General features: G+C 74.0%; 52 protein-coding genes and 1 tRNA gene (1 of these 53 only partly in view). 25 read left to right on the top strand and 28 right to left on the bottom strand.

The genetic code is table 11. From position 1 onward, the window contains the following. Window positions 1-2402: the final stretch of a carboxyl transferase domain-containing protein gene (locus amrb99_RS30445; protein ID WP_190862532.1), read on the top strand. The gene continues 3154 nt to the left of window position 1, outside the view; the window shows 2402 of its 5556 coding nt (coding positions 3155-5556); its start codon lies off the left edge, out of view; its stop codon occupies window positions 2400-2402. A 143-nt stretch (window positions 2403-2545) separates the two neighbouring features. Beyond that, window positions 2546-2944 carry a hypothetical protein gene (locus amrb99_RS30440; RefSeq protein WP_190862530.1) on the top strand — a complete coding sequence of 133 codons (399 nt, stop codon included), beginning with the start codon at window positions 2546-2548 and terminating at the stop codon, window positions 2942-2944. Between the two features lie 47 nt (window positions 2945-2991). Here the strand turns inward: amrb99_RS30440 and amrb99_RS30435 are convergent, their stop codons facing one another. Further along, entirely contained in the window at window positions 2992-3645 is a 654-nt protein-coding gene (locus amrb99_RS30435; RefSeq protein ID WP_190862528.1) for a methyltransferase domain-containing protein, read from the bottom strand. A 226-nt stretch (window positions 3646-3871) separates the two neighbouring features. On the opposite strand from amrb99_RS30435, the gene amrb99_RS51550 reads away from it, so the two are divergent. Further along, window positions 3872-5230 carry a HAMP domain-containing sensor histidine kinase gene (locus amrb99_RS51550; RefSeq protein WP_190862525.1) on the top strand — a complete coding sequence of 453 codons (1359 nt, stop codon included), beginning with the start codon at window positions 3872-3874 and terminating at the stop codon, window positions 5228-5230. A gap of 41 nt (window positions 5231-5271) precedes the next feature. Here the strand turns inward: amrb99_RS51550 and amrb99_RS30425 are convergent, their stop codons facing one another. Then, window positions 5272-5622 carry a hypothetical protein gene (locus amrb99_RS30425; RefSeq protein WP_190862523.1) on the bottom strand — a complete coding sequence of 117 codons (351 nt, stop codon included), beginning with the start codon at window positions 5620-5622 and terminating at the stop codon, window positions 5272-5274. A gap of 109 nt (window positions 5623-5731) precedes the next feature. Next, a complete protein-coding gene (locus amrb99_RS30420) occupies window positions 5732-6088 on the bottom strand; it encodes a GNAT family protein (RefSeq protein WP_190862521.1) in 357 nt (118 codons plus the stop codon). On the opposite strand from amrb99_RS30420, the gene amrb99_RS30415 reads away from it, so the two are divergent. Then, window positions 6062-7303, top strand: coding sequence for a SpoIIE family protein phosphatase (locus amrb99_RS30415; protein ID WP_347256931.1), 1242 nt, complete (start codon window positions 6062-6064; stop codon window positions 7301-7303). The two genes, amrb99_RS30420 and amrb99_RS30415, sit on opposite strands and share 27 nt — an antisense overlap. An 18-nt stretch (window positions 7304-7321) precedes the next feature. On the opposite strand, the gene amrb99_RS30410 is transcribed toward amrb99_RS30415, so the two are convergent. Next, window positions 7322-7753 carry an SMI1/KNR4 family protein gene (locus amrb99_RS30410; RefSeq protein ID WP_190862519.1) on the bottom strand — a complete coding sequence of 144 codons (432 nt, stop codon included), beginning with the start codon at window positions 7751-7753 and terminating at the stop codon, window positions 7322-7324. A 117-nt stretch (window positions 7754-7870) separates the two neighbouring features. Between amrb99_RS30410 and amrb99_RS30405 the strand changes: the two genes are divergently transcribed. From amrb99_RS30405 to amrb99_RS51545, 3 genes are read left to right on the top strand one after another with little or no spacing between them, the layout of a single operon-like run. Then, window positions 7871-9388: an FAD-dependent monooxygenase gene (locus amrb99_RS30405; RefSeq protein ID WP_190862517.1), complete on the top strand. Its 1518-nt coding sequence runs from the start codon at window positions 7871-7873 to the stop codon at window positions 9386-9388. Between the two features lie 14 nt (window positions 9389-9402). Beyond that, window positions 9403-10533 (top strand): hypothetical protein, encoded by a 1131-nt coding sequence (locus amrb99_RS30400; RefSeq protein ID WP_190862515.1) that lies wholly within the window; start codon window positions 9403-9405, stop codon window positions 10531-10533. Between the two features lie 4 nt (window positions 10534-10537). After that, complete coding sequence (locus tag amrb99_RS51545) at window positions 10538-11158, top strand: TetR family transcriptional regulator (RefSeq protein WP_190862513.1); 621 nt, start codon at window positions 10538-10540, stop codon at window positions 11156-11158. A 193-nt stretch (window positions 11159-11351) separates the two neighbouring features. Here the strand turns inward: amrb99_RS51545 and amrb99_RS30385 are convergent, their stop codons facing one another. Then, on the bottom strand, window positions 11352-12122 hold the full coding sequence (locus amrb99_RS30385; RefSeq protein ID WP_190862511.1) for an IclR family transcriptional regulator C-terminal domain-containing protein: 771 nt from the start codon (window positions 12120-12122) through the stop codon (window positions 11352-11354). A 66-nt stretch (window positions 12123-12188) separates the two neighbouring features. On the opposite strand from amrb99_RS30385, the gene amrb99_RS30380 reads away from it, so the two are divergent. Genes amrb99_RS30380 through amrb99_RS30365 form a run of 4 tightly spaced genes read left to right on the top strand, consistent with a single transcriptional unit; the run spans window position 12189 to window position 16126 of the window. Beyond that, window positions 12189-13367: a cupin domain-containing protein gene (locus tag amrb99_RS30380; RefSeq protein ID WP_190862509.1), complete on the top strand. Its 1179-nt coding sequence runs from the start codon at window positions 12189-12191 to the stop codon at window positions 13365-13367. Further along, window positions 13367-14197 (top strand): fumarylacetoacetate hydrolase family protein, encoded by an 831-nt coding sequence (locus amrb99_RS30375; RefSeq protein ID WP_190862507.1) that lies wholly within the window; start codon window positions 13367-13369, stop codon window positions 14195-14197. Before amrb99_RS30380 ends, amrb99_RS30375 begins: the two co-directional genes overlap by 1 nt. Further along, complete coding sequence (locus tag amrb99_RS30370; RefSeq protein ID WP_190862505.1) at window positions 14197-14841, top strand: maleylpyruvate isomerase family mycothiol-dependent enzyme; 645 nt, start codon at window positions 14197-14199, stop codon at window positions 14839-14841. The genes amrb99_RS30375 and amrb99_RS30370 overlap by 1 nt, the downstream gene beginning before the upstream one ends. Before the next feature lie 22 nt (window positions 14842-14863). Beyond that, complete coding sequence (locus amrb99_RS30365) at window positions 14864-16126, top strand: FAD-dependent oxidoreductase (RefSeq protein WP_190862503.1); 1263 nt, start codon at window positions 14864-14866, stop codon at window positions 16124-16126. A 111-nt stretch (window positions 16127-16237) separates the two neighbouring features. Here the strand turns inward: amrb99_RS30365 and amrb99_RS30360 are convergent, their stop codons facing one another. The 3 genes from amrb99_RS30360 to amrb99_RS30350 are packed head-to-tail and all read right to left on the bottom strand — an operon-like array spanning window position 16238 to window position 18812. Then, window positions 16238-16930, bottom strand: coding sequence for a 3-oxoacid CoA-transferase subunit B (locus tag amrb99_RS30360; RefSeq protein WP_190862501.1), 693 nt, complete (start codon window positions 16928-16930; stop codon window positions 16238-16240). A gap of 2 nt (window positions 16931-16932) precedes the next feature. Next, window positions 16933-17628, bottom strand: a complete 696-nt coding sequence (locus tag amrb99_RS30355; RefSeq protein WP_190862499.1) for a 3-oxoacid CoA-transferase subunit A — start codon at window positions 17626-17628, stop codon at window positions 16933-16935. Next, on the bottom strand, window positions 17625-18812 hold the full coding sequence (locus tag amrb99_RS30350; RefSeq protein WP_190862497.1) for a thiolase family protein: 1188 nt from the start codon (window positions 18810-18812) through the stop codon (window positions 17625-17627). The genes amrb99_RS30355 and amrb99_RS30350 overlap by 4 nt, the downstream gene beginning before the upstream one ends. Before the next feature lie 72 nt (window positions 18813-18884). On the opposite strand from amrb99_RS30350, the gene amrb99_RS30345 reads away from it, so the two are divergent. Further along, window positions 18885-19805 carry a LysR substrate-binding domain-containing protein gene (locus tag amrb99_RS30345; protein WP_190862494.1) on the top strand — a complete coding sequence of 307 codons (921 nt, stop codon included), beginning with the start codon at window positions 18885-18887 and terminating at the stop codon, window positions 19803-19805. 80 nt (window positions 19806-19885) lie between these two features. Next, window positions 19886-21913, top strand: a complete 2028-nt coding sequence (locus amrb99_RS30340) for a SpoIIE family protein phosphatase (RefSeq protein ID WP_190862491.1) — start codon at window positions 19886-19888, stop codon at window positions 21911-21913. 1 nt (window position 21914) lies between these two features. Here the strand turns inward: amrb99_RS30340 and amrb99_RS30335 are convergent, their stop codons facing one another. After that, window positions 21915-22922, bottom strand: a complete 1008-nt coding sequence (locus tag amrb99_RS30335; protein ID WP_241756081.1) for an ATP-dependent DNA ligase — start codon at window positions 22920-22922, stop codon at window positions 21915-21917. A gap of 197 nt (window positions 22923-23119) precedes the next feature. Here amrb99_RS30335 and amrb99_RS30330 point away from each other — a divergent pair, with 197 nt between their 5' ends. Then, window positions 23120-23935, top strand: coding sequence for an SAM-dependent methyltransferase (locus amrb99_RS30330; RefSeq protein ID WP_190862489.1), 816 nt, complete (start codon window positions 23120-23122; stop codon window positions 23933-23935). 5 nt (window positions 23936-23940) lie between these two features. On the opposite strand, the gene amrb99_RS30325 is transcribed toward amrb99_RS30330, so the two are convergent. The 6 genes from amrb99_RS30325 to amrb99_RS30300 form a co-directional block, all read right to left on the bottom strand. Further along, on the bottom strand, window positions 23941-24606 hold the full coding sequence (locus amrb99_RS30325) for a metallophosphatase domain-containing protein (protein WP_190862487.1): 666 nt from the start codon (window positions 24604-24606) through the stop codon (window positions 23941-23943). Then, window positions 24607-26598, bottom strand: coding sequence for an NAD-dependent DNA ligase LigA (gene ligA / locus amrb99_RS30320; protein ID WP_190862485.1), 1992 nt, complete (start codon window positions 26596-26598; stop codon window positions 24607-24609). A 35-nt stretch (window positions 26599-26633) separates the two neighbouring features. Further along, complete coding sequence (locus tag amrb99_RS30315; protein ID WP_190862483.1) at window positions 26634-27251, bottom strand: TetR family transcriptional regulator; 618 nt, start codon at window positions 27249-27251, stop codon at window positions 26634-26636. Between the two features lie 71 nt (window positions 27252-27322). Next, window positions 27323-28123, bottom strand: a complete 801-nt coding sequence (locus amrb99_RS30310) for an IclR family transcriptional regulator (protein WP_241756080.1) — start codon at window positions 28121-28123, stop codon at window positions 27323-27325. 222 nt (window positions 28124-28345) lie between these two features. Beyond that, on the bottom strand, window positions 28346-28813 hold the full coding sequence (locus amrb99_RS30305) for a MarR family winged helix-turn-helix transcriptional regulator (protein ID WP_190862479.1): 468 nt from the start codon (window positions 28811-28813) through the stop codon (window positions 28346-28348). Window positions 28814-29022: 209 nt separating this feature from the next. Then, a tRNA-Arg gene (locus amrb99_RS30300) sits at window positions 29023-29099 on the bottom strand. Between the two features lie 128 nt (window positions 29100-29227). On the opposite strand from amrb99_RS30300, the gene amrb99_RS30295 reads away from it, so the two are divergent. From amrb99_RS30295 to amrb99_RS30285, 3 genes are read left to right on the top strand one after another with little or no spacing between them, the layout of a single operon-like run. After that, entirely contained in the window at window positions 29228-30016 is a 789-nt protein-coding gene (locus amrb99_RS30295; RefSeq protein ID WP_347256930.1) for an aminoglycoside phosphotransferase family protein, read from the top strand. Continuing rightward, on the top strand, window positions 30000-30893 hold the full coding sequence (locus amrb99_RS30290) for a cobalamin biosynthesis protein (protein WP_190862591.1): 894 nt from the start codon (window positions 30000-30002) through the stop codon (window positions 30891-30893). Before amrb99_RS30295 ends, amrb99_RS30290 begins: the two co-directional genes overlap by 17 nt. Further along, window positions 30890-32389, top strand: coding sequence for a cobyric acid synthase (locus tag amrb99_RS30285; RefSeq protein WP_190862476.1), 1500 nt, complete (start codon window positions 30890-30892; stop codon window positions 32387-32389). The genes amrb99_RS30290 and amrb99_RS30285 overlap by 4 nt, the downstream gene beginning before the upstream one ends. A gap of 9 nt (window positions 32390-32398) precedes the next feature. On the opposite strand, the gene amrb99_RS30280 is transcribed toward amrb99_RS30285, so the two are convergent. From amrb99_RS30280 to amrb99_RS30265, 4 genes are read right to left on the bottom strand one after another with little or no spacing between them, the layout of a single operon-like run. Then, window positions 32399-33373, bottom strand: a complete 975-nt coding sequence (locus tag amrb99_RS30280) for a glycine betaine ABC transporter substrate-binding protein (protein WP_190862474.1) — start codon at window positions 33371-33373, stop codon at window positions 32399-32401. Next, window positions 33373-34194, bottom strand: coding sequence for an ABC transporter permease subunit (locus amrb99_RS30275; protein ID WP_190862472.1), 822 nt, complete (start codon window positions 34192-34194; stop codon window positions 33373-33375). The genes amrb99_RS30280 and amrb99_RS30275 overlap by 1 nt, the downstream gene beginning before the upstream one ends. Continuing rightward, on the bottom strand, window positions 34191-35399 hold the full coding sequence (locus amrb99_RS30270; protein WP_347256929.1) for an ATP-binding cassette domain-containing protein: 1209 nt from the start codon (window positions 35397-35399) through the stop codon (window positions 34191-34193). Before amrb99_RS30270 ends, amrb99_RS30275 begins: the two co-directional genes overlap by 4 nt. Continuing rightward, window positions 35392-36039, bottom strand: coding sequence for an ABC transporter permease subunit (locus amrb99_RS30265; protein WP_190862470.1), 648 nt, complete (start codon window positions 36037-36039; stop codon window positions 35392-35394). The genes amrb99_RS30270 and amrb99_RS30265 overlap by 8 nt, the downstream gene beginning before the upstream one ends. A 155-nt stretch (window positions 36040-36194) precedes the next feature. On the opposite strand from amrb99_RS30265, the gene amrb99_RS30260 reads away from it, so the two are divergent. Beyond that, window positions 36195-36845: a DUF1444 domain-containing protein gene (locus amrb99_RS30260; protein WP_347256928.1), complete on the top strand. Its 651-nt coding sequence runs from the start codon at window positions 36195-36197 to the stop codon at window positions 36843-36845. Between the two features lie 12 nt (window positions 36846-36857). Here amrb99_RS30260 and amrb99_RS30255 read toward each other — a convergent pair whose 3' ends face one another. After that, on the bottom strand, window positions 36858-37325 hold the full coding sequence (locus tag amrb99_RS30255; RefSeq protein WP_190862466.1) for a MarR family transcriptional regulator: 468 nt from the start codon (window positions 37323-37325) through the stop codon (window positions 36858-36860). A 134-nt stretch (window positions 37326-37459) separates the two neighbouring features. Between amrb99_RS30255 and amrb99_RS30250 the strand changes: the two genes are divergently transcribed. Beyond that, window positions 37460-38662, top strand: coding sequence for an MFS transporter (locus amrb99_RS30250; protein ID WP_190862463.1), 1203 nt, complete (start codon window positions 37460-37462; stop codon window positions 38660-38662). A gap of 49 nt (window positions 38663-38711) precedes the next feature. Here amrb99_RS30250 and amrb99_RS30245 read toward each other — a convergent pair whose 3' ends face one another. Further along, a complete protein-coding gene (locus amrb99_RS30245; protein WP_206700158.1) occupies window positions 38712-40250 on the bottom strand; it encodes a glycosyltransferase family 39 protein in 1539 nt (512 codons plus the stop codon). Between the two features lie 38 nt (window positions 40251-40288). Continuing rightward, on the bottom strand, window positions 40289-41251 hold the full coding sequence (locus amrb99_RS30240; protein WP_190862461.1) for an AraC family transcriptional regulator: 963 nt from the start codon (window positions 41249-41251) through the stop codon (window positions 40289-40291). 128 nt (window positions 41252-41379) lie between these two features. Between amrb99_RS30240 and amrb99_RS30235 the strand changes: the two genes are divergently transcribed. Together amrb99_RS30235 and amrb99_RS30230 are read left to right on the top strand one after the other, a co-directional pair. Further along, a complete protein-coding gene (locus amrb99_RS30235) occupies window positions 41380-42411 on the top strand; it encodes a saccharopine dehydrogenase NADP-binding domain-containing protein (protein ID WP_190862459.1) in 1032 nt (343 codons plus the stop codon). A gap of 43 nt (window positions 42412-42454) precedes the next feature. After that, window positions 42455-43099 carry a LysE family translocator gene (locus amrb99_RS30230; protein WP_190862457.1) on the top strand — a complete coding sequence of 215 codons (645 nt, stop codon included), beginning with the start codon at window positions 42455-42457 and terminating at the stop codon, window positions 43097-43099. Here amrb99_RS30230 and amrb99_RS30225 read toward each other — a convergent pair. Beyond that, window positions 43096-44499 (bottom strand): amino acid permease, encoded by a 1404-nt coding sequence (locus amrb99_RS30225; protein WP_241756079.1) that lies wholly within the window; start codon window positions 44497-44499, stop codon window positions 43096-43098. The two genes, amrb99_RS30230 and amrb99_RS30225, sit on opposite strands and share 4 nt — an antisense overlap. A 175-nt stretch (window positions 44500-44674) precedes the next feature. On the opposite strand from amrb99_RS30225, the gene amrb99_RS30220 reads away from it, so the two are divergent. After that, window positions 44675-45634, top strand: coding sequence for an alpha/beta hydrolase (locus amrb99_RS30220; RefSeq protein WP_190862455.1), 960 nt, complete (start codon window positions 44675-44677; stop codon window positions 45632-45634). 28 nt (window positions 45635-45662) lie between these two features. Here the strand turns inward: amrb99_RS30220 and amrb99_RS30215 are convergent, their stop codons facing one another. From amrb99_RS30215 to amrb99_RS30200, 4 genes are all read right to left on the bottom strand, one after another. Beyond that, window positions 45663-47369, bottom strand: a complete 1707-nt coding sequence (locus amrb99_RS30215) for a serine/threonine-protein kinase (RefSeq protein ID WP_190862452.1) — start codon at window positions 47367-47369, stop codon at window positions 45663-45665. Between the two features lie 153 nt (window positions 47370-47522). Beyond that, window positions 47523-48869 carry a DUF4389 domain-containing protein gene (locus amrb99_RS30210; protein ID WP_190862449.1) on the bottom strand — a complete coding sequence of 449 codons (1347 nt, stop codon included), beginning with the start codon at window positions 48867-48869 and terminating at the stop codon, window positions 47523-47525. A 54-nt stretch (window positions 48870-48923) separates the two neighbouring features. Next, a complete protein-coding gene (locus tag amrb99_RS30205; protein ID WP_190862447.1) occupies window positions 48924-49886 on the bottom strand; it encodes a quinone oxidoreductase in 963 nt (320 codons plus the stop codon). 65 nt (window positions 49887-49951) lie between these two features. After that, a complete protein-coding gene (locus amrb99_RS30200; RefSeq protein ID WP_190862445.1) occupies window positions 49952-50653 on the bottom strand; it encodes a TetR family transcriptional regulator in 702 nt (233 codons plus the stop codon). A gap of 254 nt (window positions 50654-50907) precedes the next feature. Between amrb99_RS30200 and amrb99_RS30195 the strand changes: the two genes are divergently transcribed. The 3 genes from amrb99_RS30195 to dnaE all read left to right on the top strand — a co-directional run bounded on the left by amrb99_RS30195 (window position 50908) and on the right by dnaE (window position 55235). Then, window positions 50908-51189 (top strand): hypothetical protein, encoded by a 282-nt coding sequence (locus amrb99_RS30195; protein ID WP_347256927.1) that lies wholly within the window; start codon window positions 50908-50910, stop codon window positions 51187-51189. Between the two features lie 382 nt (window positions 51190-51571). Beyond that, window positions 51572-51847: a DUF6504 family protein gene (locus tag amrb99_RS30190; protein WP_190862441.1), complete on the top strand. Its 276-nt coding sequence runs from the start codon at window positions 51572-51574 to the stop codon at window positions 51845-51847. Between the two features lies 1 nt (window position 51848). Continuing rightward, the gene (gene dnaE / locus amrb99_RS30185) at window positions 51849-55235 is read left to right on the top strand and encodes a DNA polymerase III subunit alpha (RefSeq protein WP_347256926.1); all 3387 of its coding nucleotides are present in this window, start codon (window positions 51849-51851) and stop codon (window positions 55233-55235) included. A gap of 47 nt (window positions 55236-55282) precedes the next feature. Here the strand turns inward: dnaE and amrb99_RS30180 are convergent. Continuing rightward, window positions 55283-55656 (bottom strand): hypothetical protein (locus amrb99_RS30180; protein ID WP_206700157.1); only part of this gene is annotated, 374 nt, incomplete at its 5' end.

Here is a 55656-nt window from a genome sequence, read left to right as displayed (position 1 = left end):
ACGCGATGGCGGCCGCGCTGCACGAGGTCATCGCCGCGCATCCGCTGCCGCCGCGCGTCCGTCGGCTCACCGCCACCGTCGCGGGCAGCGCCGGCGCGGTGATGCACCACCACTTCACGTTCCGGCCGACCACCGCCGGGATGGCGGAGGAGCGGCTGATCCGCGGCCTGCACCCGTACATCGCGCAGCGGATGCAGCTGGAGCGGCTGAACCGGTTCGACCTCACCCGGCTGCCGTCGGCGGACGAGGAGGTCTACCTGTTCCAGTGCGTGGCGCGCGACAACCCGTCCGACGACCGCCTCGTCGCGTTCGCGCAGGTCCGCGACCTGACCGAGCTGCGCGACCACGAGGGCCGGCTCGCCACGCTGCCGATGGCGGAGTACTCCATCGCGACCTGCGTCGACTCGATCCGCCGCGCCCGGTCGCGGCGCCCCTCGAAGAACCGGTTCAACACCAACCGGATCGTGCTGTACGTGTGGCCGCCGATCGACCTCACCCGCGCCGAGCTGGAGATGATCGTCGGGCGGGTGCTGCCGACGACCGCGGGCGCCGGGCTGGAGGAGATCCTGCTCATCGGCCGGCAGCGCGACCGGAGCACCGGCGAGCTGACCAAGATCGCGGTGCGGCTGGCCTTCGACGCCGCGGGCGGCGTCGAGCTGACCGTCGGCGAGCCGTCCGACGAGCCGATCGAGCCCGTCGACGGCTACCGGCAGAAGGTGCTGCGGGCGAGCGGCCGCAACACCGTGTACCCGTACGAGCTGACCGGGATGCTCGGCGACTTCACCGAGCACGATCTCGAGGTCGACGAGGCGGGGAACCACGTGCTCGTCCCGGTCGACCGGCCGAAGGGGCGCAACACCGCGGCGATGGTCGCGGGCGTCGTCACCACGCCGACCGACCGGCACCCGGAGGGCGTCACCCGCGTCGTGCTGCTCGGCGACCCGACGAAGGCGCTCGGCGCGCTGTCGGAGCCGGAGTGCCGCCGCGTGATCGCCGCGCTGGACCTCGCCGAGCGGATGCGGGTGCCGCTGGAGTGGTACGCGCTGTCCGCGGGCGCCCGGATCTCCATGGAGTCCGGCACCGAGAACATGGACTGGGTGGCCGCCGCGCTCAAGCGGATCGTCGAGTTCACCCAGGACGGCGGCGAGATCAACATCGTTGTCGCGGGCATCAACGTCGGCGCCCAGCCGTACTGGAACGCCGAGGCGACGATGCTGATGCACACCAAGGGCGTCCTCGTGATGACCCCGGACTCGGCGATGGTGCTGACCGGCAAGCAGTCGCTCGACTTCTCCGGCGGCGTGTCGGCCGAGGACAACTTCGGCATCGGCGGCTACGACCGGGTGATGGGCCCGAACGGGCAGGCGCAGTACTGGGCGCCGAACCTGACCGCCGCGCGGGACATCCTCATGGCGCACTACGACCACACCTACGTCGTGCCGGGGGAGCGGGGGCCGCGCCGGGCCCCGACGTCCGACCCCGCCGACCGCGACGTCTCCGCCTTCCCGCACGTCGTGGAGGGCAGCGACTTCGCCACCGTCGGCGAGATCTTCTCCGCCGAGGCCAACCCGGACCGCAAGAAGCCGTTCGACATCCGCACCGTGATGCGGGCGCTGTCCGACCAGGACCACCCGGTGCTGGAGCGCTGGGCGGGCATGGCCGACGCGGACACCGCGGTCGTCCAGGACGTGCATCTCGGCGGCGTCCCGGTGTGCCTGCTCGGCATCGAGTCGCGGGCGGTGCCGCGGCGCGGCTTCCCGCCCACCGACGGCCCGGACTCCTACACCGCGGGCACGCTGTTCCCGCGCTCGTCGAAGAAGGCCGCGCGGGCGATCAACGCCGCGAGCGGCAACCGCCCGCTGGTGGTGCTGGCGAACCTGTCGGGCTTCGACGGCTCGCCGGAGTCGATGCGCAAGCTCCAGCTGGAGTACGGCGCGGAGATCGGCCGCGCGATCGTCAACTTCCGCGGGCCCATCGTGTTCTGCGTGATCTCGCGGTACCACGGCGGCGCGTTCGTGGTGTTCTCCAAGGCGCTCAACCCGAACATGACGGTGTTCGCGCTGGAGGGCTCGTTCGCCTCGGTGCTCGGCGGGGCCCCCGCCGCCGCCGTGGTGTTCGCCCGCGACGTCGACGCCCGCACGGCCGCCGACCCCCGCGTCCGGGACCTGGAGGCCCGCGTCGCGGCCGCCACCGGCCCGGGCCGCGCGACGGTGATCGCGGAGCTCGACGAGCTGCGGTCGTCGGTCCGCGCGGAGAAGCTCGGCGAGGTGGCGGCGGAGTTCGACCGCGTGCACGACATCCGGCGCGCGGTCGAGGTCGGCTCCGTCGACGCGGTCATCGGCGCCGCGGAGCTGCGTCCCCGGATCATCGAGGCGATCGAGGCCGGGCTCGCCCGGGGCTGACGCGGGCCCGGGGACCCTCGCCGGAGGCTTGTCCCCTGGTCAGCGGGGTACCGCTGGGATGTGACGGCGCGCGTGCCGGAGGGCGGGAGCCCGGGCGCGCGCGCCGGCGCGGCCTGGACGGACATCGGCCACGGGGGAGCGCGATGAGCAGGGGACCCGGCAGGAAGGGCGCCGAGGCGGACATGGCGCGCCGCGTCGAGCGCGTCGGCACGGGCGCGAGCGGCGAGCGCGGGACGCTCGGCAACGGCACGGAGACCGGCGGCGGCGGCAAGGACGTCGAGCGGCGCGTCAAGCACATGGGGACCGGCGGGCACGAGGACACCGGCGACGTGCCGCCGGACGCCGGCCCCCGGACGAAGGACGCCCAGGCGGACGTGCGGCGGCGTGTCAAGCACATCGGGACCGGCTCCAGCGCCGAAGCCGGGACCCTCGAGACGGGCGCGGCGCCCGGTACCGACGGCGCCCGCAAGGACGTCGAGCGGCGCGTCCGCCGCATCGGGACCGGCGCGTCCGGCACGGCGGGCGAGGTCGTGAAGGGCTAGCCCGCGCGGCGCTCGGCCCGCGCGGCGCCGGAGGCGGGGGAGCGGGCTCAGACCCGCCGGATGTCGGCGAGCCAGGCGGCGACGCCGTCGGCGTCGAAGCTCGTCACCAGCCGGTCCGGGGCGATGGCCAGGACCTCCCAGCCGTGCGTCGGGTCGAAGGACGCCCGGAGCTCGTCCCGGGTGACGCGGCGCGGGCCCCAGTCGCCCGGCTCGGCGTCGCTGAAGCAGAGCAGGTGGAGGCGGCCTCCGGAGGCGGTCACGGAGGCGAGGCTCTCGACGTACTCGCGCCGCTCGCCGTCGTCGAAGGTGTGGAACAGGCCGCAGTCGAGGACGGTCTCGAAGGTCCGGCCGAGACGGGCGAGCTGGAACGCGTCGGCGAGGGCGAACTCCGCGTCGAGGCCGCGCTCCCGCGCCTTCTCCCGCGCCATCGACAGCGCCGTCCCGGCGATGTCGACGCCGAGGACCCGCGCTCCCGTGGCGGCGATCTCGAGGGCGTTCTCGCCGGTGCCGCATCCCGCGTCGAGGACGGGGCCGGTGAAGGCGCCCTCGCCGGCGAGGCGCACCACCGCCGGCTGCGGACGGCCCACGTCCCAGGGCGCCGGCTCCTCGCCGCGGTAGGAGTCGTCCCAGGGCCGCTCGTTCGTCCGCTCATGGCTGGTCGGGTGGCGCCCGCCGTACCCGTCGCCGTCTCCCTCGGACACCTCGCGCCTCCTCACGCCGTCGCGGCACGGACGGCCACATCGTCGCACGGGCGTCCCGCGGCCCGCCTGCGAACGGGGACGGTCCGACCCCGCCGGACCGCCGGGTTTCCCGGTTCGTAGGGGAGGCGTTACACCGCCTTTAGGGCGCGCCGACCAAGGGCCGCGCAACGGTGCCGCCTAATAGATGGAGGGGACAGGCTCGGCGGTGATCGGGGGTGACGGAAGGGTGCGTCCGCGTCTCGCGCCGACCTCGATCCGCGCGCGCTTCACCCTGGTCATGACCGGCGTCTCCCTGCTGGTCTACGCGATCATCGGCGTCGGCGTGGACACCGCCGTCCACAACCGCATCGAGCGGGACGGCTTCCGCGACACCGAGCGGGCGGCCGCCGAATGGATCGGCTCGATGCGCTCGCCCACCCCGCCGCAGCCGATCACCAGCACCCGCGTCCCCTACCTGCAGCTCGTCGACGCCACCGGGAGCGTGGTGTCGGCCAGCAAGGCGGCGAGCGGGCTGCCCGCGCTGAGCACGCTGCGGCCGCCGAACGACGGCCGGACCCAGAACCGCGTCCAGTGCGAGAACGGGCGGTGCCTGCTGCTCACCGCCGCCGGCGTCCCTCCGCAGAAGACCGCCCGGCTGTGGGCCGGTCAGAGCCACACCGTCTACGCGGCGATGCCGCGGCCCGTGCTGCTCGGCACCCAGCGGCTGGACGCCCTCGTCGCCGCCGGCGTGCTGGCGGCCTCGCTGCTCACCGGCTGGGCCACCTGGGCCCTGGTCGGCCGCACCCTGCGCCCCGTCGAGGCGATGCGGGCGCAGATCGCCGAGATCACCATCAGCGACCTCAGCCTGCGCGTCCCGCAGCCGTCCGGCGACGACGAGATCGCCCGGCTGGCGCGCACCGCCAACCAGACCCTCGCCCGGCTGGAGGACGCGATGGAGCGCCAGCGCCGGTTCGGCTCGATGGTCTCCCACGAGCTGCGCCGGCCGCTCACGGGCCTGCGCACGCAGCTGGAGGAGGTGCTGCTGTTCCCCGAGGCCGACGCGCGCGGCGGCGTCCGCGACGCGCTCGCGACGGCCGAGCGGCTCCAGGCGATCATCGACGAGATGCTGATGCTCGCCCGCGTCAGCACCGGGCCGCGGATCGTCGAGCCGGTGGGCCTGGCCGCCCTGGCCCGCGAGGAGGCCGCCCGCCGCGGCGACGGGCCGCCCGTGGAGGTCAGCGCCCCGGAGGAGCTCACCGTCACGGGCAACCGGGTGCAGCTCGCCGGCGTGCTGGCCAACCTGCTCGTGAACGCGCAGCGCCATGCCCGCACGCGCGTGCAGGTCACGGTGCGGCGCTCGGACGACGGCGCGGCGGTCGTGGTCGAGGACGACGGGGAGGGGATCGCCCCGGTCGACCGGGAGCGCGTCTTCGAGCCCTTCACCCGGTTGAGCGAGGGCCTCCGCCGCGATCCCGGCGGGAGCGGCCTCGGCCTGGCGATCTCCCGGGCCGTCGCGGAGGCCCACAACGGCACCCTGCGGATCGAGGACTCGCCGCGCGGCGCGCGCTTCGTCCTACGCCTCCCCCTGGCCCCGCCCCACACCTGACCCCTGCCGGGGCCCCATGCCCGGCTGGCCGCCGCCGGCCGCTACTTGCAGTGGAAGCCGAAGAGTTCGCGGATGTACGCGCCGGACGGGTCGGCGGGCAGGTCCGGGTCAGGCTTGCAGGTGACCGTCACGGGCTTCGCCTTCTCGGGGACGTAGCCGCGGATCGTGAAGGTGCCGTGGATGTCGCCGGCGGGGCGGGAGCCGCCCTTGTCCGGCCGGCAGCCGCGGATCCCGCGCGCGAGACCGCTGGTGGACAGGACCAGCTTCGAGCAGCTGAAGTCGGCGGTGGGCCGGCCCGGCCTCTCGGCGGCGGAGGCGGCCATCGCGGTGATCGGCCCGGTCGTCGCGGCGGCCAGCGAGGCGGCCGTGAGGATGCGCAGGCAGGAGAGCATGGAAGACGTCCTAACTGCCGGGGCCGGCGGGCCTGGGCCGCACCGGCCTGACCTTGAGACTTCTGTGTCATGCCGTCAGCGGGACGCCCTACCCGGCTTCCGGCGGCTCTCACTGATTTCCACACGAACCTTGAGAATCGTGTGAAACACCCATAACGGGCGGCGCATCGCCCGCCCCGACGGCCGCGTCGGTGCGGAAAGCGACCTTGGCGAAGCCGAGGACGTCGAAGGCGTGCGCGAGCATGAGGCGCTTGGCCTCGGCGTTGGCGCCCGTCCCCCACCAGGGGCGCGGGTAGGGGAGGTGGGCGAAGACCTGGTCGTCGGCGGCGGCGAGCAGCCCGGCCGCGTGCCCGGCGGTGAGCGGCTCCGGGGGCGGCGCCGGCGGGTTGGGGCCTGCGCCGCGGGGAATGTCGGCGCAGGTGGGGAAGGGAGAGAGCGGGTGAGCGTGGCGGCGGGGGTCGACCACGCGGCGCTGTTCGCCGCGATGCCGAGCCCGTCGCTGGTGATGGGCCCCGACCTGGTGATCGCGGACGTCAACCGCGCCTTCGTGGACGCCACCGGACGGACCCGCGAGGACCTGGTCGGCCTGCACGTGCGCCAGGCGTTCCCCGACGAGGCGGACGCCGAGGGCATGCGGAACCTGGAGGCTTCCCTGAACCGGGTCCTCGCCACGGGCGAGCCCGACACGATGCCCCTCCAGAAGCATCGCATCCCGGGGCCGGAAGGCGTCGATGAGCGCTGGTGGGCGCTGGTGAACGTGCCGGTGCCCGGGGCGGACGGACGCATCGAGTGGATCGTCCACCAGGCCGAGGACGTCACCCCCTACGTGACGTCCGGCCAGAAGGCCGTGCCCGGCGACCGTCCCGGCGTCTGGAAGGGCGCGCACCTGGAGACGGCGCAGACGCTGGAGGCCAAGCTGTACGCGCGGGCGCGCGAACTGCAGCGGCTGAACGCGGAGCTGCGGCGGGCACACGCGCGTGAGCGGCAGGTCGCGCTCACGCTGCAGCGGGCCATGCTGACGACCCCCGACCTGGACCTGCACGGCGAGGTGGCGGTCCGGTACCTGCCCGCCACGCGGGGGCTGAGCGTCGGGGGCGACTGGTACGACGTCGTCCACCTGCCGCCCGACCGGTTCGCGCTGGCGGTCGGCGACGTGGTCGGGCACGGGCTGGAGGCGGCCGCGGCGATGGGCATGCTGCGCAGCGCGCTGAGCGCGGCCGTGCGCGCCGTCGGGCGTCCCGCCCCGGCGCTGGAGGTGCTCGGGCTGTACGCGGGGTCGCTGGAGGCGGCGCTGAACACGACCGTCGTCCAGGCGGTCGTCGACACCGGCAACCAGGTGATCACCTACAGCAGCGCCGGGCACCCTCCGCCGGTGCTGGCGCGCGCCGACGGCCGTCGCGACCTGCTGGACAGGGCGACCGATCCGCCGCTCGGCGTCCAGGCCGTGCCGCGCCCGCAGGCCAACGCCTCCTACGAGCCCGGCGACACGCTGGTGCTGTACACCGACGGGCTCATCGAGCGCCACGGCGAGGACATCGACGTCGGTCTCGCCCGCCTCACCGGGGCGCTCGCCGACGCGGCCCGGTACGACGCCGCGCAACTGGCCGACACCGTGCTGGCCCGGCTCGGCGTCGCCGGCGGCGGCCCGGACGACGTCGCCCTGGTCATCGCCCGGCTCTGACGTCCTGCTGGGGGCGGTTCAGAGCCGGATGCGGCCGCTGAGCCAGTCCGCGATGAAGTGCTCCAGGGACGGCGCGATGCAGCGCCGGTTGTCGGTCCGGTGGTCCCAGACGAAGATGTCGGGCCGCCCCTCGGGGACGAGGACGTAGCCGAACAGGTTGCCGTCGCCGGGGGCGTCGGAGAAGAACAGCAGCTGGTCGAACGCCATGTAGAGCCGCTTCAGGGCGGGGTAGGTGCGCATCTCCAGGTTGCCCTGGAGCAGCTGTTCGGCGGAGAAGACCAGGTTGTAGCCGTTGGCGTCGACGACGCCGTCGGTCTCGCCGAGCAGCTTGGCCAGGTCGTCGGGGAGCAGGTGCCCGAGGCTCTCCTCGACCCGCTGGAGCTCCTGCTCGGTGGCCGGCGGGGCGAAGCGGGCCTGGCGGGTGTGTTCGTCGATCAGCTCACGCCACATTCGCGAATCATGACGAAAGCGAACCCGCGCCGTCCAGCCGACGGGCCCGGGGCCCTTGACGCGCCCTCCCCTCAATCATACATTCACTCATAATCTGTATGAATGGAGGGCGGCGGGATGGGACGCAGGACGGCCGTGGTGCTCGGCGGGAGCGTGGCGGGGCTGTGCGCCGCGGGGGTGCTCGCCCGCCGCTTCGACGAGGTGATCGTCCTGGAGCGGGACCTGCTCCCGCCGGACGCGGAGCACCGGCGGGGCGTGCCGCAGAGCAAGCACCCGCACTTCCTGCTCAACTCCGGCCGCCGCGCGATCGGCGCGATCTTCCCCGGGTTCGAGGAGGCGCTGATCGCCGCGGGCGGGATGCACCTGATGCCGTCCATGGACGCGGCGTACTGCGAGAACGACGGCTGGGCGCCGCGCAAGTCCGGGTCGATGACGATGGTCTACAGCTCGCGCGTGCTCATCGAGCGGGTGCTGCGCGACAAGGTCCGCGAGCTGCCCGCCATCGAGATCCGCGAGGGCGCGACCGTCACCGGGCTCCGCTCCACCGGGGGCGGCACGGCGCGCGGGCGCGTCGAGGGCGTCGAGTACCGCACCGCCGACGGCGGCGACGCGCACCTCGCCGCCGACCTGGTCGTGGACGCGCTCGGCCGCGGCTCCTCGGTCACCGACTGGCTGAGCGCGGCCGGCTGGACCGCGCCGCCCGAGAAGACCCTCGACGCCAAGGTCACCTACACCTCGCGGTGGTACGACCTGCCGCCCGCCGACCGGCGCCCCGAGACGTGGTGGTGGAAGCACCTGGTCGTCACCCCGACGCAGGACACCGGCGACCACCCCGCCGAACACGAGTTCCTCAGCAACTTCTTCCCGATCGAGGGCGACCGCGCCATCGTGTGCATGGGGTCGTGGGGCATCGAGATGCCCCGCAGGCCCGAGGCGTTCGAGGCCGCGGTGGACCGGGTGCGGGCCACGCTGTTCGGCCGGGCGACCCACGCCTGCACCCCGACCTCGGAGGTGCACCTGACCCGCTCCACCGGCAACAAGTGGCGGCGCTTCGACCTGCTGGACGTGCCGCCGGCCGGGCTGGTGTGCGTCGGCGACTCGATCTGCGCCTTCAACCCGTTCTACGCGCAGGGGATGAGCTCGGCGGCCCGGTCCGCGCTCATCCTCGGCGAGATGCTGGGCGCCCGCGACGACCTGGGCCTCGCGTTCGTCCGGGAGTTCCTCGCCCGGCAGAAGAAGTCCCTCGACGTGCCGTGGATGCTCGCGATGGCCCGCGACCAGGCGTACGACTTCGCGACCGGGACGGAGGTCGCCCCGCGCTGGCGGCGCCGGCTCGCCGCGCGCTTCAGCTGGCCGGTCTTCAACGCGATCAACGCCGCGAGCCGCGAGGACGCCTACGTCGAGCGGACGTTCGCCGAGGTGTTCAACCTCGACCGGTCGCTGAAGGAGATGGCGCGGGACCCGCGGTTCTGGTTCGGCATCGCGCGGTACAAGGTGCGGCAGCGGCTCGGCCGGACGGTCGTGCCCGGCGGCTTCGACGCCCGGCAGGACCCGCCCGGCACCGACTTCACCGGCTACACCGGGACCGCGTCGCCCGGGGCCGCGCGGCGCGGCGACGACCTCGTCGGCGCCTGACGGGCGGAGGAGACATGGGGTACACCTGCGATCCGGTCGCCGAGCGCGTCGCCGAGAAGCTCGGCTTCTCCTGCCACCACGCCCGTCCCTTCGTGACGTTCCGCGACCCGTTCGACCTCGCGAACGGCACCATGCCCGTCCTGGAACTGCTGATCGTCGGCGGGGCGGTGTTCGCCCTCGTCCACGCCTGGCGGCGGTGGCGGCGCGACGGCGACCCGGTCAACATCTCGCTGTGGTTCGCCTCGGTCGTCTACCTGGCGGTGATCGAGCCGCCGCTGTACTTCCCCGGCTGGTTCGGCCTGGAGAAGCAGGTCGGGTTCATCTTCTCGCACAACGTGTTCACCGTGCAGTTCATGTACGACCGGCTGCCGCTCTACATCGTGGCGTTCTATCCCGCGATCTCGCAGCTCGCCTACGAGCTGGTCAGGGCGCTGGGCGTGTTCGCCCGGCGCGGGCCGCTGGCCGGCGCGGTCGCGGTCGCGTTCGCCTGCCAGGTCTTCTACGAGATCTTCGACCAGCTCGGCCCGCAGCTGAAGTGGTGGGCGTGGAACCCCGGCAACACGATGATCAACCGGCCGGCGCTCGCCTCGGTGCCGATGAACAGCATGCTGCTGTTCGCCTCGGTCTCGTTCGGCGCGATGGCGTACCTCGTCGTCCGGCTGGTCGGGGCTCGGCCGGGCCGGGGCGCGCTGCCGGGCTGGAGCGTCTCCTGGCGCACCGTCGTCGCGGGCGCCGTGACACCGCTCGCGATGATCGTCGTGAGCGCGCCGAGCGGCGCGTTCCGCGGCGACGACCGGATCGGGATCCAGCGGGGCATCCTCTCCGCCGAGCTGGCCGCCGTCTGGATCGCCGGGCTCTACCTGCTCGTGGACGCCTACCGCGCGGCGCGGGCGGGCGACACGGCGCCGGTGCCGTCGCCGGTGTTCGCGCGGGTCTACCCGGCGGTGTACCTCGCCGTCCTCGTCGTCCTGTGGCTGGTCGCGCTGCCCGCGTACTTCGCCGCGACCGGCGGCGTTACCGAGCAGGGCACCCCGGTCGGCAGCCTCTGGTACTCCGCGCTGTGCGCCGTCGCCGCGGCGGGCCTCATCCTGGCCGTACCGCGCGTGAAGGCGTCCCGGCCGGCCGCGGAGGCTGTGCGATCCTAGGGCCATGGCGCACCACGGCTGGGGAGGCCGGCCCCCCGCATCGGATGCCGAGGCGCGGCAGCGCATCGTCGACGCGACCGCGCGCTGCATCGACCGGCACGGCGTCGCGAAGACGACCCTCTCCGACGTCGCGAGCGAGCTCGGCGTCACGCGCCAGACCGTCTACCGCCACTTCGCCCGGATCAGCGACATCGTCGGCGAGGTGGCGGCGCAGGGCGCCGAGTCGTTCGTGGACCGGCTCGTCGCCCACCTCCAGGGCGTCGGCGATCCCGCCGAGGCCGTGGTCGAGGGCATGATGTTCTGCGTCCGGACCATCCCGACCGAGCCGCGCCTGAGCCTGCTGCTCCAGCTCAAGGACTCCAGCGCCTTCGGCCGCGGGGCCACCACCGCGGACGCCATCGGCTACGGCGCCCGCATGCTGCGGCGCTTCCCCGTCGACTGGGCCGCCGCCGGGGTCGGCGAGGACGACCTGACCGGCCTCGCCGAGATCATCATGCGGCTGCTGACGTCGCTGCTGCAGAACCCCAGCGAGCCGCCGCACGACGACGCCCGGCTCCGCGCCATGCTCGACCGCTGGCTCGCGCCCGCGCTGCGGCGGCCGGCGCCCCTGCACCGCGTCCACTGAGCCCGGCTACTCGTCCACGTGGGCGCGGCGTCGAGCGCAGCAGCGGCGCGTCGGCCTCGTGGATCAAGACCTGCGCGCGCCTGCCGGTGAGCTCCCACAAGGCGTGCGCCCCGCCGACGTGGTCGATGTGGCCGTGGGTGAGAAGGATCCAGCGGAGATTCTCGAGGAGCTCACCGGCCCGCGCTGGACGGGGTCATTCCCGTAGGTCGCGCTCCAGTGCGTCGGCCACGGTGCGCAGCGTGCCGGCGAGCGCGGGCAGCCGCTCCTTCTCGTACCGCGCGCTCGGCATCGACACCGAGAGCCCGGCCACGACCTCGCCCTGCGGGTCGTGCACGGGGACGCCGACCGCGACGACGCCCCGCTCGGAGCGACCCTGGTTGAGCGCGAACCCGTTGCGGCGCACCCGTGCCAGGTCGGCGCGCAGGGCGTCCAGGTCCGGACGGTCGCCGGGGCGCTCGGTGTAGCGGTCGGCCGCGTACAGCGCCTCCAGCCGGTCGGGCGGCAGCTCGGCGAGCAGCAGCAGGCCCGCGGTGGTGCGGTGGGCGGGGAAGACCATGCCCTCGCGCGAGCCGACCCGCAGCGCCTGCCGCGACTCGACGCTGGCGATGAAGCGCACCGTGTCGCCGGTGCGGACGGTGAGGTTGGCGGACTCGTCGAGCAGCTCGACCAGCCGGTGCAGGTGCGGCAGCGCGGCGGCGCGCAGCCGGGCCGCCGCCGACTGCGAGTGCGCGGCGAGCTCCAGGACGGGCCCGACGCGGTAGGTGCGGTCGGAGTCGCGGACCGCGAAGTCTCGGTAGACGAGCATGGCGAGCAGCCGGTGCGCGGTCGAGTTCGCGACGCCGATCCGCCGCGCGACCTCGGTGACCGTGAGCGGGCCCTCCAGCTGCAGCATCGTCGCGATGCGCAGCGCGTTGTCGACGCTCGCGACGGCGTACGGCGGCGGTGCTTTGAACGGCTGGTCCACCCGGGCTCGATTCTGTAGAACAGAATTTCCTATTCTTCACAGCGTACAGGCCTCACGATGGCGGTCATGACCAGCACTCCTGCCGCGGCCTCGCCGGTGCGGCTGCGGGCCGTCGACGCGCCCGGCCAGCCGGAGGTCACCCCCGAGCTCGAGGACCTCTACCGCGGCTTCGAGGCCGAACTCCTCGTCCCGCTGTGGACCGAGATCGGCGGCCTCATGCCGCCCCATCCGCGCTCCAGCGCCGTCCCGCACGTGTGGAAGTGGGACCGCCTGGTCCGCCTCGCCGACCGGGCGGGGCGGATCGTCCCGGTCGGCCGCGGCGGCGAGCGCCGCGCGATCGCCCTCGCCAACCCGGGGCTGGGCGGCCGCCCGTTCGCCTCCCCGACCCTGTGGGCGGCGATCCAGTACCTGATGCCCGGCGAGGACGCGCCCGAGCACCGCCACACCCAGCACGCCTTCCGCTTCGTCGTCGAGGGCTCCGGGGTGTGGACGGTCGTCGGCGGCGACCCCGTGCCGATGAACCGCGGCGACTTCCTGCCGCAGGCCGGCTGGAACTGGCACGCCCACCACAACGCCACCGACCGGCCGATGGCCTGGATCGACGGCCTCGACATCCCGTTCCAGTACCTGACCGAGGCGCAGTTCTTCGAGTTCGGGCGCGACGAGATCTCCGACGCCGAGCGCATCACGCCCGAGCGGTCCCGCTCCGAGCGGCTCTGGGGCCACCCCGGGCTGCGCCCCGTCGGCGTCGGCCACGCCGCGCCCGGGTCGCCGCTGCTCTCCTACAAGTGGGAGCACACCGACCGCGCGCTCGCCGACCAGCTCGCGCTGGAGAAGGAGGGCCACGCCGCCACGGTGGAGCCCGGCCACGCCGCCGTCCGCTACACCAACCCCGCCGACGGCACCGACGTGCTCCCCACCCTGCGCGCCGAGTTCCACCGGGTGGCCCGGGGCGCCGAGACGGCCCTGGTCCGCGAGACCGGCTCCAGCGTCTACCAGGTCTTCGACGGCTCCGGCACGGTCTCCGTCGGCGACCGGACCTGGTCGGTGACGCGCGGGGACCTTTTCGTGGTCCCCTCGTGGGAACCGTTCTCGGTGCGGTCCGAGGCCGGGCCGTCCGACTCCGACTCCGGGGCCCTGGACCTGTTCCGCTTCGGCGACGCGCCCGTCTTCGAGGCCCTCAAGCTCCACCGCACCGCCACCGACCGCACCGCCACCCACCGAACCGCCGAGGACGACGCCTGATGAAGCTCTCCACCATCCGCACCGCCGCCGGGACCCGCGCCGTCCGCCTCGACGGCGGCGGGCTCGTCGACCTCGGGTACCCCGACCTGGGCGCCCTCCTCGCCGAGCCGGACTGGCGGGCGAAGGCGGCGGGCGCCTCCGGCCCGGTGCACGACGTCGAGGGCGCCGACTTCGCGCCCGTCGTGCCGAGCCCGTCGAAGGTGATCTGCGTCGGCCACAACTACTCCAATCACATCAAGGAGATGGGGCGGGAGCTCCCGGCGTACCCGACGCTGTTCCCCAAGTTCGCCGACAGCCTGATCGGCGCCCGCGACGACATCGTCAAGCCCGCCGAGACCGACGCCCTGGACTGGGAGGTGGAGCTCGCCGTCGTCATCGGCGCGGAGGTCCGCCGCGCCGACGACGCCCAGGCGGAGGCCGCGATCGCCGGGTTCACTGTCATGAACGACGTGTCCGTGCGCGACTGGCAGTTCCGCACCATCGAGTGGACGCAGGGCAAGATCTGGGACTCCTCCACCCCCGTCGGCCCGTACCTGGTGACCCCCGACGAGGTCGGCGGCGTCCGCCCCGCGCTGCGGGTGCGGACGCTGGTCGACGGCGCGGAGATGCAGTCCGACGACACCGGGACGCTGCTGTTCGACCCGGTCTTCCTGGTCAAGTACGTCTCCACGATCGTGCGGCTGCGGCCCGGCGACCTGATCGCCACCGGCACCCCCGCGGGCGTGGGCCACGCCCGCGACCCGAAGGTCTACCTGACCGGCGGCGAGACGGTCGTGACCGAGATCGACGGCCTCGGCGCCTGCGTCAACCGCGTCGTCAAGGACGCCTGATGGCCCGCACGTTCGCCGACGCCGTCCGCTGGGCGCGGGAGGGCACGGACCTGTTCCTCGACGCCGCCGGCGGCCTGACCGAGGCGGAGTACGACGCCCCGTGCCTGCTGCCCGGCTGGTCCCGCCGGCACCTCGTCGCGCACGTCGCGGCGAACGCCGACGCGCTCGGCAACCTGGTGCGCTGGGCCGCCACCGGCGAGGAGACCCCCATGTACGCCTCGCCGGAAGAGCGCGCGGCCGGGATCGAGCGCGGCGCCCGGATGACCGGTCCCGAGCTGGCCGGATGGCTGGCCCGCTCCAGCGCGGAGCTGCGGACGGCGATGGACGCGCTCACCGAGCGCCAGTGGCGGGCCGAGGTCGTCACGGCGCAGGGCCGCACCGTCCCCGCGACCGAGGTGCCCTGGATGCGGTCGCGGGAGACGTTCGTCCACGCCGTCGACCTGGACCGGGGAGCGTCCTTCGCGGACCTGCCGGGCGACTTCCTGGACGCCCTCGTCACCGACATCGCCGCCAAGCGGGGCCTGGACGCCGCGTCCCCGGCCGAGCGGGCGCTCCCGGACGGGCCGCTGCCCGAGGTCGCCGCCTGGCTGGCCGGCCGGCCGCACGCCCTCGCCGTCGCCCCGCCCCTCGGCCCCTGGCTCTGAGGCGCTCGAGAAGGAAGAGACCATGACCGACCCTGATGTGATCGTCGTCGGCGGCGGGATCGGCGGGCTGGGCGCCGCCTACGCGCTGAGCCGCCGCGGCCTCGCGGTCCGCGTGCTCGAACGGGCCGCCGCGTTCGGCGAGGTCGGCGCGGGCATCCAGCTCGCCCCGAACTGCACGCGCATCCTCGACGACTACGGCCTGCTGGACGAGGCCAAGAGCCTCGGCGTCCTGCCCGAAGCGATGATCATGCGCGACGCCGTCGACGGCACCGAGCTGACCCGCCTGGACCTGCGCGACCTGGAGCGCCGCTACGGCTTCCCGTACCTGGTCATCCACCGCAGCGACCTGCACGCCATGCTGCTGCGCGCGTGCGAGCGCGCCGGCGTCGACCTGCGCACGTCGCAGCAGGTGACCGCCTGCGCGAACACCGCCGGCGGCGCGAGCGTGACGCTCGCCGACGGCCGCGTGGAGGAGGCGCGGGTCGTCATCGTGGCCGACGGGCTGCACTCGGTGGCGCGGAAGCTGATCGTGGACGACGAGCCGGTGTCGTCGGCGTACGTCGCCTACCGGGGCACCACCCCGACGGCGAGCGGCCGTGCCGCGGAGGTCGACCTCTCCGAGGTCGTCGTCTACGTCGGCCCGCGCTGCCACTTCGTCCACTACGGCCTGCGCGGCGGCGAGTTGCTCAACCAGGTCGCCGTCTTCGAGTCGCCCAAGGCCCGCGCCGGCGAGGAGGACTGGGGGACGCCCGACGAGCTGGACGCGGCGTTCGCGGGGACCTGCGACTTCGTCCGCGGCGGGCTGCCCGACATGTGGCGCGACCGGTGGTGGCGGATGTACGACCGCGACCCGGTCATGACGTGGGTGGACGGGAGCATCGCGCTGCTCGGCGACGCCGCGCACCCGCCGCTGCAGTACATCGCGCAGGGCGCGATCATGGCGATCGAGGACGGGTGGGTGCTCGGCGAGCAGGTCGCCCGGCACCTCGCGGGCGACGGGTCGGTGGACTGGCCGGCCGTCCTCGCCGCCTACCAGGCCGTCCGGCCCGAGCACTGCCGCCGCGTCGTGAGCACGTCGCGCGCCTGGGGCGAGCTGTGGCATCTCGACGGGCTCGCGCGGCGGCAGCGGAACGTCCTGCTGCGGGAGCGCGACACCTACGACTACGCGTTCGTGGACTGGCTCTACGGGCCGACCGCGCTGGACCCGTCCGAGGAGCCGCCGATGTTCACGCCGATCCCGCTGTCGTCCGCGCGGCCGGACGCGCTCACCGGGACCGGCGGCTGAGCCCGGTGCCGGGCCGGCGGGCGAGCCGCCCCGGCACCGCACCACCTGGAGAACGGGACGGCCCGGCGGCCGCGGTCCGCGATGGACCGCGGCCGCCGGGCCGCTCCGGTGTCAGGCGGCCTTGAGGGGCACCGGCACCCGCTCGCGGAGCTCGTCGAGCGTGATGCCGAAGGTCTCGCGGACCGACGCGCCGTCCGGGCCGACGTCGATGACGGCGACGTCGGTGTAGACGCGGCTGACGCAGCCGACGCCGGTCAGCGGGTAGGTGCACGCGGGCACCAGCTTCGACCGGCCCTGCTTGTCGAACAGCGTCATCATCACGAACACCTGCTTGGCGCCGATGGCCAGGTCCATCGCGCCGCCGACGGCCGGGATCGCGCCGGGGGCGCCGGTGCTCCAGTTCGCGAGGTCCCCGGTGGCCGAGACCTGGAACGCGCCCAGCACGCACACGTCGAGGTGGCCGCCGCGCATCATCGCGAACGAGTCCGCGTGGTGGAAGTACGACGCGCCGGGAAGCTCCGTCACCGGGACCTTCCCGGCGTTGGTGAGGTCCGGGTCGATCTCGTCGCCCGTCGCGGCGGGCCCCATGTTGAGCATGCCGTTCTCGGTGTGCAGCACGACGCCCGAGCCGTCCGGGAGGTGGTCGGCGACCTTGGTGGGACGGCCGATGCCGAGGTTGACGTAGGAGCCCTCCGGGATGTCGCGGGCGACGACCGCCGCGAGCTCGTCCGGGGTGAGGGGCCCGGTGGCGGAGGACTCGGCGGCGCCGGCCTCCGTGGTGGAGGACTCGGTAGTGGGGGACATCGTCAGCGCGCTCCTTGGACGGTGTAGTGGCGTTCCTCGACCCGTACCACGCGGTCGACGTAGATGCCCGGCGTGACGACCGCCTCCGGGTCGAGGTCCCCGGCGGCGGCGACGCCGCCCACCTGCACGATCGTGGTGGCCGCGGCGGTCGCCATGACGGGGCCGAAGTTGCGGGCGGTCTTGCGGTAGACGAGGTTGCCCAGCGTGTCGGCGCGGTGGGCGCTGATCAGCGCCACGTCGCCCCGGATCGGGTACTCCAGGACGTGGACGCGGCCGTCGATCGTCCGGGTCTCCTTGCCCTCCGCCAGCGGGGTGCCGACGCCGGTCGGGCAGTAGAAGGCGCCGATGCCCGCGCCCGCCGCGCGCATCCGCTCCGCGAGGTTGCCCTGCGGCACGATCTCCAGCTCGATCCTCCCGTCCCGGTACAGCTCGTCGAAGACGTAGGAGTCGCTCTGCCGGGGGAAGGAGCAGATCACCTTGCGCACCCGCCCGGCCTTGAGCAGCGCGGCGAGCCCGACGTCCCCGTTGCCGGCGTTGTTGGACACGATGGTGAGGTCCTTCGCGCCCTGCCGGATCAGCCCGTCGACGAGGTCGAACGGCATGCCCGCGAAGCCGAAGCCGCCGACCAGGACGGTGCTGCCGTCCTCGATCCCGCGGACGGCCTCGTCGATGCTCTCCAGGATCTCCGTGCGGCTCACGCCCCGGCCTCCGTGTCGGTGTTCTCGAGGACGACGGCGAGGCCCTGCCCGACGCCGATGCAGATGGCCGCGACGCCCCAGCGCTCGCCGCGCTCGCGGAGCACCTTCGCGAGCGTGCCGAGGACGCGGGCGCCGCTGGCCCCGAGCGGGTGGCCGATCGCGATCGCGCCGCCCCGGGTGTTGACGATCGCCGGGTCGACGCCCCAGGCGTCGACGCAGACGAGCGACTGCACGGCGAACGCCTCGTTCAGCTCGACGGCGCCCACCCGGTCCCAGCCGATCCCGGCCCGCGCGAGGGCGCGGTTCGCCGCCTCGACCGGGGCGTACCCGAAGTCCTGCGGGTCGAGGGCGAACGCGCCCCGCCCGGCGATGCGCGCCAGCGGCTCCAGGCCGATCCGGCCTGCGGCCTCGGCGGAGCCGAGCAGCAGGGCGGACGCGCCGTCGCTCAGCGGCGAGGCGTTGCCGGCGGTGATGGTGCCGTCCGGGCGGAAGCTCGGCTTGAGGCCGGACAGCTTCTCCAGCGACGTGTCCGCGCGGATGCCCTCGTCGCGCTTCAGCCCCTCGACGGGGACCACCAGGTCGTCGTAGAAGCCCTCGTCCCAGGCGGCCGCGGCGAGCCGGTGCGAGCGCAGGGCGAACGCGTCCTGGCGCTCGCGGCCGACGCCGTACCTCTCCTGGAGCAGCTCGTTGGCCTCACCCAGGGAGACGGTCCACTCCTCCGGCATGCGCGGGTTGACCAGCCGCCAGCCGAGCGTGGTCGACACCGCGGTGACGTTCCCGGCGGGGAACCCCTTCGCCGGCTTCGGCAGCACCCACGGCGCCCGGGTCATCGACTCGACGCCGCCGGCCAGCACCACGTCGGCGTCGCCGGTCTCGATCGTCCGGGACCCGATCATCGCCGCGTCGAGGCTGGACCCGCACAGCCGGTTGACGGTCGTGCCGGGCACGCTCGTCGGCAGCCCGGCGAGCAGCGCGGCCATCCGGCCGACGTTGCGGTTCTCCTCGCCCGCGCCGTTCGCGTTCCCCCAGACGACCTCGCCTATCGCGGCGGCGTCCAGCCGGGGCGCCCGCTCCAGCAGCGCGGTGATCACGCCCGCCGCGAGGTCGTCGGGCCGCACGCCCGCCAGGGCGCCGTTGAACCGCCCGAACGGCGTCCGGACGGCCGAGTACAGGTAGGTGCTCATGCCACCGAGGCTAGGTGGCCTCCCTTGATACAGTGAAGTATCAATATTCGTACTGATTGATACTTGCTCCATATGGATCTCCGTCACCTGCGCTACTTCGTCGCCGTCGCCGAGGAACTCCACTTCGGCCGCGCCGCCGAACGGCTCAACATGGCCCAGCCGCCGCTGTCGCAGGCGATCCGCCGGCTGGAGACCGATCTCGGCGTCGAGCTCCTCCACCGCAGCACGCGCCGGGTCGACCTCACCGACGCGGGCCGCGGCTACCTCGCGCGGGCACGGAGGATCCTCGGCGAGGTGGACGAGGCGGCCCACGAGGCCCGCCGGATCGCGGCCGGCGCCGTCGGGCACCTCACGATCGGCTGCGTCGGCTCGGCCACCTACAGCCTCCTGCCCGCGCTCTCCCGGGGCCTCTCCCTCGAACTGTCCGGCGTCGACTTCTCCTTCCGCGGCGAGATGCTCGTGCCCGACCAGGCCGCCGCGCTGCGCACCGGCGAGATCGACCTCGCGCTGCTGCGCCCGCCGATCGCCGACCTGTCCCTCACCGTCCTGCCGCTGCGCCGGGACCGGCTCGTCGTCGCCGTCCCCGCCGACCACCCGCTCGCCGCCCAGCGGCGGGTGGAGGTCGCCGACCTGGCCGGCGCCGACCTCATCGTGCACTCCGCCGACCGCCGCTCCGTGATGTACGACGTGGTGCTCGGCCTCTTCCGCGACGCCGCCGTGGAGCCCCGGATCCGGCACGAGGTCGGCGAGACCTCGACCCTCGTCACCCTCGTCGCGGGCGGCCTCGGCGTAGCCGTCGTCCCCGAACCGGTGACGGCCCTGGCCCTCGACGGCGTCGTCTTCCGCCCCCTGGCCCGTCCCGCCGCCGGCGTCGACCTGGCCATCGCCCACCGGACCGACCGCACCGAACCCCACCTGGCGCGCGCCGTCTCCGTCGTCCGGCGGATCGTCCAGGAAACCGGCCGCGCGGGCGGTTCCTCACCGGTCGGATGATGACCACTGTTCGTGACTCACCGTGTCCACATGGTGATGCTTCGCACGTCAGGCGGATGGTCGCGTGGTTGTATGGCTCCATGGCGCGGAGCAACATCTGGGAGCACGGCAGGGACGCTCCCGTCCCGGCGGTCGCCGTCCTCGACGCCCGCGGCGACGTGGTCGGATGGTCGAAGGCGGCCGGCGAGCTGCTCGGCTATCCGGCGGAGGGGATCCTCGGCCGCCCCGGCACCGACCTGCGCATGGAGCGCGACCGCGCACGCCGCATCTGGACGTGGAACGGCGGCCACGGCGACGACGACTACCGGGTCGGCATGGTCGACCTCCGCCACGAGGACGGCGGCCAGATCGTCACGCACCTCGAGCGGATCCGGATCACCACCCCGGGCGGGGCGCCCGCCTGGGTGGTGGCGGCGATCCCCGCCTCGGTGTTCACCCTCGGCACGTCCGTGCTGGAGCCGCTGCTCAGCGCCGCGCCCGTGGTGATGGTCGCCTGGGACACCGACCTGCGGTCGGTCTGGCGGAACGAGCGGGCGCAGCGGCTGGAGGAGGCCTTCCCCTGCTTCCGGGTGGGCCGGCCGCTGCCCGAGAGCCCCGGCGAGCTCGAACCCCTCGTCCCGCCGGAGCTGATCCGCGAGGTGCTCGCCGACGGCGTCCCGGTGCTGGACCGCGAGTCCCGGTGGGGCGGCACCGGCGGGGAGAGCACGTTCTCGACGTTCCTGTTCCGCGTCGAGGCCCTCGACTCGCGCCCCCTCGGCGTGTGCCTGATGGCCATCGACATCACCCACAGCCGGGCGCGCGAGCGGCTGGCCCTGCTCCGCCGGGCCAGCGTCCAGATCGGCACCACCCTCGACGTCCAGCGGACCGCCCAGGAGCTCACCGACCTCGCCGTCCCGGCGTTCGCCGACTACGCCACCGTCGACCTCACCGAGGCCGTCCTGCCGGGGACGGAACCCCTGGAGCGGCTGGAGGCCGGCGACAGCGGCATCCCCGTGTTCCGCCGCGCGGGCCTGACCTCGATCCACGCCGGGATCCCCGAGTCCCTGTGGCCGCAGGGGCAGCCGGTGTACGTGCCGCCCCGGTCCCCGTTCACCCTGGTCCTGGAGTCCGGCCGCGCCCATTTCGAACCCGAGATGGACACCTCGCCGGGGAGCTGGCTCGACGCCGACCCCGACCGCGCCCGGGTCATCGACGCCATGGGCATGCACACGCTGATCATCGTCCCGCTGTGGGCCCGCGGCAGCCTCCTCGGCATCGCCGTGTTCGTCCGCACCGACAACAAGGCGCCGTTCACCCGGGACGACCTGGTGCTCGCCGAGGAGCTCGCGGCCCGCGCCGCGCTGAGCCTGGACAACGCGCGCCAGTACACCCGCGAGCACGACGCGTCCCTCGCCCTCCAGCGGCAGCTCCTGCCGCGCAGGCTGTGCGGCGGGGACATGATGGAGCTGGCCTCGCGCTACCTGCCGTCCGACGTCCACCAGGGCGTGGGAGGCGACTGGTACGACACGATTCCGCTGCCCGACTCCCGCCTCGCCCTCGCGGTGGGCGACGTGACCGGGCACGGGATCAACGCCGCCGCGAGCATGGGGCGCCTGCGCACCGCCATGCGGACGCTCGCCTACCTCGGCCTCCCTCCGGCCGAACTGCTCGCCCGCCTCGACGAGCTGTACGCGCGCCAGGACGAGGAGGAGCAGGGCAGCGCCCTGTCGCCCATCGCCGCGACCTGCCTGTACATCGTCTACGACCCGGCCACCCGGCGCTGCTCCATGGCCTCGGCCGGGCACCTCCCGCCCGCGATCGTCGATCCCGGGGGCGGCGTCTCCTTCCCCGACCTTCCCGCGGGCACCCCGATCGGGCTCGGGTTCGGCGCGCACCGGTCCGCCGAGGTCGAGCTCGCCCCGGGGACCCTGCTGGCCATGTACACCGACGGGTTGATCGAGCGCCGCGACGACGACCTCGGCGCGGGCATGCGGCGCCTCGGCGCGGCCCTGGCCCGTCCCGACGTCCCGCTGGACCGCCTCTGCGCCGGCGTGGTCGACACCATGGTGACGAGGACCGCCGAGGACGACGTGACGCTCCTCCTGGCCCGGACCCTGATGCCGTCCTGAGTCACTCCAGGTCGAGGCCCTGGGGAACGTCCGTCGGGTGCAGGTCCCTGCGCGTCCGGACGTACCGGACCGAGTGGCGCCACCGGCCGTGCTCCGTCGCGGCGTCCACGCTGATCTCGACGACGACGTCCGGGACGACCCGGACGTACGGGGTGGGCGCCTCCGCGCCGGGCATCCCGCCGGCCCATCCGGCGGACAGGACCGCCGGCCACGGGTGGTCGTCCCCGGCGGGCGCCAGCAGGCCGGCGAGCTCACGGCGCGCGGCCGGGGGCAGGGGACCGGAGCGGGCGACGACGCGCAGCCGCCCGTCCGGCCGGTACCGGCCGAGGATCAGGGTCTCCGGGGCGGCGGCGCTGCCCGTGACGCCGCCGACGACGGCCTCGGTGGTGGTGCGGTGCTTGACCTTCCACCAGCCGCGCTTGCCCTCCTGGTAGCGGCCCGAGGCGGCCTTGACGACGAGGCCCTCGATGCCCTGCGCGGGCAGGATCTCGAACCACACCCGGGCCTCGCCCACGTCGCGCATCTGCGGGCACAGCACGATCCGGGACGTGTCCGGCACGCCGGACAGGAGGTGTTCGAGGGCCTCGCGGCGCTCGGACAGCGGCCTGGGCCGGTAGTCGGTCCCGCCGGCCTCCAGGACGTCGAACACCACGTAATGGCACGGCTCGGTCAGCGCGAGCTCGCGGCGGCGGCGCCCGGCGACGTGCCGGCGCTGCAACGCCGCGAAGTCCAGGCGCCCGTCGCGCCCCCAGCGGACGATCTCGCCGTCGACCACCGTCCCCGGCGGCAGCGCGTCGAAGACCGCCGGCACGACCTCGGGGAACGCGTCGTTGAAGCTCTTCAGGCGCCGCGACCACAGGCGCACGCCGCCCTTCTCGTTCACGATCGCCAGCGCACGGAACCCGTCCCACTTGGGCTCGTACCGGCACCCGCCGGGACAGGCCGCCTCGTCCGGGACGCGGTCGATCGCCGTCGCCGCCATCGGGACGACGGGCCCACCGATGCGCATAGCCGCCACCCCCCGTGAAGTGCGGCTACCCGCGACCCCGCCGGGGACAGCGCGGCAACGGGATTCTTGGACACCGCATGGCCGGGTCATTGCCCCGGGCCGTGCGCCGGGCGAGCCGCCCGAAAGCCCCCACTCCGCGGATCTTGCCGGTCTAGGCTGGGCGGCGACTCGGCGCCGGGAGGTCTGGAGGTCCCACGATGGCCGGGGAGACGCACGACAGGGCGCCGGACACGCCCTCGTTCGACACCAGCGTTGCGCACATCGCCCGCATCCAGGACTACTGGCTCGGCGGCAAGGACAACTACGAGCCCGACCGGGAGGCCGCGGAGCAGGCCATCGCGGCGCTGCCCGACATGGTCGCCTCGGTGCGCAACACCCGGGCGTTCCTGGCCCGCGCCGTCCGCTTCCTGGCCGCCGAGCGGGGCGTCCGGCAGTTCCTGGACATCGGCACCGGCATCCCCACGGCCGACAACACCCACGAGGTCGCGCAGGCCGCCGCCCCCGAGAGCCGCGTCGTGTACGTCGACAACGACCCGGTCGTCCTCGCGCACGCCCGCGCCCTGCTCAACGGCACCCCGGCCGGCGCCACCTCCTACATCGACGCCGACGTCCGCGACACCGGCACCGTCCTGGACGCGGCGCGCGAGATCCTGGACTTCGAGCGGCCGGTCGCGGTGATGCTGATCGCGATCATGCAGTACGTGCCGGACGAGTCCGACCCGTACGGGGTCGTCCGCACGCTGGTCGACGCGGTCCCGAGCGGCAGCTACGTGGCGATCTCCCATCCGGCCACCGACATCCAGGCCGCCAGGATGGCGACCATGGCCGACCGGCTCAACGAGGCCATGGCGCAGACGATCACGCTGCGCAGCCGCGACCAGGTGGCGGCGTTCCTCGACGGCCTCGACCTCGTCGAGCCCGGCCTCGTCCGGGCCCCCGAATGGCGCCCGGACGTCCCGGCCCTCGCCTCCACCCCGTCCACCATGTGGAGCGGCGTCGCCCTGAAGCCCTGAACCGGCTAGCCGCTGCGTGCCGGAGGGACGACCTCGCCGACGGCGCCCGCGGCGTCCAGCAGGATGACGGTCGGGCCGCGCTCGCACTCCCAGGTGGTGACGTTCGCGAAGGCCGTCCCGTCGTGGTGCCAGAGGCCGCCGTCCTGGTGGATGTGCCCGAACAGGTGCAGCCTGGGGCGGACCTGCCGCACCCGCGCCAGCAGGTCCGCGCAGCCGTGGCGGCCCGGCGGGGCGCCGGCGTCGCCGATGCCCAGCGGCGGGCCGTGCGTGATCAGGACGTCGACCCGTTCGGGGATCAGGGCCCACTTGCGGGCCAGCCGGCGGCCGCGCGGAAGGTTGAAGGCCCAGTCGTTGAACGCCGGCTGCCAGGGGCTGCCCCAGAACGTGACGCCGTCGATCTCGGTCCCGCTGTCCTGCAGGTAGCGGATGCCGCGCTCGGCCAGGACCGCGCGCGCCCGGTCGGGCCGGTCCTCCAGCATCCGGTCGTGGTTGCCGGCGACGACGATCTTCGTCCGGTGGGGGAGGGCCCGCAGCCAGTCGGCGGCCTCCCGGAGTTCCGCGAGGTCCTCGCCGCGCCGGCACAGGTCGCCCGCGTGGACGAAGACGTCGCCGTCGGGCACGGCGAGGTCGTCGTGGTAGGTGTGCGTGTCCGCCACCGCGACGATGCGCATTCAGATCACCCCGGCCTCGGCCAGCCAGCGCCACAGCTCGTCCTGCTGCACGACGGTGACCCCGAGCTTCTCGGCCTTGCCGGTCTTCGCGGCCCCGACGTTGGCGCCCGCGAGCAGATAGTCGGTGTTGGCCGAGACCGACGAGGCGGTGGTCGCCGCCGCCTGCTCGACCAGCCGCGTGACGTCCGGCCGGCTGATCTTCGCGCCCGAGCGCGGGTCGGTGAACGCGCCGGTGATCACGACCGACGCGCCCTTGAGCGGCGAGTCGCCCGCGGCCGCCGCGTCGACCGGCCGGTCCTCGTCCAGCACGTCGAGGTTCACGCCGCGCTCGCGCAGCGCCGTGATCTCCTCCCGGACGTCCGCGCGGGCGAAGAACGCCACGATGCTCTCGGCGGCCTTCGGCCCGATGTCGCGGATGGCCACCAGGTCCTCGACGGTCGCCGCCGCGACGTCCTCGACGCGCTCGTAGCCGGCCAGGCACAGCCGCTTCGCCGTGCCCTCGGACGCCATCGGGATCGCCAGCCCGATCAGCGCGCGGCGCAGCCCCATGCCCTTGGAGGACGCGATCGAGTCGACCATGTTCCGGGCGCTGACCTCGCCCATCCGCTCGTAGCCGAGCAGCTGCTCGGCGGTCAGGTCGTACAGGTCGCTGCGGCGCTTGAGCACGCCGTCCTCGGCGAGCTTCTCGATCCAGACGTCGCCGACGCCCTCCATGTCGGCCGCCTGGCGCGAGGCCCAGTGCATCAGCCGGCGCGTCGCCTGCGCCGGGCACTGGAGGTTCACGCACCAGCGCTCCTCGCCGGTGCCGCGGACCTCCAGCTCCGAACCGCACGACGGGCAGTGCGTCGGCGGGACGATCTCGATCTCGCCGCCGTCGCGCCGCTCCGGCAGCGACCGTCCCGCGAACGGGATCACGTCGCCGCGCCGCACGACCGCCACCGTGTCGCCGATCCGCAGGTCGCGCTCGCGGATCAGGCGCGGATTGTGCAGGGTGATGTTCTCCACCGTCACGCCGCCGACGAACACCGGCGCGACCTTCGCGCGCGGCGGGACGCGGCCGATCTTGCCGACCGGCCACTCGACCGACAGCAGCGTGGTCAGCTTCTCCTCCGGCGGGTACTTGAACGCGATCGCCCCGCGCGGCTCGGCGCTGTTGAAGCCCGCCGCGTCGAACGCCGCCGGCTCGTGCAGCCGTACCACGGCACCGTCGATGTCGTAGTCCAGCCCGTCGCGGCGGCCGCCGATCTCGGCGATCGCGTCCACCACCTCGCCGGCGGACGCGCACACGTACTGGGCGACCGGCTCGAAGCCCGCCGGGAGGTCCATCGCGACGCCGTCGCGGTCGGCGCCGAACGCGTAGAACCGCAGCAGCCGCTCGGCCTTCGCCGCCGCCTCGGGATCCTTCAGCACGAGCGTCCCGGCGGCGCCCGACCGGGGGTTGGTCAGCGTCTTGTCCGGGTGCGCCTCGTTGTAGGCGGCCCACACCGACCGCAGCATCACCGCCTCGCCCCGGACCTCGACGCGTCCGGGCTCCTGGATCGCGGTCGGCAGCCCCGGGATCACATGGCGCACCTTCTCGGTCACCAGCTCGCCGACCGCGCCGGTGCCGCGGGTGGCGACGTAGTCGAGCCGCCCGTCGGTGTAGACGACGCTGAGCGAGAGGCCGTCGAGCTTCTCCGACACGCGGAACACCTGGCCGCCGAAGCGCTCGCAGAACGTGCGGATCTGCTCCTCGCTCGTCGCCTTCGCCAGCGAGAGCATCGGCCGCGCGTGCCGGACGGTCGGGCCGGTCAGCTCCGCCGGCGCGTTGACCTTCCCGAGCGGGCTGTCCGCCGGTTCGAGCTCGGGGTGCTCGGCGACGAGCGCCGCCAGCTCGTCCTTCAGCGCGTCGTAGTCCGCGTCCGGCAGCGGGCTGTCGCCGGTGCCGTAGTACAGGTCGTTCAGCCGCCTGACCTCGGCGGTCAGCTCCGCGATGCGCTCTTCGACGTCCACCCCTCGATTAAACGCGACACCACCGACATTGCTCGTCAGTCCGTCGTGCCGCCCAGCCGCGCGCCGAGCAGCATCTCGCACGAGACCCGGATGTCGACGTCCGCCTCCGCCGGGGAGAGCCTCGCGTTCAGGCAGGACAGCAACACGCCGTACCAGCACGATTCGAGGAGCCGCACCAACCGCTCGTCGGCGGGTTCCGGGGCGTCGATCCCGGCCGCCGCGAGCAGCATGTCGCGGAACGTGCGGTCCGACGACCAGGGGCCGTTCGCGGTGGCCTGCGCGGTCTGGTCGGCCTGGAGGATGGTGCGCGACAGCTGCGGCCGCCGCATCATCTCCTCCCTGGCCCGCACGAGGGTCCTCACCACCGCGTCGAGGGGGTTCTCCGACGCCGCCCTCAGCCGGGACACCTCCTCCGCGAACAGCTCGACCTGCTTGCGCTTCACGGCGGCGAACAGGTGGGTCTTCGAGGGGAAGTAGCGGTACAGGGTGGCGATCGCGACCCCGGCCTCGTTGGCCACGTCCTGCATCTGGACCCGATCGAGGTCGTGCACGCCGCCGAGCCTCCGCGCCGCCCGCAGGATGCGCTCATGGCGGTCCTTCTGGTGCGGCGACCTGGGCTCGGCCGCCGGCCGGGGATCGGCGATGCGTGGCACTGCTTCTCCTTCGTCTCGACGCGGTCGATTGTGCCGTGCGCACCCGCCGGACCGCACCCGCGCAGCCGCGCTCAGATCCAGGCGCCGTCCCGGCCGATCGCCGCGAGACGGGCCAGCGTCTCGGCCGACCAGGTCTCCGCCGGCGCGTCACCGGGATGCCTCTCGACCGCCGAGACGAGCTCCACCGAGATCGTCCGCGCCGCGGCGGCCACCAGCGGGGCGGCGGTCTCCAGCAGGCACCCGGCCTCGCCGGCGAGCGAGACGGCCCCGAGCGGACCCTCCGGACCGCGCACGGCCGCGGCGACGCACGAGATGCCGGGGGTGTGCTCACCGCGTTCGTAGGCGACCCCGCCGCGGGCCCGGATCCGGTGCAGCTCCTGGTACAGCGTCCGCAGGTCCCCGATCGTGCGCTGGGTCAGCCGGCTCATCGGGGCACCGACCCGTCCGTCGACCTCCTCCGCCGGCAGGCAGGCCAGCATCGCCTTGCCGAGCGCGGTGGAGTGGGCCACGGCGCTTCCGCCCACCCGCGAGGGCACCCGGGCGGCGAACCGGCCCCCGATCTTGTCCAGATAGCGGACGCGGGTGTCCTCCAGCACGGCGAGGTGCACGACCATCCCGGTCCTGAGCTGCAACTCGTGCAGCACCGGGGCGGCGGCCGACCGCAGGTCGACGAACCCCTGGGCGTCGCTGCCGAGCCGCAGGGAGCGCCGCCCGAGCAGGTACCCGGGAGGCGCGTGCTCCAGCCACGCCGCCCGCACCAGCTGGTCGAGGATCCGGTGCGTGGTGGACCTCGGCAGCCCCGTCGCGTGGACGACCTCCTCGAGGGTCAGCCGCGTCGTCGTACCGCGGAACGCGTCCAGGATGAGCGTCATCCGCTCGACCATGGACGGCGGAAGCTCCCGCGGACGGCACCCGGGTCGCCCGGCCGTGGCGGCTGACGTCAACCCGACCACCTCCGAAACTGAAGTGAATTCTGGTTTCTGTCTCGCAAGGTAGCGCCCACGTGCACAGAAGGGAAGCCTCGCCCCGAACCGACCCGCGGGAGGACGGTCGCGGAAGCGAGGCCGCCCGGGCTGAGGCGCACGGGATCCGCGTCAGGCGACCGTTCCGCCCGCGTTGCGGATCAACCGCTGGAGCACCTTGATCGTGGTGACGTACTCCGCGTCGTCGATGCCCTCGTGAAGGGCGGCGCGGATCGCGGGGGCGTTGCGCGCGAGCTCCACGCGCGCCCGCTCCCCCTCCTCGGTCAGCCACAGCCGGTCCTCGGCGTCCCGGCGCAGCCAGCCCCGTTCCACGAGCACCTCGGCCTCGGCCGCCAGGTCGTCCTCGGGACGGATGTAGGAGGCCATGGCCGCTCGCAGCTCGGACAGGGTCATCCCGTCGCCGGTGGGCGAGATGTCGTTCGCCGACAGGTTGCGCAGCAGCCAGAACTGGGGCTGGGTGTAGCCCTTTTCGGCCTGCCGGGCCCGGATGTAGGCGATCAGCGCCTCGTAGGCGACACCGGTCCAGTACGCGGCGGGCTGTCCGGCGAGTTCGGCGTCGGAAAGCTGCTCGGTCGTCATAGGGGTCCCCCTTTAACACGTGCGGTACGAGCCCTGCACGGCGTGCAGGTCATGCGGGGGACCGTATGACCTCGAGTTCGGTTGAGATCAAGAAGATGATCACCTGGGCGCTGCCGGCACCGGCGCCTAACCTCGACGGGACACGGCCGCGACATGCGGGCGACCGCACGGATCTTGGCTTGTAAGCGCACGTTTGCGCTGGTGGGGGGTGGCGCGCCCGGCAGGATTCGAACCCGCGACCGTCGGTTTAGAAGACCGATGCTCTATCCAGCTGAGCTACGGGCGCTCGGCGGCCCGGCGGGACGCCGGGACACAGTGTAAGGCGGAGCGTCCTCCGGCTCCACATCCATAACGCGGCCACCAGGGGACGCGTCGGGACCGGGCGGTGGGCGGACGGCCATATCTTGGGGTGCTGTGGCGGTGGACAGCGAGGTGCCGCTCTCCGGCGGAGACGTGACGGAGGGCGTGGTGCGGGTGGGGAACACGGTGCGCAGGCCGCTTCGGACGCACAGTGCGGCGGTGCACGGGCTGCTGCGGCATCTGGAGGCGGCCGGGTTCGACGGGGCGCCGCGGGTGCTCGGCGTGGACGAGCGCGGGCGGGAGATCCTCAGCTGGGTCCCGGGCGACGTGCCGCACCGGCCGCTGCCCCGGTACGCGGTGTCGGAGGACGCGCTGCGGGGCGTCGGCATGCTGCTGCGGCGGTATCACGACGCGGTGGTCTCGTACGGGGTGCCCGACGGGGACTGGGACCGGGAGGCGTCCAATCTGGACGGGTCCCCGGAGCTGATCGGGCACTGCGACGTGACACCGGAGAACGTGGTGTTCCGGGACGGTGCCCCGGCGGCGCTGATCGACTTCGACCTGGCGCGGCCGACGACGCGGCTGTACGACGTGGTGACGGCGCTGCGGCACTGGGCGCCGATCGCCGATCCGGCGGACCGGGACGCGCTCCTTTACGGGGTGGACGTCGCGCGCCGGGTGCGGATCTTCTGCGACGCGTACGGGCTGGACCGGGAGCGGCGGCGGGAGGTGCTGCCGGCGGCGCGGGTGCGGTTCGAGCGGTCGTACGAGGCGATGCGGGCGAGGGCGGCCCGGGGCGGCGGCTGGGCGCGGATCTGGCAGGGTGGGGCGGGCCCGCGGATCCGGCGGGCGCAGGACTGGTTGGAGCGTCACTGGGATGAGCTTGATGCGCGGCTCTGCTGAAGGGCTGGTTCTGGGGGTGGCGCTGGACGCGCTTCTCGGGGATCCGAGGAGGGGGCATCCGGTCGCGGGGTTCGGGCGGTTGGCGTCGGGGTTCGAGCGGCTGGTGTACCGGGATTCGCGGGCGGCGGGCGTCGTCTACACCGGGGTTCTCGTGGGCGGCGCCGTGGCCACGGGGCTGCTGCTGGAACGGGCCGCGCGGGGGCCTCTGAGGGTCGTGCTGACGGCGGCCGCCACGTGGGCCGTTCTGGGCGGGACGTCTTTGGGACGTGAAGGGCTCGCCATGGAGCGGGTCCTGAACGAGGGTGATCTGGACGCCGCGCGGGGGCGGCTTCCGCACTTGTGCGCGCGGGACCCCAAGGGGCTGGACGAGGCGGCACTGGCCAGGGCGACCGTGGAATCGGTGGCGGAGAACACGTCCGATGCGGCCATAGCCCCGCTGGTGTGGGGGGCGGTGGGCGGCATTCCGGGGCTGCTGGCCTATCGGGCCGTCAACACCCTGGACGCGATGGTCGGCTACCGGAATCCGCGTTACGAGCGGTTCGGATGGGCGGCGGCGCGGCTGGACGACGCGGCGAACTGGGTTCCGGCGCGGGTGACGGGGATGCTCGTCGTCCTCTGTTCGGGACGGGACGCGTGGCGCGTGCTGCGGCGGGACGGCGGCAATCACCCGAGCCCCAACGCGGGACGGTGCGAGGCCGCGTTCGCCGGCGCGCTGGGCGTCCGGCTGGGCGGGACGAACTCGTACGGCGGCGCGGTGGAGCGGCGGCCCGAGATGGGGGACGGGCGGGCTCCGGAGGTCCGCGACATCGGGCGGGCGGTGCGGTTGTCGGCGGCGGTGACGGCCGCGGCGGCGGCGCTGGTGTGGGCGGCGCGGTGAGCGGCGGTCTGCTGGTCGCGGGGACGACGTCCGACGCGGGCAAGAGCGTGGTGACGGCCGGGCTGTGCCGGTGGCTGGCGCGGCGGGGCGTGAAGGTGGCGCCGTTCAAGGCGCAGAACATGTCGCTGAACTCGATGGTGACGGCGGACGGCGCCGAGATCGGGCGGGCACAGTACATGCAGGCGCAGGCGGCCGGGGTGGAGCCGCGCGCGGTGATGAACCCGGTGCTGCTGAAGCCGGGCAGCGACCGGCGCAGCCAGGTCGTGGTGCTGGGCCGGCCGGTCGCCGAGGTGGACGCGCTCCAGTACGGCGACCACAAGGAACGGCTCCGCGGGGTCGTGAAGGAGAGCCTGGACGAGCTCCGGAGCGAGTACGACGTGGTGGTCTGCGAGGGCGCGGGGAGCCCGGCGGAGATCAACCTGCGCGCCGGGGACATCGTCAACATGGGCCTCGCGAGAATGGCGGACCTGCCGGTCGTCGTGGTCGGGGACATCGACCGCGGCGGGGTGTTCGCGTCGCTGTTCGGGACCGTCGCGCTGCTGGAGCCGGCCGATCAGGCGCTCATCGCGGGATTCGTCGTCAACAAGTTCCGGGGCGCGAAGGAATTGCTGGAGCCGGGCCTGGAGCAATTGCGGCGGCTCACCGGGCGTCCCGTTCTGGGCGTGCTGCCGTGGACGCTCGGGCTGTATCTGGACTCCGAGGACACTCTCGCCCTGGACGCGCCGCGTCCCGATGCCGCCGCGCCTTTCGGGAGGCAGACGCTGCGGATCGCGGTCGTGCGGTTCCCGCGCGTCTCGAATTTCACCGACCTGGACGCGCTGGCCTGCGAGCCGGGCGTCGTGGTGCGGTACGCCGCCAGCGCCGGCGACCTCGCGGAGGCCGATCTCGTGGTGCTGCCGGGGACGCGGGCGACGGTCAGCGATCTGGCGTGGCTGCGCGAGCGGGGAATGGCGGACGAGATCGTGCGGCGGGCCCGGGAAGGGCGTCCGGTGCTCGGCATCTGCGGCGGCCATCAGATGCTCGCGCGGGAGATCGAGGACGGCGTCGAATCGGGGACCGGGCGCGTCGAGGGGCTCGGCCTGCTGCCGGCAAGGGTCGTCTTCGAGAGCGAGAAGACCCTCGGGCGGCCCACGGGAAGCGCTTATGGCGAGAATGTCGACGCTTACGAGATCCACCACGGCATCGTGTCCGTGGAAGGCGGCGAGCCGTTCCTCGACGGGTGCCGGGTGGGCGCCGTCTGGGGGACGACCTGGCACGGCGCCATGGAGAACGACGGATTCCGGCGGGCCTTCCTGAGGGACGTCGCGGAGACGGCGGGACGCGACTTCGCCCCGGCGCCGGACGTGTCGTTCGCCGCGCTGCGGGAAGCGACGCTGGACGCGCTGGGCGACCTCGTCGAGCGGCATCTCGACACCGACGCCGTGTGGCGGCTCATCGAGAAGGGCGCGCCGGACGGCCTGCCGGTGGTGCCGCCGGGGGGCGCCCCTGTCATTTGACGAGCGGGGCTATTTGATGAGCCCCTGCTCGCGCATCCAGTCGCGGGCGACGAGCACCGGGTCGTCGCCGTTCACGTCGACCTTGCTGTTCAGGTTCCGCATGACGCCGGTGGTGAGCCGGGGGCTGATCTTCGCGAAGAGCCCCGTGAGTTCCGGATGCGCGCGCAGCACCGTCTCGCGGACGGTGATGGCCGGGTTGTAGTTCGGGAAGAAGTGCTTGCTGTCGCCGAGCACGTGCAGGTGGAGCGCCTGGATGCGGCCGTCGGTGGTGAACACCTCGCCGAAGGTGCATTTCCCGCTCGACGTGGCGCTGTAGACGACGCCCGACGACATCTGCCGCACGTTCCCTGCGGGGACGCTCGACCCGTAGGACAGTCCGTACGCCTGGAGCATCCCGCGCAGCCCGTCGTTGCGGGCGAAGAATTCGGGGTCGACGCAGTACGTCCGCTGGCCGGTCGGGACTTTCGCCATGTCGGAGAGGTCGGTGAGCCCGAACCGTTTCTGGTTCGCGGTCGTGACCGCCATCGCATAGGTGTTGTTGAGCGGCGCCGGAGGCGCCAGCCAGGCGATGTGGTTGCGTTTCATGTCGAGGTCGCGGACGGCCTCGAACTGCTTCTGCGGGTCGGGGATCGGGTTCTCCTGCCCGAGGTAGGTGATCCAGCCGGTGCCGGTGTACTCCCAGGCGAGGTCGTTGTCGCCGCTGGTGATGGACTTGCGGGCGGTGACGCTGCCCTGCACGTTGGTGTGGTCGACCGCGTTCGCGCCGGCGGCGGTGAGCGCCAGCACCGCGATCTTGCCGAGGATGATCTGCTCGGTGAACTCCTTCGAGGTGACCCGGATCGTCGCGTTCTTCAGGTCCGGGACGGGGCGGATGCTGCCGGGCTCGATGTGCGGCAGGAACGCCGACGCCGGCTTGAGCCCGCATCCGGCGAGGAGGAGCGGCAGCACCGGCGCCAGGCCGGCCGCCAGGAGCCCGCGCCGCATCACAGCCCCTTCGGGGCGAGGGCCCGGGCCGCCATCCCGCCGAGCCAGTCGATCAGCAGCGCGAGCAGCGCGATGAGGACGCAGCCGGTGAGCAGCACCGGGGTGCGCTGGGTGCTGACGCCGCTGGTGATGAGGTCGCCGAGCCCGCCGCCGCTGATGAACGCGGCGATGCTCGCCGTCCCGACCATGAGCACCAGCGTGGTGCGGATGCCGGCCAGGATGACCGGCGCCGCCAGCGGGAGCTCGACGCGGCGCAGCACCGTGCCCGGCGACATCCCGATGCCCCGCCCCGCGTCGGTGAGGGTCGGGTCGACCTGCTGGAGCCCCACCATGGTGTTGCGGAGCGCGGGCAGCACCCCGTAGGCGACGAGCGCGACGACGGCCGTCCAGAAGCCGATGCCCCAGATCACCGCGAGCAGCACCACCACGCCGATGGCGGGCGCGGACTGCCCGACGTTGGCGATCGCCAGCACGAACGGCGTGGCGGGACGCGCCCACGAGCGGCTCAGCAGGACGCCGAGCGGGATCGCGATCACCAGCACGACGAGCGTGGACACGACGGTCAGCTCGATGTGCTCCCACGTCTTCCGCCCGACGTAGCGCGTCGCGAGGCTGCGGGCGGCGATGCTGTCCAGGTTCGAGTTCTCCACGTACAGCAGCCATGCGGCGCCGATGAGGACGATGGCGACCGGCTCCAGCCACGACCGCCAGGACCGCCCGGTCGGGGTGTGCAGCGACTGCCGCGGCTCGGCGGCGGCGCTCGGGTTCTCCGCCGGCGCCTCCCCGGACGGCGCCGGGGCGGCGGGCGGCGGTGCGCTCACGGGGTCCGCCTCCGGGTCCGCGCGCGGTCCTTCATCTCCTTGATCGCGTTCTGCAGGGTGCCGAGGGTGACGGTGCCGCGGTAGACGCCGCGCGGCCCGACGACCGGCACCCACTCGTGCTCGATCTGGATCAGCCATTCGAGGGCCTGCTGGAGGGTGTCGCGGGCCCGGATCGGCGTCGCGACGGCCATGCCGCGCTCGCCGATCGGCCCGGTGACGCCCTCCAGGTCCTCGGGATGGGCCCAGCGGACGGGCCGGTCCCGCTCGTCCAGGACGATCGCGAAGCCGGTCTCGCCGCCCTCGATCCGGCGCCGGACCTCCGCCGCGTCGTCGCCGGTCCGCGCCCGCGGCACCTCCTGCAGCGGCACGTCCGCGACCCGGCTGAACTGCAGCAGCCGCATCGCCTGCCCGCCGCCGAGGAACTGCTCGACGTACGCGTCGGCCGGGTTCAGCAGGATCTCCTGCGGGGTCGCGTACTGCGCGACGCGCGAGCCCTTGTCGAGGATCGCGATGCGGTCCCCGAGCTTGAGCGCCTCGTCGATGTCGTGGGTGACGAACACGATCGTCTTGCCGAGCTCCTCCTGGAGCCGCAGCAGCGAGTCCTGGAGGTTCCCGCGGGTGATCGGGTCGAGGGCGCCGAACGGCTCGTCCATCAGCATGGCGGGAGGGTCGGCGCCGAGCGCGCGCGCGACGCCGACGCGCTGCTGCTGGCCGCCGGACAGCTCGCGCGGGTACCGGTCGCGGTACTGGGCGGGATCGAGGTCGACGAGGTCGAGCAGCTCGTCGACGCGGGCCGCGATCCGCTTCTTGTCCCACTTCAGCATCTGCGGGACGAGGCCGATGTTCGTCGCGACCGTCATGTGCGGGAACAGCCCGGCGTTCTGGATGACGTAGCCGATGTGGCGGCGCAGCTCCGTCGGGTCGAGGCCCATCGCGTCCCGGCCCGCCACGAAGATCTTCCCGGACGTCGGCTCGATCAGCCGGTTGATGAGCCGCATCATCGTGGTCTTGCCGCTGCCGGACGGGCCGAGCAGCACGACGATCTCGCCACTGCGGATCGTCATCGTGACGTCGTCGACGGCCGCGGCGGCCTGCCCGGGGTACCGCTTGGTGACGTTGATCAGCCGGATCCCGCCGCGCCCGGCGTCGTCGTCGCCCGCGGCCGCCGCCGTGCCGCCGGCCTCCCGCACGCCGCCCTCAGACACGGACGCCCCGCGGGGTCGTCAGCCGCCCGATCAGGACGAAGCACCCGTCGAACAGCAGCGCCAGGATGATGATCAGCACCGTCCCGGCGAGCGTCATGTTGATCGCGTTGGCGCCGCCCAGCCGGGCCAGCCCGGAGAAGATCTGCTCGCCGAGCCCCGGCCCGGACACGTACGCGGCGATCGCCGCGATCCCCATCGCGAGCTGCGTGCTCACCCGGACGCCGGTGAGGATCACCGGCCACGCGAGGGGCAGCTCGATCCGCAGCAGGATCGCGGTGCGGGTCATCCCGATGCCGCGCGCCGCGTCCACCAGCGTCCTGTCGACGCCGGCCAGCCCGACGACGGTGTTCCGCACGATCGGCAGCAGCGAGTACAGGGTCAGCGCGACGACGCTCGGCGCCACCCCGAGGCCGAGCGGCGTGATCAGCAGGCCGAGCAGCGCCAGCGACGGGATCGTGAAGATCACCCCGGCGGTGCTGGTGGCCACCGCCGACAGCCGGCCGCTGCGGTAGACGGCCAGCCCGATCAGCAGCCCGAGCACCAGCGCGGCCAGCACGCACTGGAACACCATGCTGGCGTGCTGCCAGGTCTCGAACTGGAGCCGCTCGCGCCGGCTGCCCAGGTACTCCCAGAAGTTCACGTCCCCTCCGCCACGATCACTACCCACCGTGCCCGCGCGATCACACCCGCGCCGCGCGGGGCAGTCCGGCCCCTCCCGCACCCGTACTAAGCTCGAGCCTCAACGACCTCAGCGTTGCGATCGCGTGCGAGGCAGTCGGTACGAGAGGAATGTCGGTGACGGACGAGCGGTCCAGTCTCATCGTCCCGCTGATGAAGGCGCGGGTTCCGGCGGAGATCCAGCTGGAGTTCCCGCTGCCGCCGGACGAGGAGCCGGTCCGCGACGCGTTCGCCGGCGACCTGTACGTCACCTACGCGCTGGAGATCGCCGACGAGTCGGCGGTCGCGGGCCGCCGCTACGAGCACGTGGCGCCGCGGCACTGCGCCGAGCTCGGCGTCGCGGCCGGCGACCTGCGCCGGCAGGCGGTGATCAACCTGCGGGACCGCAGGCCGGAGCTCGGCCTCAGCTGGTACCCGGACGTGCGCGCGGTGACGGTGACGCTCGGCGAGCCCGGCCCGATGGGCGCGCCGTCGCGGCGGGGCGGCCTGGAGGCGGCGCTGCTGCTGGACGAGGGGTTCCTCGACAAGCTCGCGCAGGACGTGGAGGGGGACCTCGTCGTCGCGGCCCCCGCACGGGACGTGTTCGTGGCGTCCGGCACCGGGCACCCGGACGGCGTCGACAAGCTGCGCTGGGCGGTCGGCCAGGTGTGGGCGGAGAACCGCGGCGACGGCGTCGCGGACCCGGCGTGGGACGTGCCCGCCGGGAGCCTGCTGACCCATGACCTGCTGGTCCGCCGCGGCACGGCCTGGGAGATCCTGACGGGCTGAGCCCGGCCGCCGTCACACCTTCAGATTCGCCAGCCCTTCCAGCGCCGCGACCAGCGGCGCGAGCTCCGGCAGCCGGGCCGCCGCGGCCAGCGCGTCGTCGAGCGCGGCGTTGTGCGTCGGGGCGGCTTCGGCGTGCAGTTCGTGCCCCTCGGGGGTTGCCTCGGCGTAGATGCCGCGCCGGTCCTCCTCCGACAGCACGCGGGTGAGCAGGCCGCGCTTCTCCAGCCGGGCGACCAGGCGGGTCGTCGCGCTCTGGCTGAGCACGAGCTTGTCGGCGAGCTGCTGCATCCGGACGTGCCGGCCGTCGGGTCCGGCGAGGTGGTGCAGCACGCAGAACTCGTTGACGCTCAGGCCGTGCCGCCGCTGGAGGGCGCGCTCGATCTCGTCCTCGATGCGCGCGTGCAGGGCGGCGAGGGTCCGCCAGCCCTGGGCGCGGTCGCCCGTGCCGGTGGGGGCGCTGGACGGCTGGGCGGGTGACATGGCTCACGCCTCCTCGTGTTGCGCGCCAGGTACTTGCATGGTGATATAGCAGGCGTCTGCAAATACATGCTCGTGCAATAAATGCATGCGCTTGCTGTTGCAGGCGCCGCCTACTCTACCCGAGGAGATCCCTCATGCCCCTCGCGCTGCTGGCCCTCGCGCTGGGCGCCTTCGGCATCGGCACGACCGAGTTCGTCATCGCCGGGCTGCTGCCGGACCTCGCGTCCGACTTCCACACCTCGATCCCCGCCGCCGGGCTGCTGGTGTCCGGCTACGCGTTCGGCGTCGTGGTGGGCGCGCCGCTGGTCACCGCGCTCGGCGCGCGGCTGCCCCGCAAGACGATGCTCGTCGGCCTGATGGCCCTGTTCGTCGCCGCGCACCTGCTGTCGGCGCTCGCGCCGGGCTTCGGCGTCCTGCTCGCGGCGCGGATCGTCGCCTCGTTCGCGCACGGCGCCTACATCGGCGTCGGCGCGGTCGTCGCCGCCGAGCTCGTCGCGCCGGAGCGCCGCGCGCGGGCCGTCGCGCTGATGTTCACCGGGATCAGCCTGGCGAACGTGCTCGGCGTCCCGCTCGGCACGTTCCTCGGCCAGCAGCTCGGCTGGCGCGCCACGTTCTGGACGGTCGCCGGGATCGGCGTCGTCGCGCTCGCCGGGATCGCGCTGCTCGTCCCGTCCGGTCCGCGCCCGCAGGGCGGGCTGCGGCACGAGATGGCGGTGTTCCGCAGCGGCCGGATGTGGCTGGCGCTCGCCACCACCGCGCTCGGCTGGGCGCCGGTGCTGGCCGTCGTCACCTACGTGGCGCCGCTGCTGACCGACGTCACCGGGTTCGGCAAGGGGGCGGTCCCGGTGGTGATGACGCTGCTCGGCGCGGGGATGCTGGCCGGCGGCCCGCTCGGCGGCCGCTACACCGACCGGGCGCTGCTGCCCACGGTCCTCGCGGCGCTCGCCGGGCTGACCGCGCTGTCGGCGGTGCTGCTGGTGACCTCGCACGACCGGATCGCGGCGGTGGCGACGCTGACCGTCTTCGGCGTCGTCGCCTCGGCCACGATCCCGCCGCTGCAGGTGTGGGTGGTGCAGCGGGCGGCCGCCGCGCCGACCATGGCGTCCGCCGCGAACGTCTCGGCCTTCAACCTCGGCAACGCTGTCGGCCCCGCGCTCGCCGGGCTGGCGATCGGGGCCGGGCTCGGGTACACCTCCGTGCTCTGGGTGGCCGCTCTGCTCGGCGCCGCCGGGCTCGCGTCGGCGCTGGTGGGCGGCGCGCTGGACCGCCGCGACCGCCGCGGCCGGACGGTGCCGTCGGCCGCTGCCGCCGCCGAGGCGAGCCGCGTGCCGTGCTGACGTCCCGCGTGCCGTGCTGACGAGCCGGGTGCCGTGTTGACCTCCCGGGTCAGCTGAGCTTCTTGAACTCGGGCCACAGGCGGGTCCAGGGCGCGCGCTGCCCCCGGCACACCCATACCGGCTTGCCCTGCTCCTGGTTGTCGAGGCCGACACCGTCGTCGATGCGGCCCATCGGGCGGACGTCCGTCCAGTAGCGGCTCAGGGACGAGCCGTCGGCGACGGTGTCCGGGCCGACGACGATCGCGGGGCCACCGGTGTCGGGCGGGCGGCCGAAGTACCAGAACCCGTTGTGCCCGCTGTAGGCGCGGGGCAGGCCGAGCTTCGGGCCGTACCGGTCGAGCGCCCCGGCCTCGCCGTAGTTGCCCGTCACGATCACGGCCTCGGCGCGCTCGTCCGGCGGCAGCGTCCGGTAGACGCGCGCGACCTCCCGCGCGAAGCGGGGCCAGCCGACCGTCTCGGCGGAGTCGGCGTTGATGACCGGCTGCGGCGTGCCGGCCAGCCACTTCACCGGGTACACCGGCAGCGTCAGGGCGACGCTGCACACCGCCGTCACCGCGTACGCCGGGGCCGTCGCCGCCCAGCCCCACCCGCGCGGCGCGCCGTGCCGCTCGACCTCGACGGCGCCCGCCGCCCACAGCGCCGGCCACAGCCCGGCCAGGTAGTACGGCTTGCCGCCGGTCGCGATGAACACGACGTTCAGCAGCAGGTACGCGTGGCCGAGGAAGCGGAACGGGCGCAGGGCGTCCGACCGGTACGTCCGCCACAGCCCGTAGATCCACAGCCAGGACGGCACGATCCCGGTCATCAGTATCTGGAACGGGACGAAGCCGGGCCGCCCGGCGAAGTCGCCGCTGTCCGCGATCTTCCCGGCCATGTCGATCTGCGGCCACCCGTGCCGGGCCTGCCACACCAGCCCGGGCAGCACCGCCACGGCGACGACCGCGGCGCCGGCCGCGAGCATCGGGCGGCGCAGGAAGTCGCGGGGCCCGGAGACGAGCAGGCCCGCGACGATCGCGGCGAGCAGGAACCCGGCCAGATACTTGACGTTCAGCGCCGCCGCCGCGACCGCGCCCGCCGCGAGCAGCATCCGCTGGTCGGACGTCCGCACCCACCTGACGACGAGCCACACCAGCGCCGTCGACAGCAGCAGGTCGAGGGTCGCGGTGTAGAAGCTGTGGCCCACCGCGACCGCGAACGGGCACACCGCGTAGGAGGCGGCGGTGAGGAGCTGGGCGCGGCGCCCGCCGCCCATCTCCCGCGCGGTGAGCGCGGCGACCACGACGCCCGCCGCGGCGAAGACGGCCGCGGGAACGCGCAGCACCACGAGCGTGTCGCCGAAGGCCGCGGTCGCGGCGCGGGTCAGCAGCGGCAGCAGCGGCGGCTGGTCGGGGTAGCCCCAGGCCAGGTGCCGTCCGGCGACGCGGAAGTACAGCTCGTCGCGGTGGTAGCCGTAGCGGGCGGCGACCGCGAGCAGCAGCGCGCCGAGCGCGCCGGCCATCAGCAGCACGGGCCGCCAGGCGACCCGCGCCGGGCCGTCCCGGGACGTGACGCCTACGGGCCCGGACGCGGCGCCGGCGGGGGCGGACATGCGATCACCGTATGCCGGGAATGTGGCCTAGGTCACGATCATTCGTCCGGCCAGGGCCGGTCATCTCCGCTCGCCGCGTCCCGGAACCGTCCCGGCGCCTCCGCGAACTCCCGCTTGAACGCCTTCGCGAACGCGAACTCCGACGCGTACCCCACCCGCTCCGCGACCGCCCGCAGCGGCAGGTCGGTGTCCCGCAGCAGCCGCGCGGCGACCGTCATCCGCCACCACGTCGCGTACGCCAGCGGAGGCGCGCCGACCGTGGCGGTGAAACGGCGCGCGAACGCGGCGCGGGACAGCCCCGCCCGTTCGGCCAGCGACCGGACGGTCCACGGCCGGCCCGGTTCGTCGTGCACGCCCCGCAGCGCCGCCGCGACCGCCGGATCGCGGAGCGCCGCCGCCCAGCCCGTCGCCTCGTCCGCCGGACGGTCCTCGTACCAGGCGCGCACCATGTAGAGCAGCAGGATGTCCAGCAGCGCGGGCAGGGCGGCGTCACCGCCGTGCCGCGTCCCGCCGTCCAGCTCGCGGCCGAGCAGCTCGATCGCGCCGCGCAGCGACGGATGCCTGCCGATCCGCGCCGGGATGTGGACGACGTCGGGGAGTTCGGCGAGCAGCGGATGCACCCGGGACTGGTCGAGCCGGTACGCGCCGCACAGCATCTCCGTACGGCTGTCCGCGCCGTGGCCGTCCGTGCCGTGGCCGTCGGTATCAAGCCCGCCTGCGGCCTGCGGGCGGATCAGGGAGCGCGCGTCGGCCAGCGGACGGTCCGGGACGTCCGCGAGGCCGTGGCCCAGCTCGCGCGGCAGGAACGCGACGTCTCCCACACCGAGCCGGACCGGATCGCCCACCGTGGGGATCAGCCAGCAGGCGCCCTTGAGCAGCACATGGAAGCCCGCGCCCTTCTGCGGCTCGAACCGCACGCCCCACGGCGCGTCCAGGACGGTGCGCGAGGAGTGCGGCCGCCCGAGCCGCATGGCGGAGATCGCGTCGCTGAGCACGTCCATGTGTCCGACCGTATCGCGAGACATCCAGCAGCGAGACGAATGGACATGGTGGCTGGATCCTCGGGCATGGGGAGTCTCCCGCGCTCTCCCTACGGTGATCGCAGAGAGCACATCGACAGGGAGGCACCATGAGAATCGCCGTCTACGGAGCGAGCGGGTTCACCGGAGGGCTGGCGCTCGCCGAACTGCGCCGCCGGGGGATCGAGGCCGTCGCCGTGGGACGCGACCGCGAGCGCCTGCGCGCGGCCGCCGAGCGCGCCGGCGCCCCGGACGCCGACCTCCGGATCGCGGGCCTTGAGGACCACGCCGTCCTCACCGAGGCGTTCCGCGACTGCGACGCCGTGATCAACTGCGCGGGACCGTTCGCGCTGTGGGGCGAACCGGTCGTGCGGGCCGCGATCGCCGCCGGATGCCACTACGTCGACACCACGGGCGAGCAGGGCTACCTGCGGCACGTCCTCGACACGTTCGGCGCGGACGCCGCGCGCGCCGGGGTGACGGTCGTCCCGGGCCTGGCCGACGACGGCGGGCCCGGCGACCTGATCGCCGCGCTCGTCGCCGCCCGCCTCGACGACGTCGACGACCTGCTGGTCGCCGACCTGCGGCGGCCCGGCGCGGTGTCGCGCGGCACCGCGCGGTCGATGGCGGCGGCCGACGGCGCGGCGCCGCTGGAGTACCGCGACGGGGACTGGGTCCCCGCGCCCGCCGGCGACACCGGCCGGACGATCGCCCTGCCCGGCGAGCCGGAGAAGGTCGCGGTCGCGCCCTTCGCGCTGCCCGGCGTCGTCACCGTCCCGCGCCATGTGCGGGCGCGGCGCGTCCGGGCCGCGATCCGCACCGAGGTCGCCGCCCTGTTCGGGAGCTTGACCAGCGAAGCGGTGGAGAGCGTCCCGGAGCGTCCGGACGAGGCGTCCCGGGCGGGCGCCCGGTGGCTCATGCTGGCCGAGGCGTCCGACCCGTCCGGACGGACCGTGCGCGGTGTGGTCACCGGGACGGACGCGTACGGGACCACCGCGGTGATCGCGGTCGAGGGCGCGCGGCGGCTCGTCGCGGACGGGGCGCCCGCCGGGACCCGCACGCCCGCCGAGGCGTTCGACCCGGCCGATCTCCTCGGCTTCCTGGAGGCGTCCGGCGCGACCTGGCGGGTCGAGACCGCGTGAAAACCGGTGGGCGGGCGGGAAGTCCGGTGCGTACTGTTCGTCCATGATGTCGACCGGGCACCTGCTCGCCTTCTCCGCGATGGCGCTGGCCATCATCGTGATCCCCGGCCCGACGGTGCTGTTCGTGGTCGGCCGGGCCCTCGCGCACGGCCGCGGCACCGCCCTGACCAGCGTCGTCGGCAACGAGATCGGCGCGCTGGCGCTGGTCGCCGCCGTCGCGCTGGGGATCGGCTCGATCGTGGAGCGGTCCGTCGTGGTGTTCACCGCCCTGAAGCTCGCGGGCGCCGCCTACATCGTGTACCTCGGCGTCCAGGCGTTCCGGCACCGCCGGTCGCTGACCGAGGCGATCGGCGGCGCGGGCGGCGCGTCCGGCCGCAGCCGCGCCCGCGACCTGTGGCAGGGCTTCGTCGTCGGGGCCACCAACCCGAAGACGACGGTCTTCTTCGCCGCGGTGCTGCCGCAGTTCGTGGACCGCGGGCGCGGGCACGTGCCGCTGCAGATGCTGGTGTTCGGGCTGATCTTCGTGGTGATCGCGCTGCTGTGCGACAGCTGCTGGGGGCTGGCCGCCGGCGCCGCGCGCGGCTGGTTCGCCCGGTCGCCGCGCCGGCTCGCCGCGATCGGCGGCACCGGCGGCCTGATGATGATCGGCCTCGGCGTCGCCATCGCCGCGACCGGCAGGAAGGACTAGGGCGCCTTCGTGAGGGCCGGGGGAGCGGCGACGGGCGGCTTGCGGCCGAACCGCGCGCGCAGCGGGTAGCAGGCGGCGACCACCGCGAGGCTGACGAGCGAGGCGATCAGCTGCGACCGCTGGGCGTGCATGAACGCCATCGACACCAGCACCGCCAGCAGCGCGGCGACGACCAGCCACGACAGGTACGGGTACAGCCACATGCGGTAGGTGAGGCTGCCCGGGTCCTCGCGCCGGAGCCGGGCGCGCAGCCGCAGCTCGGACAGCATGATCGACACGTAGACGAACGCGAGGATGACCCCGATCGAGTTCATCAGGAACTTGAAGACCTGGTCGGGCGAGGTGTACGAGGCGATCACCGCCGCCCAGGCCGCGACCGTGCCGAGCAGGATCGCGCGGACGGGGACGCCGCGCCGGTTCAGCCGCACCAGCCCGGCGGGCGCGTCCCCGTCCCGGGTCAGCACGTACAGCATCCGGGACGAGACGTAGATCGCCGAGTTCAGCACCGACAGCACCGCGGTGAGGATCACCGCCTGCATCACGGTGCCGGCGGCCGGCACGTCCAGCCGGTCCAGGGCGCTGACGAACGGGCTGGTCAGCACCTTGGCGTCGTTCCACGGCAGGATCGACACGACGAGCAGGATGGACAGCACGTAGAACAGCGCGACGCGGTACAGCACGTTGCCGGTCGCCTTCGCGACGGCGCGGCCCGGCTCCTCGCTCTCGGCGGCGGCGACCGTGACGATCTCGGTGCCGCCGAACGCGAACATCACCGCCACGATCGCCGTGAAGATCGCCTTGACGCCGTTGGGGGCGAAGCCGCCGTGCCCGGTGAGCACGTCCAGGCCGCCGGGGGAGTGGGGCCACAGGCCGGCGACCCAGAGCACGCCCAGCACGAGGAACACCAGGATCGCGGCGACCTTGATCGAGGCGAACCAGAACTCGAACTCGCCGAACGAGCGGACCGAGACCAGGTTGACCGCCGTCATCACCACCAGCAGCGCGGCCGCGAGGAACCACTGCGGCAGGTCGATCCAGCCCGCCAGGATCGCCGCGCCGGCCGTCGCCTCCGCACCGACGAGGATCACGTACAGGTACCAGTACAGCCAGCCGATCGTGAACCCCGCGAACGGGCCGAGCGCCATCCGCGCGTACTCGGCGAGCGACCCGGCGACCGGCCGCGCCACCACCATCTCGCCGAGCGCCCGGAGCACGCACAGCACCAGGACGCCGGCCGCCGCGTACGAGACGACGGCGGCGGGCCCGGCGGTGCCGATCACGGCGCCGCTGCCGACGAACAGGCCCGCGCCCACCGCGCCGCCGATGGCGAGCATCGTCATGTGGCGGCGGCGCAGTCCCGTCCGCAGCCGGGTCGAGCGGTCGTCGGTGGTGTCGGTCATCGCTCCTGGTTCCGTGTCCGCTGCCGGGGGTCGCGACCCGTGACGGGGTCGTCACTCACCTTAGGGGACTTCCGGACCTCTGCGACCGACATATCGGACGTCCGGATAGGGGGCTCCGAGCGGCACGCGCCCTGGCCGTACGCTGTGGGGCGGGCGGTACGGCGAAGGAGACGCGATGGACGTGACGGAGGACGTGCTCGGCCCCGGATACGAGGCGATCGAGCTGCCGATGGGACACGACGCCGAGGGCGAGGTCGTGGCGACCCTCGTCCGGCGGCGCGGCGCGGAGCCGTCCCGCCGGGCCGTGCTGTACCTGCACGGGTTCGTCGACTACTTCTTCCAGGCCCACCTCGCCGACTTCTACCTCGGCCTCGGCTTCGACTTCTACGCCCTCGACCTGCGCAAGTACGGGCGGTCGCTGCGGCCGCACCAGACCCCGAACTACGTCGAGAGCCTGACGGAGTACTTCCCGGAGATCGACGAGGCCGTCCGGATCGTCCGGGACGTGGACGGGCACGGCACGCTGCTGCTGAACGGGCACTCCACCGGCGGGCTCATCGCCGCGCTCTGGGCCGACCGGGCGAAGGGCAAGGGCCTGGTCGACGGGGTGTTCCTGAACAGCCCGTTCCTCGACATCAACGAGTCGGCGCCGATGCGCACGATCGGTGCCGGGCTGGCGCGGGCGCTGCGGCCCCGGTTCCCGAAGGCGGCGCTGCCCGCCGGGGTGAGCGACCGGTACCCGCGCAGCATCCACCGCGACCACGAGGGCGAGTGGGACTTCGACCTCGCCTGGAAGCCGATCGAGGGGTTCCCGGTGCGCGCGGCGTGGCTCGCCGCCATCCGCCGCGGCCAGCTGCGCGCGCACCGCGGGCTGGACATCGACGTGCCCGTCCTGGTGATGGCGTCCGCGCGCAGCGTCCGGCCCACCCGCAAGGTGCTCGACGTCACCGGCGCCGACGCCGTCCTGGACGTCGCGCACATGGCGAAGTGGGCGCCCCGGCTCGGCCCGCACGTCACCCTCGTCCGGATCGACGGCGGGCTGCACGACCTGACGCTGTCGGCGGAGCCCGCCCGCGGCGAGGTGTTCGCCGAGCTGGCCCGCTGGATCGCCGGGTACCTGCCCGCCGACGGGTGACGACGCCGGCCCGGCCGGGTGCCCCCGGTCAGCCGGTGATCTTGGAGAGGTCGAAGTCGTCGAAGCCGACGACGCTCTTGTCGGCCTGGTTGCCGCCCCGCTCGATCTGCAGCCTCGCCCCGCCGTTCGGCAGCGGCTGGTCGGCGTCGGTCTTGTCCACGACCTGCTTCCCGTTCACCCAGAGCCGCAGCCGGACCTTCTTGCCGCCGTCCTCGCCCTCGCAGGCGACCTGCAGCTTGTTCGGCCCCTTCTTGGCGAAGCCAGGGACGGAGTCGGGCGAGGCCAGCTCCTTGGAACCGAGGGCGGCGCTGGTCTTGCGGAGCGTCGCGCCCTTGCCGTCGTGCCGGACGAGGAACGTGTACTGCTGCTTGCCGTCGTCGCCCGACCGGCACGCCATGCCGTAGTGCGCGTCCGGCGCGCCCTGCCAGACGGTGACCGTGACGGTCATCAGCATCTTCTCCGGGACGTCCTTGGGGTCCTTGGGCACGTCCCGCGACCGCGAGGAGCTGTAGTTGTCGACGTCGAGCCAGTACTTGCCGTCCTGGTAGCCGTACTGGCTGGTGTAGGCGCCGCCGCTCCAGCCGGAGTCCTGGCTGGAGAAGTCGTCGCTGAACACGGTGGCGAGCTTGTCGGGCGGGCCGTCCGGGCGGAGCACGGTGAACGCCACGACCGCGGCGACGACGGCCAGCGCGGCGACGGCGGCGCCCGCGATGATCAGCGGACGCTTCGGCACGCCGCCGGACCCGCCCGGCCCGCCGGCCGGACCGGGGTCGCGGCGCGTGGCGTCCGCCTCGAACAGCGTGGCGGGGGCCGGGTGAGCGTGCGGCGCCTGCACGGTCTGGTCCGTCCTGGTGCCGTGCCAGCTCGCCTGGACGGTCTGCGCGAGCACGGCCGGGTCGGGCGTCTGCCCGGCGCCGACCAGGCGGCCGAGCAGCTCCTGGACGGACGGCCGGTTCCGCGGGTCCTTGTCGAGCGCGGCGGCGACGATGTCGCGCAGGCCCGGGTCGAGGCCGTCGAGCTTCGGCTCGTCGTGCGCGACCCGGTAGAAGATCTCCGGGACGGTGCTCCCGGAGAACGGCGCGGTGCCCGTCCCGGCGTAGGCGACGACGCAGCCCCAGGAGAACACGTCGGAGGCCGGGGTGACCGGCTCGCCGCGCAGCAGCTCGGGCGGCAGGTAGTTCGGCGTCCCGACGAACTGGCCGGTGCGGGTGGGGCCGTCGGCCGCGTCGAGGGCGCGGGCGATGCCGAAGTCGATCACGCGGGGGCCGGTGGACGACAGCAGGACGTTGGCGGGCTTGAGGTCGCGGTGCACGATCCCGGCGCCGTGGATCGCGGCGAGCGCGGTCGCCACGCCGACCGCCAGGCCCTCCAGGTCGGAGCCGGGCAGCGGGCCCCGCTCCCGGACGGCGCTCTCCAGGCTCGGTCCGTCGATGTACTCGGTGACCACGTACAGCGGGTCCCGGTCGAGCTCGGCGTCCACCACGGGCGCGGTGCAGAACCGGCGGACCTGCCGCGCGGCCGTCACCTCGCGGCGGAACCGGTCGCGGAACGGCGCCTCCCCGGCCAGCTCGCGGTTGATCACCTTGACGGCGACGCGCCGCCCGCCGGCCTCCTCGCCGAGGTAGACCGTGCCCATGCCGCCGCGGCCGAGCCGTCCCACCAGCCGGTAGGGCCCGAGCCCGGTGGGGTCGTCGGGGCGCAGGGCCTCGCCGTTCTCTCCTGCGTGCGTGGTCATTGGTGTGAAGTTCCTGGGAGGGGGTTTCCGGACGTTGCCGGTGGTTTCGGGTAGCACCCTAGTGGCCGCCGACGTTTCAGACGCGCGAAGGACCGGCCGGGTTCGCCCGGTCCAGGCGGTTCCGGCGGCCCGGCGGCCCGGCGGCCCGGCGGGTCAGCGGGCCCGGCGCGCGCGGGGCAGCGTGCGGAACGGCGGGATCTTCTCGCCGGTGAGCCCGAACGCGTACGCCACGACGCGGCTCGACCAGCGCTGGCAGCCGACGGCCAGGCCGTAAAGCGGGCGCGGGTACCGGCCGGTGAACGGGATGACCACCCAGCTCACCAGCATGACCAGCACCAGCGCGGTGTACATGAGCAGCATCACCAGCAGGTGCGGGATCACCAGCAGCCCGCGCAGCAGCGTGAACCAGCGCCGCGGCCCGCGCCACACCTCCGGGAACGGCAGGTCGACCACGACGGTCTCCTCGTCCGGCCCGGGGGAGGCGGCGGCCTTCGCGGGCGGCGCGGCGGCGGGCGCGCCGTCGCCGAGCGCTCCGGTGCCGGACGGCTCGGCGGGACGCGGCTCCGGGACCTCCGCCGGTGCGGGAACGGGAGCGGGCGCGGGCGGCGGCGGGGCGGGCGCCCCCTCCGGACGCCGCCAGGCCGCCGAGACCGTCTCCGCGGTCCGCGCCGGATCGGCCGCCTCCTGCCCGACGAGCCGGGCGAGGAGCCGCTCGGCTGTCGGCCGCCTCCGCGGGTCCTTGGCGAGCGCGGACCCGACGATCGCGCGCAGCCTCGGGTCCAGGCCGTCCAGCACCGGCTCCTCGGCGCCGATCCGCCGGAACGTGTCCGCGACCGACTCGCCCTGGAACGGCGGGCGGCCCGTCCCGGCGTACGCGATGACGCAGCCCCAGGCGAACACGTCCGACGCCTGCTCGACCGGCCCGCCGTGCAGCACCTCGGGCGCGATGTAGGACGGGGTGCCGACGAACTGGCCGGTGCGGGTCGGGCCGTCGGGGGCGTCGAGGGCGCGGGCGATGCCGAAGTCGATCACGCGGGGCCCGGTGGACGACAGCAGGACGTTGGCGGGCTTGAGGTCGCGGTGCACGATCCCGGCGCCGTGGATCGCCGCGAGCGCGGTCGCCACGCCGACCGCGAGACCCTCCAGGTCGGAGCCGGGCAGCGGGCCCCGCTCCCGGACGGCGGCCTCCAGGCTGGGGCCGTCGATGTACTCGGTGACGACGTACGGCGGGTCCTGGTCGAGTTCGGCGTCCAGCACGGGCGCGGTGCAGAACCGGTGGACGCGGCGCGCCGCCGTGACCTCCCGGCGGAACCGGGCGAGGAACGCCGGCTCCCCGGCCAGCTCGCGATTGACGACCTTGACCGCGACCCGGCGCCCGTCCGGCTCGGCGGCCAGGTACACGGTGCCCATGCCCCCGCGGCCGAGCCTGCCGAGCAGGCGGTAGGGCCCGAGGACGCGGGGCTCGTCCTGATCGAGGGGGTCGGCGGTCTGAGTCGTCATGGAGGCAAGGTTAGGGGAGCCGGCGCCCCGCTGATCATCATTAGGGGATGATCGTCAAGGGACGAGGAGCAGCTTCCCGGTGGTGCGGCGCGCCTCCAGGTCGGCGTGCGCGGCGGCCGCGTCGGCGAGGTCGTACCGCTTCCCGATGTGCAGCTCCAGCGCGCCCGACGCGATCCAGCCGTACACGTCGGCGGCGCGTTCCAGCAGCTCCTCGCGGGTCGCGGTGTAGTGCGCCAGCGTCGGCCGGGTCAGGAACAGCGACCCGGCCGCGTTCAGCCGCTGCGGGTCGAACGGCGGCACCTTCCCGCCCGCCGCGCCGTACAGCGCGAGGACGCCGCGCCGCCGCAGGCTCGCCAGGCTGCCGTCGAACGTGGGCGCGCCCACACCGTCGTACACCACCGCGACGCCCTCGCCGCCGGTCAGCTCCCGCACCCGGTCGGCGAAACCGTCGTAGTCCAGCACCTCGTCGGCGCCCGCCTCGCGCGCCGTCCGCTTCTTCTCCGGCGTCGAGGCGGTCCCGATGACGCGCGCGCCCGCCGCCTTGGAGACCTGGGTGAGCAGCAGGCCCATCCCGCCCGCCGCCGCGTGCACGAGGACGGTGTCGCCGGGCTTCACCTCGTGCACCGAACGGGTCAGGTAGTGCGCCGTCATGCCCTGCAGCAGCGCGGCGGCCGCGTCGTCCAGGCCGACGCCGTCCGGGACCGGCACGACCTTGTCCGCCGGGACCACGGCCTTCTGCGCGTACGAGCCCTGCACGTTCGACCACGCCACCCGGTCGCCCACCGCGACATCGCCGACGCCCTCGCCGACCGCCGCGACCGTCCCCGCGCCCTCCACGCCCGGCACGTACGGCAGCGGCTGCGCGTAGGCGCCCGTCCGGTAGTACACGTCGATGAAGTTGACGCCGCTCGCCGCCACGTCGATGAGCACCTCCCCCGGGCCGGGCACCGGGTCGGGACGCTCGCCGGGCACCAGCACCTCGGGGCCGCCGCTCTCGGAGACGACGATCGCGCGCATTTCCACTCCTGCCGTTCGGGGAACCTACGACAACGGCGAACCCGGTGCCCGCGCGGGCTATTCCGTCAGACCCAGTCGCGCATCGTGCGTTCGACGAGCGCCACCGCCTCCTCGACCCGGGCCGCGACCGTCTCGGGGTCCCAGATGTCCTGCCGCGCGCAGTCCTCGAACGCGACGCGCGTCGCCGACGAGTAGAACGCCACGACGATCCGGGGCCGCAGGTCGGCGAGCGGGTCGACGCCCTCCCGCCGCGCGATCTCGTCGGCGAGCTTGCTCTCCGCGGCCTTGTACCGCGCCATCTGCGCCGAGATCAGCGTCGGCGTCGCCTCGATCACCTGCCGCACCCGGCGGAACCGCTCGCTGTCGGCCGGATCGCTCCCCGCGATGGTGCGCAGCACCACCCGCAGCGACTCGAACAGCGCGGTGAACGGGCGCTCCTCCGGCGGCCGCGCCGCCAGCGCGTCCTCCAGCACCTGGTCGTGCTCGGCGAGGAAGCTCGTGACGACGTCCTCCTTGGTGGCGAAGTAGCGGAAGAACGTGCGCTGCGACACCTCCACCGCCGCCACGATCTCGTCGATCGTCGTGGCCTCGTAGCCCTGCGCGAGGAACAGCTCGAGCGCCGCGTCGATCAGCGCGAGCCTGGTCCGCTGCTTCTTGCGCTCGCGCAGCCCGGCCAGCTCGTGCCCGGCGCGGTGCGGGGCGTCCTCGTGCTCCGGCGGATCGCCTTCCGGTGGATCCGGCTCCTCGCCGGCGGGGGCGGCGGTCATCGGCTGACTCCTTATCCGGGCCGGGCGCCGGACGCCCGTCTCAGAGAGGCTTCTATCACGGACGCACCCTCCGGATCCGAACCGGGTTCCGTTCGCTGGAACCCGTACAGGGAGAACACCGTCCGACTCTCTGTGTTTCCCTGCGCGGCGCGCCGGTTCGGGTCATCCTGAGAGCCGGTCACCAACCGTCGCCGCCCGATCGCCCAAGGTCGCCCGGCAAGACGGTCCGGTCCATGCTGAGGCGGCTGATACGGGTGTCTGTAGTCGAGGGACGAGAGATCGCCGAGGTGCGTCGCCGGCACCTGGCGGCCCTGGCGGGCGAACTCCACGCCCGGGGTCTGACCTGCCGGTTCGCCGGACCCGGCGAGAGCGTGCTCAGCGTCCACGGCGCGGGCGCCGACCGGCAGGTCATGGTCGTCGCCACCCCGGTCGGCACCGGCTGGTCCTACCTCTGGCCCGGCGGCGGCATGGCCGACGTCACCACCGCCCCCGACGTCGCTGTGTCCATTTGCATTGCCCTTGGCGTCAGGCCCTAGAGGGCCTTCCTTCAACGGGCAATGCGTGCGATCGCTGCATCGCTTCGACTCGCCCTGGGGGCTCGCTGCGCGATCAAGTTCTCGCAAGCTCGAACTTGGCTTCGCTCGCGATCGCGACGGTTCGGGCCGCCGCGTGGCTGGGCTGCCGGTTGAGGTGGCCCCGCCAGTCCGCCAGTCCGCCGGTCCGCCGGTCCGCCGGTCCATATCGGTCGAGGTGGAGCGCGTCGGTGGCGTGACCAGGGCGTCGGCCGGGGGCCGTGCCGGCGGTCGCGCGGACCCCGCCTTGCCCGGTGGTCGCCGGGGTCTCTAGACTCGGTCGCGAACGTATGTTCGAACGGCCGCATGCTCCTTCCCCCGTGCGGCGAGCACGAGGGGGAGGCAGATGACACGCGTGTTCGGCGACCCGGTGGACGTCTGGGTGAGCGACGGGCGTCCGGTCCGGTTCGTCTGGCGTGGCCGGCTCTACCGCGTCCGGCGGGTCCTGGAGCACTGGGTCACGACCCGCGACTGGTGGCGGGAGCAGCATCCCGACGGCGAGGCCACCGGCGAGCGGGAGTTCTGGCGGGTCGAGGCGACCCCGGACCGGGAGATCGGGGTCTACGAGCTGCGTTACGACGCGGCGTCCGACAGCTGGCTGCTATCCCGGGTATGGGATTGACGTGCACCTTCACGTCGCTTCGGCGTATTCGCTCCGGTACGGCGTGGCGCCGCCCGCCGCGCTGGCCGCGCGCGCGGCCGACCTCGGCCTGGAGACGCTCGCGCTGACCGACCGGGACGGGCTGTACGGCGCGGTGCGGCACGTCCAGGCGTGCGACGCCGCGGGGATCGGCGCGGTCGTGGGCGCCGACCTCGGCCTCGCCGGCGGCGAGCGGGTCGTGGTGCTGGCCGAGGGCCGCGCCGGATGGCGGTCGCTGTGCCGGCTGGTCACCGCGGCGCACGCGGCGGGCGAGCGGGGGCACCCGGTGACGACCCGGGAGATGATCGGCGCGCACGCCGAGGGCCTCGTGGTCCTCCTCGGCCCCGCCTCCGACGTGGGAAAGGCCGTCGCGGCGCGGCGCCCCGACCTCGCGTCCCGGCTCCTCGACGCCTGGCGCGCGGCGGCCGAGACGGTGATCGAGATCGTGGACCACCACGACGTGGGGGACGGGCACCGGGCTGCGCGGACGCTCGCGCTCGCCCGTGCGTCCGGGGTGCCCGCGGTGCTCGCCAACGCCGTCCGGTACCTGGAGCCCGCCGACCATCCGGTGGCGCAGGTGCTGGACGTGACCCGGCGGCTCGTCCCGCTGGACCGCCGGCACCTCGACGACCGCACCGGGCACGCCTACCTGAAGTCGGTGCCGCAGATGCGCCGGGTCGCCGAGCTCGCCTGCGGCCCGGACGAGGCGGACGAGCTGCTCGCCGAGACGCGGCGGCTGTCGGAGCGGTGCGTCCTGGATCCGGGCCGCGACCTGGGGATGGACGCGGTGCACCTGCCCGAGACGGCCGGCGACCCGCAGGCCCGGCTCGCCGCCCGCTGCGCGGAGGGGATGGCCCGGCGCGGGCTCGAAGGGTCCCGGCGGGCGGAGGCGCGGCTCGCCGACGAGCTGGGCGTGATCGCCCGCAAGGGGCTCGCCTCGTACTTCCTCACGGTCGCCGACGCCGCCGCGCTGATCCGGTCGCGCGGCATCCGCTGCGCGATCCGCGGCTCGGGCGCGGGCAGCCTGGTCAACCACCTGCTCGGCATCGGCGACCTCGACCCGCTCCGGCACGACCTGGTCATGGAGCGGTTCCTCGCCGACAGCCGCGAGGGCCTGCCGGACATCGACCTCGACGTGGAGTCGGCGCGGCGGCTGGAGGCGTACGAGGCGCTGTTCGACCGGTACGGCGCCGACGGCACCGCGTGCGTGTCGATGATGGAGACCTACCGGGCGCGCAGCGCGATCCGCGACGTCGGCAACGCCGTCGGGCTGCCGCCGCAGGAGATCGACGCGATCGCCAAGGCGTTCCCGCACATCCGCGCGAGCCAGATCGGCGCCGCCCTGCGGGACCTGCCGGAGCTGCGGCAGAGCAACCTGTCGCAGGGCCGCCTCGACGTGCTGTTCCGCATCGCCGAGCGGCTGGACGGCCTGCCCCGGCACATCGCGATGCACCCGTGCGGGGTGCTGCTGTCCAACGCGACGCTCCGCGACCGGGTGCCGGTGGAGCAGAGCGCGCTCGGGTTCCCGATGAGCCAGTTCGACAAGGACGACGTCGAGGCGATGGGCCTGCTGAAGCTCGACGTCATCGGCGTCCGGATGCAGTCGGCGATGGCGCACGCGGTCGCGGAGGTCGCGCGGACCACCGGCGAGGAGATCGACCTGGAGGCCGTCCCCCGGGACGACCCCGACACCTTCGCGCTGATCCGCACGTCCCGCACGCTCGGCTGCTTCCAGATCGAGTCGCCCGGCCAGCGCGAGCTGATCGGCCGGCTCCAGCCGTGGAACCTCGACGACCTCGTCATCGACATCTCGCTGTTCCGCCCCGGGCCGGTCAACTCCGACATGGTGTCGCCGTTCCTGGACGCCCGCGCCGGGACCCGCGCCCCGGACTACCCGCATCCCGACCTCGAACCGGTGCTGCGGGAGAGCCTCGGCGTCGTCGTCTTCCACGAGCAGGTGCTGCGCGTCCTCGACGTCATGACCGGCTGCGGGCTGTCGACGGCGGAGGCGGCGCGGCGCAGCCTGAACCACGAGCGCGGCCAGGCCGTCGTCGGCGCCTGGTTCCGCGAGAAGGCCCTCGCGCGCGGCTACGACGAGCCGACCGTCGAACGGGTCTGGCGGACGCTCACCGCGTTCGGCGCGTTCGGGTTCTGCAAGGCGCACGCCGCGTCGTTCGCGCTGCCGACCTACCAGTCCGCCTGGCTGAAACGGCACCACACCGCCGCGTTCTACGCCGGCGTCCTCACCCACGACCCCGGCATGTACCCCAAGCGGGTCATCCTGGACGACGCGCGGCACTTCGGCGTCCCGATCCTGCCGCTGGACGTCAACCGGTCCGCGCCGCAATGGCACGCCGAACCCGTCTCCGCGGGCGGCGCCACCGGGATCCGCGTCGCGCTGAACGAGGTCAGGGGCATCAGCGACGCCGAGGTCGGCGCGATCGTCGGCGCGCGGCCGTACGCGTCGCTGACCGACTTCTGGCGGCGCGCCCGGGTGTCCCGCCCCACCGCCGAGCGGCTCGTCCTCGCCGGGGCGTTCGACGCGCTGTACCCGTCCGGCCCCGGCGGCGGGCCGGTGCCCCGCCGCGACCTGCTCTGCCGGGTCGGCGCCCTCGACCGCATCACCTCCCGGCCCCGCCGCTCCGGCGCCGCGCCCGTCGAGGGGCAGCTGCCGCTCGGCCACGAGGACGGCGACGGCGACCTGTCCGGCGTCGAGCTCGGCCTCGCCGAACCCGTCCCCCTCGGCGAGCTGCCGCCGATGACGCCCGCCGAGATCGTCGAGGCCGAGCTGGACGTCCTCGGCATGGACGTCAGCCGGCACGTCCTCGGCTTCTACGACGGCCTCCTCGACGGCCTCGGGATCGTCCGCGCCGCCGCGCTGCCGGACCGTCCCGCCGGATCCGACGTCCTGGTCGCCGGGGTGAAGGTCGCGACGCAGACCCCGGCGGTCCGGTCGGGCCAGCGCGTCATCTTCGCCACGCTGGACGACTCCACCGGCCCGGTCGACCTGGCCTTCTTCGAGTCGGTGCAGGAGCGCTGCGCCGCGACCGTGTTCGGCTCGTGGCTGCTGGTCGTCCGGGGCCGCGTCCGGCGCGCCGGGGCCCGCGCCGTCTCGATCACCGCGACCGCCTGCTGGGACCTGAACACCCTCGCCGAGGAGTGGCGGCGCGGCGGCCCGGACGCCGTCCGCGCCGCCATGGCCCGCCGCGGACCGCAGGCCCGCCCGGTCGGCCGCCGCGTCGTCCAGCCGACCGGTTTCGCGATGTCCCCGTACTCCGACATCGGCCATGCCGGACCCGCCGCCAAACGTCCCCCGCGCGCGCCCCTCTGGCACACCAGCGGAGGGTCGTCCGGCCCGCCCCCGAACTAGCCGCTAGGCCGTGTTTCAGAAGTCGTTGGGCGGGCTGGTTGGCCGCGTTATCGGTGGGCTAGCCAGATGATGGCGTCTTTGGCGATCTTGCTTGGGTCGGTTTCGGTGGTCAGTTGGTGGTCGCTGCGGCGGGCGTCGCGGTACTCGACTTCGTAGCCGCCTTCGTCCAGCAGGGAGATCGAGGCGTACCAGGCGGGGTCGTCTACGAGGGGTTCGATGGTGATGAAGGTGTTGTCGGTGGGGTTGAGGTCGCCGATCAGCATGAAGATCGCGTCTTCGGACGGCTCGTCGACGAAGTCACCGTTCTCGGTTTCGGCGCGGTGGGAGGCGTTCTCGACGGCAAAGCGCAGAGCCATGGCGGGTCCCGTCACCTGGAGTGCTTGATCGGCACGGTCAGGATGGCACAGGCCCTGGTCGCAGC

Source organism: Actinomadura sp. RB99 (assembly GCF_014706005.1).
Classification (GTDB): domain Bacteria; phylum Actinomycetota; class Actinomycetes; order Streptosporangiales; family Streptosporangiaceae; genus Spirillospora.
Note: the sequence above shows the minus strand (reverse complement) of the source record. Positions and strands in the feature narration are given on the sequence as shown.

What these genes read in the sequence shown, in the direction of transcription:
- amrb99_RS30375 (WP_190862507.1), top strand. Translation starts at nt 13,367, where the DNA reads ATGAAGCTCTCCACCATCCGCACCGCCGCCGGGACCCGCGCCGTCCGC.
- amrb99_RS30240 (WP_190862461.1), bottom strand. Translation starts at nt 41,251, where the DNA reads ATGGACGTGCTCAGCGACGCGATCTCCGCCATGCGGCTCGGGCGGCCG.
- amrb99_RS30425 (WP_190862523.1), bottom strand. Translation starts at nt 5,622, where the DNA reads ATGCTCTCCTGCCTGCGCATCCTCACGGCCGCCTCGCTGGCCGCCGCG.
- amrb99_RS30400 (WP_190862515.1), top strand. Translation starts at nt 9,403, where the DNA reads ATGGGGTACACCTGCGATCCGGTCGCCGAGCGCGTCGCCGAGAAGCTC.
- amrb99_RS30325 (WP_190862487.1), bottom strand. Translation starts at nt 24,606, where the DNA reads ATGCGCATCGTCGCGGTGGCGGACACGCACACCTACCACGACGACCTC.
- amrb99_RS30335 (WP_241756081.1), bottom strand. Translation starts at nt 22,922, where the DNA reads ATGCGCATCGGTGGGCCCGTCGTCCCGATGGCGGCGACGGCGATCGAC.
- amrb99_RS30370 (WP_190862505.1), top strand. Translation starts at nt 14,197, where the DNA reads ATGGCCCGCACGTTCGCCGACGCCGTCCGCTGGGCGCGGGAGGGCACG.
- amrb99_RS30245 (WP_206700158.1), bottom strand. Translation starts at nt 40,250, where the DNA reads ATGTCCGCCCCCGCCGGCGCCGCGTCCGGGCCCGTAGGCGTCACGTCC.
- amrb99_RS30440 (WP_190862530.1), top strand. Translation starts at nt 2,546, where the DNA reads ATGAGCAGGGGACCCGGCAGGAAGGGCGCCGAGGCGGACATGGCGCGC.
- amrb99_RS30365 (WP_190862503.1), top strand. Translation starts at nt 14,864, where the DNA reads ATGACCGACCCTGATGTGATCGTCGTCGGCGGCGGGATCGGCGGGCTG.
- amrb99_RS30210 (WP_190862449.1), bottom strand. Translation starts at nt 48,869, where the DNA reads ATGACGACTCAGACCGCCGACCCCCTCGATCAGGACGAGCCCCGCGTC.
- amrb99_RS30200 (WP_190862445.1), bottom strand. Translation starts at nt 50,653, where the DNA reads ATGACCGCCGCCCCCGCCGGCGAGGAGCCGGATCCACCGGAAGGCGAT.
- amrb99_RS30190 (WP_190862441.1), top strand. Translation starts at nt 51,572, where the DNA reads ATGACACGCGTGTTCGGCGACCCGGTGGACGTCTGGGTGAGCGACGGG.
- amrb99_RS30310 (WP_241756080.1), bottom strand. Translation starts at nt 28,123, where the DNA reads ATGACGCTCATCCTGGACGCGTTCCGCGGTACGACGACGCGGCTGACC.
- amrb99_RS30290 (WP_190862591.1), top strand. Translation starts at nt 30,000, where the DNA reads ATGCGCGGCTCTGCTGAAGGGCTGGTTCTGGGGGTGGCGCTGGACGCG.
- amrb99_RS30235 (WP_190862459.1), top strand. Translation starts at nt 41,380, where the DNA reads ATGAGAATCGCCGTCTACGGAGCGAGCGGGTTCACCGGAGGGCTGGCG.
- amrb99_RS30410 (WP_190862519.1), bottom strand. Translation starts at nt 7,753, where the DNA reads ATGTGGCGTGAGCTGATCGACGAACACACCCGCCAGGCCCGCTTCGCC.
- amrb99_RS30350 (WP_190862497.1), bottom strand. Translation starts at nt 18,812, where the DNA reads ATGAGCACCTACCTGTACTCGGCCGTCCGGACGCCGTTCGGGCGGTTC.
- amrb99_RS30380 (WP_190862509.1), top strand. Translation starts at nt 12,189, where the DNA reads ATGACCAGCACTCCTGCCGCGGCCTCGCCGGTGCGGCTGCGGGCCGTC.
- amrb99_RS30405 (WP_190862517.1), top strand. Translation starts at nt 7,871, where the DNA reads ATGGGACGCAGGACGGCCGTGGTGCTCGGCGGGAGCGTGGCGGGGCTG.
- amrb99_RS30340 (WP_190862491.1), top strand. Translation starts at nt 19,886, where the DNA reads ATGGCGCGGAGCAACATCTGGGAGCACGGCAGGGACGCTCCCGTCCCG.
- amrb99_RS30250 (WP_190862463.1), top strand. Translation starts at nt 37,460, where the DNA reads ATGCCCCTCGCGCTGCTGGCCCTCGCGCTGGGCGCCTTCGGCATCGGC.
- amrb99_RS30225 (WP_241756079.1), bottom strand. Translation starts at nt 44,499, where the DNA reads ATGACCGACACCACCGACGACCGCTCGACCCGGCTGCGGACGGGACTG.
- amrb99_RS30255 (WP_190862466.1), bottom strand. Translation starts at nt 37,325, where the DNA reads ATGTCACCCGCCCAGCCGTCCAGCGCCCCCACCGGCACGGGCGACCGC.
- amrb99_RS30280 (WP_190862474.1), bottom strand. Translation starts at nt 33,373, where the DNA reads ATGCGGCGCGGGCTCCTGGCGGCCGGCCTGGCGCCGGTGCTGCCGCTC.
- amrb99_RS30360 (WP_190862501.1), bottom strand. Translation starts at nt 16,930, where the DNA reads ATGTCCCCCACTACCGAGTCCTCCACCACGGAGGCCGGCGCCGCCGAG.
- amrb99_RS51545 (WP_190862513.1), top strand. Translation starts at nt 10,538, where the DNA reads ATGGCGCACCACGGCTGGGGAGGCCGGCCCCCCGCATCGGATGCCGAG.
- amrb99_RS30345 (WP_190862494.1), top strand. Translation starts at nt 18,885, where the DNA reads ATGGATCTCCGTCACCTGCGCTACTTCGTCGCCGTCGCCGAGGAACTC.
- amrb99_RS30220 (WP_190862455.1), top strand. Translation starts at nt 44,675, where the DNA reads ATGGACGTGACGGAGGACGTGCTCGGCCCCGGATACGAGGCGATCGAG.
- amrb99_RS30205 (WP_190862447.1), bottom strand. Translation starts at nt 49,886, where the DNA reads ATGCGCGCGATCGTCGTCTCCGAGAGCGGCGGCCCCGAGGTGCTGGTG.
- amrb99_RS30230 (WP_190862457.1), top strand. Translation starts at nt 42,455, where the DNA reads ATGATGTCGACCGGGCACCTGCTCGCCTTCTCCGCGATGGCGCTGGCC.
- amrb99_RS30215 (WP_190862452.1), bottom strand. Translation starts at nt 47,369, where the DNA reads ATGACCACGCACGCAGGAGAGAACGGCGAGGCCCTGCGCCCCGACGAC.
- amrb99_RS30330 (WP_190862489.1), top strand. Translation starts at nt 23,120, where the DNA reads ATGGCCGGGGAGACGCACGACAGGGCGCCGGACACGCCCTCGTTCGAC.
- amrb99_RS30305 (WP_190862479.1), bottom strand. Translation starts at nt 28,813, where the DNA reads ATGACGACCGAGCAGCTTTCCGACGCCGAACTCGCCGGACAGCCCGCC.